48 protein-coding genes and 1 pseudogene are annotated in these 41,928 nt (G+C 40.4%); 12 read left to right on the forward strand and 37 right to left on the reverse strand.

Annotated features, from left to right (window positions below; translation table 11 throughout):
- Positions 1–242: 242 nt before the first annotated feature.
- The 7 genes and pseudogenes from AC58UU_RS24810 to AC58UU_RS24840 all read left to right on the forward strand — a co-directional run bounded on the left by AC58UU_RS24810 (position 243) and on the right by AC58UU_RS24840 (position 8,039).
- A complete protein-coding gene (locus AC58UU_RS24810; RefSeq protein WP_497319643.1) occupies positions 243–1,160 on the forward strand; it encodes a hypothetical protein in 918 nt (305 codons plus the stop codon).
- 62 nt (positions 1,161–1,222) lie between these two features.
- Entirely contained in the window at positions 1,223–1,381 is a 159-nt protein-coding gene (locus AC58UU_RS24815; RefSeq protein WP_497319644.1) for a hypothetical protein, read from the forward strand.
- Positions 1,382–1,723: 342 nt separating this feature from the next.
- Complete coding sequence (locus AC58UU_RS24820; protein WP_497319646.1) at positions 1,724–2,254, forward strand: DinB family protein; 531 nt, start codon at positions 1,724–1,726, stop codon at positions 2,252–2,254.
- Positions 2,255–2,638: 384 nt separating this feature from the next.
- Complete coding sequence (locus AC58UU_RS24825; protein WP_497319647.1) at positions 2,639–3,376, forward strand: hypothetical protein; 738 nt, start codon at positions 2,639–2,641, stop codon at positions 3,374–3,376.
- Positions 3,377–3,388: 12 nt separating this feature from the next.
- Positions 3,389–5,077, forward strand: a complete 1,689-nt coding sequence (locus AC58UU_RS24830; RefSeq protein ID WP_497319650.1) for a vWA domain-containing protein — start codon at positions 3,389–3,391, stop codon at positions 5,075–5,077.
- 22 nt (positions 5,078–5,099) lie between these two features.
- A complete protein-coding gene (locus AC58UU_RS24835; RefSeq protein ID WP_497319652.1) occupies positions 5,100–6,239 on the forward strand; it encodes a toxic anion resistance protein in 1,140 nt (379 codons plus the stop codon).
- Between the two features lie 1,144 nt (positions 6,240–7,383).
- Positions 7,384–8,039 (forward strand): annotated as a pseudogene (locus AC58UU_RS24840) (class I SAM-dependent methyltransferase).
- 288 nt (positions 8,040–8,327) lie between these two features.
- On the opposite strand, the gene AC58UU_RS24845 reads toward AC58UU_RS24840, so the two are convergent.
- The 5 genes from AC58UU_RS24845 to AC58UU_RS24865 form a co-directional block, all read right to left on the reverse strand.
- The gene (locus AC58UU_RS24845) at positions 8,328–8,909 is read right to left on the reverse strand and encodes a hypothetical protein (protein WP_497319654.1); all 582 of its coding nucleotides are present in this window, start codon (positions 8,907–8,909) and stop codon (positions 8,328–8,330) included.
- A gap of 71 nt (positions 8,910–8,980) precedes the next feature.
- Positions 8,981–9,346: a hypothetical protein gene (locus tag AC58UU_RS24850; RefSeq protein WP_497319656.1), complete on the reverse strand. Its 366-nt coding sequence runs from the start codon at positions 9,344–9,346 to the stop codon at positions 8,981–8,983.
- Between the two features lie 612 nt (positions 9,347–9,958).
- Positions 9,959–10,930: an ATP-binding protein gene (locus AC58UU_RS24855; protein ID WP_497319658.1), complete on the reverse strand. Its 972-nt coding sequence runs from the start codon at positions 10,928–10,930 to the stop codon at positions 9,959–9,961.
- Positions 10,931–10,945: 15 nt separating this feature from the next.
- The gene (locus tag AC58UU_RS24860; protein ID WP_497319660.1) at positions 10,946–12,916 is read right to left on the reverse strand and encodes a hypothetical protein; all 1,971 of its coding nucleotides are present in this window, start codon (positions 12,914–12,916) and stop codon (positions 10,946–10,948) included.
- Positions 12,903–13,580 carry a TnsA endonuclease N-terminal domain-containing protein gene (locus AC58UU_RS24865; protein WP_497319662.1) on the reverse strand — a complete coding sequence of 226 codons (678 nt, stop codon included), beginning with the start codon at positions 13,578–13,580 and terminating at the stop codon, positions 12,903–12,905. Before AC58UU_RS24865 ends, AC58UU_RS24860 begins: the two co-directional genes overlap by 14 nt.
- Positions 13,581–13,790: 210 nt before the next feature.
- Here AC58UU_RS24865 and AC58UU_RS24870 point away from each other — a divergent pair, with 210 nt between their 5' ends.
- On the forward strand, positions 13,791–14,249 hold the full coding sequence (locus AC58UU_RS24870; protein WP_497319664.1) for a helix-turn-helix domain-containing protein: 459 nt from the start codon (positions 13,791–13,793) through the stop codon (positions 14,247–14,249).
- Between the two features lie 247 nt (positions 14,250–14,496).
- On the opposite strand, the gene AC58UU_RS24875 is transcribed toward AC58UU_RS24870, so the two are convergent.
- Positions 14,497–14,814, reverse strand: coding sequence for a Mu transposase C-terminal domain-containing protein (locus AC58UU_RS24875; protein ID WP_497319666.1), 318 nt, complete (start codon positions 14,812–14,814; stop codon positions 14,497–14,499).
- 131 nt (positions 14,815–14,945) lie between these two features.
- Between AC58UU_RS24875 and AC58UU_RS24880 the strand changes: the two genes are divergently transcribed.
- Positions 14,946–15,293, forward strand: a complete 348-nt coding sequence (locus tag AC58UU_RS24880) for a helix-turn-helix domain-containing protein (protein WP_497319668.1) — start codon at positions 14,946–14,948, stop codon at positions 15,291–15,293.
- A 657-nt stretch (positions 15,294–15,950) separates the two neighbouring features.
- Here AC58UU_RS24880 and AC58UU_RS24885 read toward each other — a convergent pair.
- Positions 15,951–16,793, reverse strand: a complete 843-nt coding sequence (locus AC58UU_RS24885) for a tyrosine-type recombinase/integrase (RefSeq protein WP_497319670.1) — start codon at positions 16,791–16,793, stop codon at positions 15,951–15,953.
- A gap of 226 nt (positions 16,794–17,019) precedes the next feature.
- Here AC58UU_RS24885 and AC58UU_RS24890 point away from each other — a divergent pair, with 226 nt between their 5' ends.
- Positions 17,020–17,217: a hypothetical protein gene (locus AC58UU_RS24890; RefSeq protein WP_497319672.1), complete on the forward strand. Its 198-nt coding sequence runs from the start codon at positions 17,020–17,022 to the stop codon at positions 17,215–17,217.
- Between the two features lie 241 nt (positions 17,218–17,458).
- On the opposite strand, the gene erm is transcribed toward AC58UU_RS24890, so the two are convergent.
- The 14 genes from erm to AC58UU_RS24960 all read right to left on the reverse strand — a co-directional run bounded on the left by erm (position 17,459) and on the right by AC58UU_RS24960 (position 31,636).
- Positions 17,459–18,349, reverse strand: a complete 891-nt coding sequence (gene erm, locus AC58UU_RS24895; RefSeq protein WP_497319674.1) for a 23S ribosomal RNA methyltransferase Erm — start codon at positions 18,347–18,349, stop codon at positions 17,459–17,461.
- Positions 18,350–18,818: 469 nt separating this feature from the next.
- Complete coding sequence (locus AC58UU_RS24900) at positions 18,819–19,286, reverse strand: GNAT family N-acetyltransferase (protein ID WP_147947152.1); 468 nt, start codon at positions 19,284–19,286, stop codon at positions 18,819–18,821.
- Positions 19,287–19,675: 389 nt separating this feature from the next.
- Positions 19,676–20,572 (reverse strand): LysR family transcriptional regulator, encoded by an 897-nt coding sequence (locus AC58UU_RS24905; protein ID WP_497319676.1) that lies wholly within the window; start codon positions 20,570–20,572, stop codon positions 19,676–19,678.
- 146 nt (positions 20,573–20,718) lie between these two features.
- Positions 20,719–22,257, reverse strand: coding sequence for an acyl-CoA carboxylase subunit beta (locus AC58UU_RS24910; protein ID WP_497319678.1), 1,539 nt, complete (start codon positions 22,255–22,257; stop codon positions 20,719–20,721).
- A gap of 31 nt (positions 22,258–22,288) precedes the next feature.
- Positions 22,289–23,071: an enoyl-CoA hydratase gene (locus AC58UU_RS24915; protein WP_497319680.1), complete on the reverse strand. Its 783-nt coding sequence runs from the start codon at positions 23,069–23,071 to the stop codon at positions 22,289–22,291.
- Positions 23,072–23,096: 25 nt separating this feature from the next.
- Positions 23,097–24,029: a hydroxymethylglutaryl-CoA lyase gene (locus AC58UU_RS24920; RefSeq protein WP_497319681.1), complete on the reverse strand. Its 933-nt coding sequence runs from the start codon at positions 24,027–24,029 to the stop codon at positions 23,097–23,099.
- A 4-nt stretch (positions 24,030–24,033) separates the two neighbouring features.
- Positions 24,034–24,246: an acetyl-CoA carboxylase biotin carboxyl carrier protein subunit gene (locus AC58UU_RS24925; RefSeq protein WP_497319682.1), complete on the reverse strand. Its 213-nt coding sequence runs from the start codon at positions 24,244–24,246 to the stop codon at positions 24,034–24,036.
- 58 nt (positions 24,247–24,304) lie between these two features.
- Positions 24,305–25,651 carry an acetyl-CoA carboxylase biotin carboxylase subunit gene (locus tag AC58UU_RS24930; RefSeq protein WP_497319684.1) on the reverse strand — a complete coding sequence of 449 codons (1,347 nt, stop codon included), beginning with the start codon at positions 25,649–25,651 and terminating at the stop codon, positions 24,305–24,307.
- A 14-nt stretch (positions 25,652–25,665) separates the two neighbouring features.
- Positions 25,666–26,805, reverse strand: coding sequence for an acyl-CoA dehydrogenase family protein (locus tag AC58UU_RS24935; RefSeq protein WP_497319686.1), 1,140 nt, complete (start codon positions 26,803–26,805; stop codon positions 25,666–25,668).
- Positions 26,806–26,828: 23 nt separating this feature from the next.
- Positions 26,829–28,094 carry a dihydrolipoamide acetyltransferase family protein gene (locus AC58UU_RS24940; RefSeq protein ID WP_497319687.1) on the reverse strand — a complete coding sequence of 422 codons (1,266 nt, stop codon included), beginning with the start codon at positions 28,092–28,094 and terminating at the stop codon, positions 26,829–26,831.
- An 18-nt stretch (positions 28,095–28,112) separates the two neighbouring features.
- On the reverse strand, positions 28,113–29,096 hold the full coding sequence (locus AC58UU_RS24945) for an alpha-ketoacid dehydrogenase subunit beta (protein WP_497319688.1): 984 nt from the start codon (positions 29,094–29,096) through the stop codon (positions 28,113–28,115).
- Between the two features lie 3 nt (positions 29,097–29,099).
- Positions 29,100–30,122 carry a thiamine pyrophosphate-dependent dehydrogenase E1 component subunit alpha gene (locus AC58UU_RS24950; protein ID WP_497319689.1) on the reverse strand — a complete coding sequence of 341 codons (1,023 nt, stop codon included), beginning with the start codon at positions 30,120–30,122 and terminating at the stop codon, positions 29,100–29,102.
- Positions 30,123–30,897: 775 nt separating this feature from the next.
- Positions 30,898–31,083, reverse strand: coding sequence for a hypothetical protein (locus AC58UU_RS24955; protein WP_497319690.1), 186 nt, complete (start codon positions 31,081–31,083; stop codon positions 30,898–30,900).
- A 397-nt stretch (positions 31,084–31,480) separates the two neighbouring features.
- On the reverse strand, positions 31,481–31,636 hold the full coding sequence (locus tag AC58UU_RS24960) for a hypothetical protein (protein ID WP_497319692.1): 156 nt from the start codon (positions 31,634–31,636) through the stop codon (positions 31,481–31,483).
- Positions 31,637–31,845: 209 nt separating this feature from the next.
- Between AC58UU_RS24960 and AC58UU_RS24965 the strand changes: the two genes are divergently transcribed.
- Positions 31,846–32,256, forward strand: coding sequence for a hypothetical protein (locus AC58UU_RS24965; RefSeq protein WP_497319694.1), 411 nt, complete (start codon positions 31,846–31,848; stop codon positions 32,254–32,256).
- On the forward strand, positions 32,249–32,458 hold the full coding sequence (locus AC58UU_RS24970; RefSeq protein ID WP_497319695.1) for an alpha/beta-type small acid-soluble spore protein: 210 nt from the start codon (positions 32,249–32,251) through the stop codon (positions 32,456–32,458). Before AC58UU_RS24965 ends, AC58UU_RS24970 begins: the two co-directional genes overlap by 8 nt.
- Positions 32,459–32,545: 87 nt before the next feature.
- Here AC58UU_RS24970 and AC58UU_RS24975 read toward each other — a convergent pair whose 3' ends face one another.
- From AC58UU_RS24975 to AC58UU_RS25050, 16 genes are all read right to left on the reverse strand, one after another.
- Complete coding sequence (locus AC58UU_RS24975) at positions 32,546–32,731, reverse strand: hypothetical protein (RefSeq protein WP_497319696.1); 186 nt, start codon at positions 32,729–32,731, stop codon at positions 32,546–32,548.
- 95 nt (positions 32,732–32,826) lie between these two features.
- Positions 32,827–33,039 (reverse strand): hypothetical protein, encoded by a 213-nt coding sequence (locus tag AC58UU_RS24980; protein ID WP_497319697.1) that lies wholly within the window; start codon positions 33,037–33,039, stop codon positions 32,827–32,829.
- Positions 33,040–33,090: 51 nt separating this feature from the next.
- Entirely contained in the window at positions 33,091–33,369 is a 279-nt protein-coding gene (locus AC58UU_RS24985; protein ID WP_497319698.1) for a hypothetical protein, read from the reverse strand.
- A gap of 36 nt (positions 33,370–33,405) precedes the next feature.
- On the reverse strand, positions 33,406–33,930 hold the full coding sequence (locus AC58UU_RS24990) for an RDD family protein (protein WP_497319699.1): 525 nt from the start codon (positions 33,928–33,930) through the stop codon (positions 33,406–33,408).
- 174 nt (positions 33,931–34,104) lie between these two features.
- On the reverse strand, positions 34,105–34,263 hold the full coding sequence (locus tag AC58UU_RS24995) for a hypothetical protein (RefSeq protein WP_497319701.1): 159 nt from the start codon (positions 34,261–34,263) through the stop codon (positions 34,105–34,107).
- A gap of 589 nt (positions 34,264–34,852) precedes the next feature.
- Positions 34,853–35,287 carry a NucA/NucB deoxyribonuclease domain-containing protein gene (locus tag AC58UU_RS25000; protein ID WP_497319702.1) on the reverse strand — a complete coding sequence of 145 codons (435 nt, stop codon included), beginning with the start codon at positions 35,285–35,287 and terminating at the stop codon, positions 34,853–34,855.
- 84 nt (positions 35,288–35,371) lie between these two features.
- Complete coding sequence (locus tag AC58UU_RS25005; RefSeq protein ID WP_497319704.1) at positions 35,372–35,956, reverse strand: hypothetical protein; 585 nt, start codon at positions 35,954–35,956, stop codon at positions 35,372–35,374.
- 47 nt (positions 35,957–36,003) lie between these two features.
- Positions 36,004–36,243 (reverse strand): hypothetical protein, encoded by a 240-nt coding sequence (locus AC58UU_RS25010; RefSeq protein ID WP_497319706.1) that lies wholly within the window; start codon positions 36,241–36,243, stop codon positions 36,004–36,006.
- 58 nt (positions 36,244–36,301) lie between these two features.
- A complete protein-coding gene (locus tag AC58UU_RS25015; RefSeq protein WP_497319707.1) occupies positions 36,302–36,586 on the reverse strand; it encodes a helix-turn-helix domain-containing protein in 285 nt (94 codons plus the stop codon).
- Positions 36,587–36,634: 48 nt separating this feature from the next.
- Positions 36,635–36,838: a hypothetical protein gene (locus tag AC58UU_RS25020; protein ID WP_497319708.1), complete on the reverse strand. Its 204-nt coding sequence runs from the start codon at positions 36,836–36,838 to the stop codon at positions 36,635–36,637.
- A 309-nt stretch (positions 36,839–37,147) separates the two neighbouring features.
- The gene (locus tag AC58UU_RS25025; RefSeq protein ID WP_497319710.1) at positions 37,148–37,426 is read right to left on the reverse strand and encodes a phosphotransferase-like protein; all 279 of its coding nucleotides are present in this window, start codon (positions 37,424–37,426) and stop codon (positions 37,148–37,150) included.
- Between the two features lie 256 nt (positions 37,427–37,682).
- On the reverse strand, positions 37,683–38,024 hold the full coding sequence (locus tag AC58UU_RS25030; RefSeq protein WP_497318939.1) for a DUF3139 domain-containing protein: 342 nt from the start codon (positions 38,022–38,024) through the stop codon (positions 37,683–37,685).
- A 203-nt stretch (positions 38,025–38,227) separates the two neighbouring features.
- Positions 38,228–39,328: an HNH endonuclease gene (locus AC58UU_RS25035; protein WP_497319712.1), complete on the reverse strand. Its 1,101-nt coding sequence runs from the start codon at positions 39,326–39,328 to the stop codon at positions 38,228–38,230.
- Between the two features lie 143 nt (positions 39,329–39,471).
- A complete protein-coding gene (locus AC58UU_RS25040) occupies positions 39,472–39,885 on the reverse strand; it encodes a DUF3888 domain-containing protein (protein WP_497319714.1) in 414 nt (137 codons plus the stop codon).
- Between the two features lie 155 nt (positions 39,886–40,040).
- Positions 40,041–40,559: a hypothetical protein gene (locus AC58UU_RS25045; protein WP_497319715.1), complete on the reverse strand. Its 519-nt coding sequence runs from the start codon at positions 40,557–40,559 to the stop codon at positions 40,041–40,043.
- 273 nt (positions 40,560–40,832) lie between these two features.
- Positions 40,833–41,486 carry a stalk domain-containing protein gene (locus tag AC58UU_RS25050; protein WP_497319717.1) on the reverse strand — a complete coding sequence of 218 codons (654 nt, stop codon included), beginning with the start codon at positions 41,484–41,486 and terminating at the stop codon, positions 40,833–40,835.
- Positions 41,487–41,928 lie beyond the last annotated feature (442 nt).

Raw genomic sequence — 41,928 nt, forward strand, 5'->3', positions numbered from 1 at the left:
GAAGGATTTCTGAAAACGCGAGAAAGGTGTTATGGCGGATGCCGGCTGAGGAAAGCAACTGAGTCGATTACTCGGCCGAAGTTTACAACGTATTTCAGGTCGGGAGTCCACTTATTGTCGGAAAACATTGAAATGTTAAACGAAGGCGTATAAAATTCACTCGTCAACGAATAATAAAAAAAGTTAGCCCTTAAATATTCGTCATAGTAAATGAACTGGTCTCGAAAAGGAGAAGTATTGAAATGGTTTGGAATATCCTAAAATCCAGAAGTTTTTTATCAGCTTACATTGTAGTTATTCTCATGCTTATTGGTGCTGTAGTTTTACAACAAAGGGATATTCTCTTCCCGGAAATCGCTGGTATGGCCATGGGAGTTATGGTGTTTCCAGTACCGGATTGGATGAAAAAGCCAGTTCACCTGTGGCTTTCCCCAACATTAGCTGCATTCATGGGTACTTCTTTGAACTATTTGTCCCTAACGCCTCTGCTGAAAATATGGTTTGGTCTTGTGATTATTGTCATTCTATTGCATATATTTCGCGTCAATTTTGGACCAACGATTCCTGCTGGATTGTTGCCGATTTTTTTAGGTCTACATGACTATGTTTTTGCAATCACAACTGCTGTCTTTACGTTTGTGATTATGTTAGCCGCTTTTAGATTGAGAAATCCAGAAAAGTTGCCTGGTGGTCCGATGAATTTTCGAAAGAAAACGGATACGGTTATCATAACCATTGTTTTAGGCCTTTGGATTGGGCTGGCATTCGCAACAAGACTAGAAGTATTAGTGGTTCCACCTGTATTTGCCCTGATTTTTGAGGTGTTTCATGCTGAGAAATTCACTTGGAAATTGATTCCACCCCGTTTAGCGGTATTGACGATAACGGCCATTCTTTCAGTCGGAGTCTATCAATTGTTGGCAGGTTCAATCATTTGGGTTGGTGTCGTTAATGTTTTGATTACACTCATTCTTTGTAATTTGTTTAAAGCACCTGTTCCTGTTGCATTTGGTGTCTCGTTGATGCCACTTATATTCCCAGAATGGGGGACCTGGGGTTTTCCAGTTGGTGTCTTTGTCACAACAGGAGTTTTGATGTGTATTTCTGCAGCATACCGTCAGTACAGAAACAAACAAGCGATACGAGACACAGCTGTGTGAACAGAATGTAACCATCATAAGTATCCAGAACCCCCACCTAGTAGTCAGATGGAAGCCAGAGTATGGTGAATTTGAGGGATACGGCAGATATCCGGCAGGGAAGAGGACCATGGCATAAATGGCTTAAGCGCCTTCGGAGCCTGAAGGTCCGAACGATGGACGGCCGAACAGATGTGTCGGGTGACAAGAACATTGTCCTATTTAGTCGGCTAACGACATGAAAATACCCACAACGAAACCTTGTCAAATCAAGGTTTTTTTGCTTTTACGGTTTGAAAGTGCTGAAAATTGAAAATGGGGATGATTTCTACGCGGTTTCGTTCTGCTTTACTGTGAAGTAGTATATTTGGTGAAGGAAAAGCAGCTTATTATTTTGCGTCGCGAACACTGAAAAGGCTGACTTTTTGAACGCAGGTGGTGCTGCAAACCGGGGTATTCAACTAAAAGGGCAGATTAGTTTGGCTATTGACAAAATATACCTTCTCATCTATTGTGCATATATATTCAATTTTCTGTATCTATATAAAAGTTGAGAATATAACAAGTGGAAAGAAGGTCATTGAATGAACTTACCCTCTATTATCCAAAACGAAATGAACAAACAACTAAAAAGAATAGAAACATGTTTAAATTTATTGTCTGAAGAACAAATTTGGAATAGATTTAAACCAGGTATGAATAGCATTGGTAACTTATGTCTACATTTGGCAGGGAACGAATATCAACATTTTTTGAGCGGAATTGGTGGTATACCATTCGTTCGCACAAGAACGAATGAGTTTACAAAAAACTATGGAATGTCGGGAATTGAATTGATAAAACTGCTCAATGATGTCAGAATAAAATCATCTAATGTTCTTGAACATATATTGGAAACCAGTCTTGATAAAGTCGTCACCATTCATTATTCAAACGAAGATTGGAACAGCATGGTGGTTCGTCCCAGCTATGAAACACAAGCCAGTTATTCTAAATCAATCAAAATAATTCTGATTCATGTTTGTGAACATTATAGTTACCATACCGGGCAAATTGTTACCCTTACTAAATTATTAAGTGATAATCAACATAATATTACCGGAACGTATCATTGAATGTACTGCAGGATGAATACAAGATCATCATACGGTTTTGTGCTATACAAGCGGTAGAATTGTTACGCTAACGCGAAACGATAGAGAAGGGATACAATTCAACCCTAAATCTATAGCAGAATTAGAAGAGTTGTCGGGTGACAGTAAATAGTCCGATTAATATCCGCCTAAATGGCGGATTTTTATTTTTTATCTGATCATATTTTTATCATTTCTTAATGTCAAGAATATGATCCGATTGCCGATCTAGACCAAGACCGTTGATAATCAGCACAAAACGGTTCCAAATGATCATGTGAGCACATGCCGCTAATATATATATAGGTAGTAATCGAGGCGGGAGAAACAAATTAATCGTAATTCGAAACGAGGGGGGTGTAAGAATTGCTAAGCAAAAATCATTTAAAACTTGTCGTAATCATCTTAGGTGTAGTGGTTTTTAATATCGCGGTCCTTTCACCTGGGATTATTGGGATAGAGATCGGCGGTAGTGCTCTTGGAACTGCTTCAGGTGTGACAATAATTTTTGCCAGTATCCTCGCTCTATCGTACGCGACCAACGTGTTGATCTTCAAGCTACCGTCAGTTAAACCAGTAAAAGAAATCAGGACTCACAATGAATATATAGATGCCCTTTCTCATTATAAAGGAGTCAAAACATTGCATAGCGATATTGGGCTAGCCCTTCGGCAGCTCGAGCGTCTTAGAAAAAGAATGGAGACCCTGTTAGGAATTTTAAATCAAAGGTTTGATCCTAATGAACTCACTTATAAGAAATTCACTTCTGTGGCGCAAGAAGTCGAAAATTTGTTCTATCTCAACATTCGCAGCATACTGGGCAGAATGCATGTATTCGATGAGAACGAGTACAAGATTGTCATGCTCAAGGAATCGTCGAGGTTACCTTCAGATCTCATCGCAGAAAAGACGATGGTGTATAACGAGTTCCTGTCGTTCGTTAAAGATTCTCTCGGTACAAACGAAGAAATATTGTTGAAAATAGACAAACTTTTGATGGAAATCTCACGATTGGACAGTTTAGAACTTGCTGACATAGAGCAGATGCCGTGCATGCAAGAAATAGACTCGTTGATAAAACAAACAAAACACTATAAGGAATAAGAGGTGACTTAGATGAAAAATAAGAGAAATTTGTTCCTCATATCGGGTATTATCATTGTTTTAGTATTCGGACTTGTATATGCAGGTGTGAAACTGACTGCAAATCTTGGGAAATCCAGTGTTCAAGTCGCAGCTGAAAATGCTGGAGAACGGTTATCCGAACTTTTCTCCGATATATCTATTGCCACGGATAAGCCTGTAAAGGGACAGATAGACCTTAATCCGGCTGATGTAGCTGAAACGCTTCCGGATATCTCGAAGTTTCCAATAACAGTGGGAAGCACAACGGATAATTTTGTTGAGATCTTCTCCTCTACAGAAAAGTCGGGGACCGGCGTTGATGGTTGGTTAACCGAAGTGGCAACGGAGTTCAATCAAGCCAAGATTGAAGTAAACGGCAAACTAGCTTCCGTGAAGATACGTAATATTGCTTCAGGTACTGCGACGGACTATATCAAATCCCGCAAATACATTCCTGACGCATTCACTCCATCCAACGAGTTATGGGGAGAAATCGTAAAGGCAAATGGCATCAAGACTCAGTTGATTACGAAACGTTTAGTAGGAAACGTGCCGGGGATCGTCATTTCAAAGGCAAAACATGATGCTTTGGTAGAGAAGTACGGATCAGTGAATGTCAAAACCATCACAGAAGCGATTTCCAATAACGAGTTCGCAATGGGATATACCGATCCATTCGCAAGCTCTACTGGCCTGAACTTTCTCGTTACTGCTCTGAACACCTTCGACAGCTCCAACATATTGGGGGAGAAAGCAGTTAAAGGCTTCGAGAAATTCCAGTCCAATGTACCGTTCACCGCGTCCACAACAATCCAAATGCGTGAAGCTGCCAAGTCTGGCGCTCTAGACGGGTTTGTCTTGGAGTATCAGACATATGTCAACGCGGCGGACCTTATAGGTAGCTATGTGTTCACACCATTTGGCGTTAGGCATGATAGCCCACTTTATGCATTAGGGGACCTGCCACAGAATAAACTCGATGTAATAAAGAAATTTGCTGAATTCGTAACACAAGAGAAATATCAAAAAACAGCGAAAGAAAAGGGTTTTAACGGCCTCGAAGATTACAAGTCTGAACTCGCACCTGTTGATGGTAAACTTCTAGCTTCTGCTCAAAAAGTATGGAAAGAAAAGAAGAATGGCACCAAACCAATTGTCGCGGTATTTGTAACGGATGTTTCCGGAAGCATGGCGGGGGCGCCGCTCAATCGCCTCAAAGAGTCTCTATTCAAGGGACAGAAATACTTGGGCAAAGACAACAGCATCGGTCTGGTTTCTTACTCCAGTGGTGTAACAATCAAACTCCCGATCGCGAAGTACGACACAAATCACCAGTCCATGTTCGTCGGCGCGGTCAATAGCCTTCAGGCGAGTGGTGGAACGGCAACCTTTGACGGTATTATTGTTGCCTTAAAGATGATTCAAGACGAATTGGCTGTTAATCCGAATATGAAGCCAATCATTTTTGTTCTGAGCGATGGCGAGACAAACGAAGGGCATTCTCTGAAGGACATAAAGGGATTAGTCGAAATCTATAAAGTCCCAATTTATACGATCGGCTATAACGCAAACATCAAAGCCCTCGAAAGCATTTCTAGTATCAACGAAGCTGCAAGCATCAATGCAGACACTGATGATGTGGTGTATAAACTCGGCAACCTGTTCAACGTCCAAATGTAATTCAAATCGAGGAGGGATTCACATGTCATTCACATTGGAAATAGCCAATCCTGAAGAAATTAAAGCAGTGATCGAACATGAGATTAAGCCGGTCCCCGAAGAATTCGCCAAGTTGAAAGAGCTCGCTAACTCTAATGTAGCTACGATCATGTCATTGGAACTTGATTCGCTCGACAAACGGAGGGAAATTCTACAATCGATCGATACATTCGGTGTAGATACAATGAAATTGTCTTCCTCTAAAAATGCGTTACTGCAAGTGTCGGTCGGTAATCTTTCAAAAGCTGGCGAAGATGGCGGGCAAGTAGCCAAGGGATTAGTAGACCTGCACACACAAATCAAAGACTTGGACCCAAGCCTCGTTGATTTCGCCAAAACCGGCATCTTTGGTAAGTTCTTCAGCCCTATTCGGAGCTACTTTCTTAAATATGAAAAGGCAGATGGCATCATTGCAGATATCATCGTTTCTTTAGATAAGGGAAAGTCCACGCTCAAGAATGACAACACCACACTGGAGTTCGAACAACAATCCTTGCGTGAATTATCCAAGAAACTTAGAAAGGAAATTCAGCTTGGAGCGCTGATGGATGAATCCATCGAGGTACAAATCGAAGCGGCAAAGATACGGAATGAAGATCCAGAAAAAATTCGGTTTATTACGGAGGAAATCCTTTTCCCCTTAAGACAGAGGGTTATGGACTTGCAAGAGATGTTGGTTGTAAACCAACAGGGCATTATGGCAATGGAACTGGTTATACGGAACAATAAGCAGATGATGCGTGTAGTCGATCGCTCAAAGACCGTAACGATTTCCGCATTGAAGATATCTGTAATGGTTGCCAGCGCCCTGTACAATCAAAATATCGCTTTGAAGAAAGTTGAGCTCTTGAACCAAGTAACTAGCAATATAATAACTGCTACTTCGCGTATGCTGAACGAACAAGGAGCCGAAATTCATAAGAAATCGATTGAATCCAACATTTCAGTTGATACCCTAAAACAGGCATTTACAGATGTAATTTCTGCTCTGGACTCGATTAGTACCTATAAACAGGAGGCTCTGCCAAAAATGCGCGAAACAATCAATGAGTTCCGCAATTTGGCTGATATCGGCGAAAAGCAAATATTGCGTCTGGAGAAGGGCAGCCAGTTATCCATATAATAGATTGAATGTCCTATAGCAGGAAAAAACAACCCGGCGCGCCAGCTGGGTTGTTGTGTAGGTTCTCTGATATTGGATTGGTGGGTCAATCAGATTTTACGGATGATGTATCATAACAGGGTACACACACACACACTGAAGCGATTGTAAGAGGACAAGAACATACATCTATAGAGATCCGCGCGCAGCGCGGTTTTATTATTTCTTACATCCTTTACCGATACTGGACAAGAACAAATATCCTTTGCCACTGAACCAAATCCAAAATTCCCTGTTTGGTGGACACCTAGAGAAACCATGTATTCAGATGATGTTAAACCCAATGATGAAGCATTGGATGAATTAAAGAATAGGCTTTTAAATGAGTTAAAGCTGCTTATTCCATATAGATTCATGAACCTTTTCAATCAACAGAGGAACCAGAACTATAGCTTAAGAGCTGCATTGTCGGGTGACAAGAATATAGTCCGATTGCCGAACCACGCCAAGAATATCGTCCGATTGCCGATAACGAGACATATACGGTGGGTCATTCCACTAACTGGCAGATTAATCCTAAAAGAATGAGAAGAATGTTTTAGTTGGTGTTGTTTGCATTACGAAAGGGATTTGGAAGATAATTGACATTGAGCGTCATAGTATGAAATACAAATTTAGGGTAATGGAGGGTTTTTAGTAATGTCGGATAACATTGCAAGCAACAAACCTGGAAAAATACACTTCATGTTATGGTCTACGCCGCCAAGAACAACTTTTTCCTCAGGATATGACCGTAGAAGAACGGAATGTTATGCACCAACACATCGCCTATTGGACTGATAAGCAAAATCAGGGGATTGCTCTGGTTTTCGGACCGGTTCGAAAACCAAACGATCCTCATGGACTCGCCATTTACCGAAATAACACTCTTCACTCTGAAGTAAGATGTAAATGGGGCTGATGCGACAAAGGTATTGGCTCCATTCCATCTGGGAAGGAAGCTCGGAAACATTCGTTCTTCGATTGTTCAGAGTGTTGGAGTGGAAGGAGGGATTCCTTTTATCCTAATTTATTGGAGTTTAGGCATATAAACATCACTTGAATTTAACATTAGCGTCAAGCAAGATAGCATCCCAATTAAAATAAAACATAAGGAGATAGAGATATGACGGAATTCTGGGAATCAAGTTTTATAGAAAAACAAACGATGTGGGGATTTGAACCTACAGACTCCGCAATCGTGACAAAGGACTTTTTCCTTGAAAGGAATGTTAAGGACATACTGGTACCAGGTATTGGATATGGCAGAAATGCAAAATGCAAAGGTTTTTATTGACAATGGAATAAAAGTAACAGGTATTGAGATTTCAAAAACAGCGATTGATTTGGCGAGGCAAAACGGGCTTGATATTAGTATTTTTCATGGTTCAGTAACTGACATGCCTTTTGATCACAAACTCTATGACGGTATATTTTGCTATGCACTTATTCACTTATTGAATAATCGTGAGAGAGATAAGTTTATTAAAGATTGCTATAATCAGTTAAAGCCAAATGGATATATGATTTTTACAACTGTTTCAAAAAAAGCCCCAATGTTTGGAAAGGGGCAAACAATTGGATAAAGACTATTTTGAGATAATGGAAGGCGTAAAAATGTTTTTTTATGATTCTGACTCCATAATACAAGAATTTGAAAAATATGGACTGGTAGAATTTTCAGAAATTGACGAGCCAAGTAAGAATATAAAAAATAAACCTCCAGTAAAATTTATAATTATAAGATGTAAGAAACAGTTAGCTTCGGGTTATAAAAGTTAGCCAGTTAATGCACCAGAGAACAGGAATTAGTTCAAGAGGCAATCCAGGAGATGATTCAAAAGTACGATTCTTCGGGTTATAAAGAATTTACAGAGTGACATATTCACAAAACCCGTATTTTATACATATGTATGAACATCTTTAGTTAGTCCTTATTGTTGTGTTAGTGTTGTCATGTCGGATGACAAGAACATTGTCCGATAACTGACAAGAACATTGTCCGATTATCTTTTCCTTCCATTTTCTTTTTAAAAAAAGAATACGCCGCGTTCCCAAACGTGGCGCGGCTTAATAATGCAAGTATTTAGTTGGAGCACATAAGCCTAATACATATTTATCAATATCCTTAGATTCACTTTCAAAATTTTCTGGATAGTTTGATCCATAATATCTCATGGAATATGCTAGAGGTGTATGCCTTTTTTCTTTCATTTGATTTATCTTTTTATTTTGCTGGTTCGGACATTCTAAATCTCTCATTGATTCATTATTGTTCTTTTTGAACTGAAAAAATGTAATCGGTACTCTACTCGCTAAATCTTTTGGATGCCTAATAACAATGAATGGTATTGTGTCATTAACCAAAGACTCGTAGAGTTTGCTAGTTGGAGCAAATTTTTGTTTAGCTCCACTTTCAGAACACATTCGAAATGCATTTAATGAACTAGTTAAAAAAGCAGCTGCAACTTTCTGTACTAACCATTTCAACTCGAATGGTTTCTCTCTTTGAAAGTTGAATGAATTTTGCAGGAAGCTCCCAAGTAGTTCTTGTTGTTCATCGTAGAAATATCTATCGATAAGCGCAAATGAATGAAGATTCTCCCTCCTATATGCACCCATCTTATGTTCGTAGAAATTCTCATAGCCCAATATAGATTGTTTCCACAATATATATGCATAAGCATGAGGACATATTGGCGGGAAAGGTTGATTCTCCTGTTTTAAGACGTTTTGAAACCGTTCAATACATGCTTCATGTCCTCTGAGAGCAGTTCCCTTATGTACTTATCAATCGCTTTAAAAACTTGTCTGGAGTTCTCATACATGAAATCATAGAACTCCTGATTTTCGTAATCCTTGAATGTGTTAATTAACATTCGTGAATTTATGCGATCAGGCTTCTGAGTTCGGTGAGTGGGAACATTTAATCTCGCACGGTTCCATGATTGGTACTTGGGATTAAAATCAGTTTTACATACCACTCCTTCTTCTTCGTTGATAAAAAACGATTCATCGAGGGCGTGGATCAAGTACGCTAAGACATTCTTGTTGTTTATTGCGTACGCTGGGATAAACAAATGACTCATAATATCAGATTTTGTTTTTGATAAGTCTAACCATTTTTGAGTCTGACTGCAGTTAATTGTGGTCTGAGCACTTCCCCAGTGCGTCCAACGATTGCTTAAATTAGTAAATCTGTGACCACATTTACATGTAAATGGCGCAGTTAATTTTTTGTCTGACAACAAGAATGGTATGTTCGAATTGCAGTTCGGACACTGGTTTACTAGTGATGTAAGATGAAATGGGCAATGATGAAGCAACACAAATTGATGCAATATACTGTGATAACCTGACTCCAAACATTGAGTGCACCATGTCAAGTTAGCTCTAAGCCAGTTATATCGGTCATAAGATAAATTGACTTCTAAATCAGAAATAATGCCTCGTACGTGTTGTTTCAAATCATAGTCAAGGGCAGTTTGAAGAAACTGATCATCGAATCCATCTAGAGTGCGCAAGTCACGATGGTGATCACCAATGGTACTTCCCATTATTTTGCGAACGTCGCTTATGCCATATTTTTTGAGTAACTCGGACCTCTTCACTAAATTAGCGTAGCAAAATTTCTCGAATATAGACCACGGTGATTCAAAGGGCTTGATCCACTCACGATTCCATACAACCTGCGTCATACATTAACTCCCTCCTTCAGCTAAACCCATATAGATCTCAGATTGAATGTAACCGGATCTATTGATGGCCTCCCTCCAATGGTTCAAAGTGAGCCACTCTGCTCTGTTTCCATTAATCCCAAACTCTTTAAGGGCATTTTCAACAGTTAGCGCGAGATATTCCATTGGCAACTCTATCTTCTTTTTCAAATGATACTCTTGCCTTATCTCAAGAAAGAGCTTGTACAACTCCTTTCCAAAATCGCGCAATCGCTTTCCTTCATTGTAGGCCTCGGGAAAAAAGTATCTGGTAAACGTCCAGCCACTTCCCTCTGGATATTCAGTGATGTCATAACTATACAGGCATGCGGAAAGCTCTTTATCTGTCTGCATGCCATGGTATTGATACTCGCTCGTCATGAAGCGTCCGATGATCTGCGATTTTTTATTTCTAAGAAAAAACGACCTTCTGTTTTTAAGCTCTTCTTGACCTACAGAAATTACGGTCATACAGATTTGTGCTCGTATTAATTCGTTATAAATGTCAATCAAACAATTGTATTGCCACTCCGTCATACGATGTGCCTCATCAATGAAAAGTACCACCTTCCGGAATGGTGACCTTTCCCCCTTTTCAATGAATAAGTGTACGATTTGTTTTCTAAGCTGCTGAACATCTCTTGAGGAGCCGAAATCGAAATTGAAATCATCAAGCATGTCTTTAAAGAAACTTCTCTCACTAGGAACACGACTTTGTTTACATTCAGTAATAAAGATCGGGATATCCGTGTGAAGTTCTTGGGGCAAATAGTTTAGCGCAAAAAAAGTAGCTCTAGTTTTACCAAAACGAGGATGCCCGTAAACGATCGTTCCTGGTGCTCCGTTTCTAATGATTTGCTTCAAATGATCCATTAACCTTAGGATCTCCGGGGTAGGCAACGTATAGAGCCCTATTTCAATTGGATGAGTTCCTACCGGTACGTTTGGGCGGTCCATATTTTATCAACTCCGTTAATGGATAATCGTCTTATACTTTGCAATTTGATCAATATCAGGGTCAACCATTGCTGCTTGGTCAGCTAACCAACGAGCGTGTTCCAGTGCATCTATTTCACCCTTCTCCTCATTCAGAACTTTAACTTGTTCATCATGCAATACACGGTTGTTCCTATCATCAATAACTTTTTTTACTTGTGCTGCTTTATTAGCCTTTAGCTTCGGTTTTTCTTTTGCCTGTTTCGCTAAATAATCATAATATGCGAATATTGGATCTTCCCCATTTGTAAAATGAAGCAGTTTTCGGATTACGAGCCTGTTGATCGCTTTTCTCATATTTAATGTATGAGGAGTAAGTGACCACTTTCCGGCAACAACTAAATATCCTAGCTCGCTTCCATCAGGTAAAAATGCTCGTAGTGTTCGAATATCATCGACATTTACGTGCAGAGTTAGTTCCGTACCGATTAAATGTGCAGAGTGAGCAAGTAGTTCACTTCGATACTCAGCGCTAAAATAGTCAATATAAGGTCTTTTCCCAGACTGGACGCTTCCACGAACAGTACGCTTAATTTCCGTCTGGAAAAATAGAAATTCAGAACGTTTCAAAGGATCGAGTAACCGTGGCAACATTCCTCTTCCCAGCCTCTGACCTAAACACTCCAATGGCGACTGATAGTATAATCCTCCATGTGGAGTTCCGTTATAGTTAGCAATGACTACTTCAATGAGTTGTTCTAAGTGTTCGTAAGTGATCTCGTACTTTATAGCAGCTTCTTCTGGATTACGACGTCTTGGATCATTAGGATCGCTACCAGTTGTGTTTAACATTCGTTGAAAACTATTTGCCTCAAGTGTTTCGAAGAAACGTTCCTTAATGCTTCTTCGCATCGGCAGATCAACAGGACCAAGATTTATTGCACAACCTACCATCTCATGGAGTCGATCTTTAACCATATTTGAAAGATGTGCTTTTGCATTATCAAAGCACATAATGTCCCATAGCGCCCACTCTAACTCAGGGTACTTTTCACTTGGATAGCCGCCACTTTCTTGGAACGTTAACCCGTCAATGCTAAGCGATATTCTTTTGTACGGCATTACGGCGTTTCGAACGCATTGCATAACATCGCTTTCATTGTATTCTTTATTTAAACTAAGTGTAGGCTTTCCAATTATGTTACGTGTTGCAATATCAATTATGGAAAGCAACCAAATCCGATCAAGCAGCCTGATGATCTCGTCTCCATCAGGTGTTGTAATGATTACAGCAAAAAGACCATCGATTCGGTGACCATCAAACTGGACTTTTTGATATGGAGTGATGGTCCTGGGATAATTTTGTTCACCTTGGCCAGAATGTTTGGCTTTCTGTTCCGCATCATGCCCAAATCGTGACGAAGACTTCCCGAAATATTTATCACGCAGCTTCCCTAAATAGCGACATAATGCGCGATATCCCCTAGTTTCCGTATTGAACGGATATTTTGTAATGTGAATATTCAGTTCTTTACATTTGTCCAGAAACTTTTTATGAATATATTTCGGACGCATGACAGGCTCAACTCTACCTTTACCCAAGTACAGATCATGAAGTAAATCGCGGATAACAGGATAAGTATCCAGCAGTAGATTAAATTCACCGGTCATCTTAGATGAAGATTGTTTTTTATCAACTATATCCAGTCTATAATCTTTGATTTTCTTTTGCGGAATTAAAGCTCTGTAACCCCACAACAATCCATTCGGATCATAGGAAATACACCTGGTGATAAAACGATGAAGATTACGTGGTTTAATGCCTGTGACCCTTTCAATATCCCTTATTGTAATTTGGCTTCCTAAATAATATTCAACCGCCTCTTTTCGTTTTAAGAATACGGCTCGATCTGCTTCGGACAGTGAATCCAAATCTACTTGTGGCCAGCAATCAAACTGAATTTGTTCAGGCAGCAAGCCTTGATCTATTAATTTAGAGCGGCTCATTCACCCACACCTCCGTTTTAGTTCCTAGTAGGCTATGATTTAGGTTTGCACGAATATGCCCTTTATAGAGATGCCAGAGGCACTCATTCCTTACGGTCATATACGACATTTTTAATTGATTAGCAATTAGCGATAAATTCATTGGCCCTTGAGATAATATGCTACGTAGATCAAGAGTCGGTTTGAACCCTACGTTGTTTTTGATGAAGGAAACGATACTAACTTTATTTTCGAGATCCAGTAAACTTGATCGAATCGTCTTCTCCGTCACCACTTTATATTCGAAACCATTTTGCTTACACCACTGCTTTTGCGCATCGATTTGACGTAAGGTTCTGGTATTTCTTAGGTCGACGGTCTTTAACTCTGATTCGTACTTAACTTCATGGATTGCTTCCCGCCCATCGCGATATTTAATCCACATGTCAAAGATAGTTGAATGCAGCTTATCATCAGTAAGGTAAGCAATTTCCTTAAACTGCTCACAATATGTAACGATTTCCGGATCGGTTTCAATTTGTAACCAATGGTCAAATTCAAGGTCGCTATACAAAATGACCTCTCTCATTCCCACTTTTGGACCCATAGAGTTCCAATAATTATTTCCGTATTTCTTGCTTCGAGGCATGATGATCGGCGTATACAATTGATTGGACAGCTCCATTCTTTCAATTATTTTAGACTATACAACAACTGAATGGTTTGACTTTTCTAAATCATATCCAAAATGTCAATTTCTTAAACATAATGTTTATATTATTGACATAGCGATTACAACATTTTCTAGGGAAGGCGATAAACTATGAATAGTTTATCGCTAATTTCATAGAGTAGATTAAGAGAGTATTTTATTGGAAAGAATGGAGGTATGGAGATGAGTAGGTTTTTATGTACATCATTTCTAATTAAAGATGAGGATTTAGTAGAGGCGGTAAATAGGCAAAGTGATCAAAATAAAGAACAAGGATATTGCGAGCTGTACAGTCAAATGTGGACTGCTATTTGGTCTGCAGCAAAAAAATCTATTATTAAGATTTTAAAACAACGAAGAAGGGATGTTAATATGAAACAAAAATCAAATTATCGTTATAGCGATTGGAAAGTTGAGACTCTTTTGTATGCAGAAATTGGCCAACGAATAAGAGCAGCTCGACGATTTAAAGATTTAACTCAACAAGAGTTAAGTGATCGTATACGCCTTTCAAGAACTTCAATTACAAACCTTGAAAATGGTGTTCAGAAAATTTCATTATATACTTTGTACGAAATATGTTTTGTTCTAGATATAGAAATTCATAGATTAATTCCTAACAATAAACGGGAATCCTCTTAATTTTTTGTTGTTTATATTTTTTATTTGTATATTAATATATATATTAATTAATTGATTAATATATATAAGTTCTATCAATGGTTGTGTTGGCCTCTGCTGTTCAAAATAATGTAGTTTCATTTTCTCGATTATAAGGATATACCACTCTCCTACTTTCTCAGTAAGATCGAACCCTGTTTTTTAAACACTTCGAGCCTGAACTTGATGTTTCCATTATTAAATCCCTGCCCAACAATACGAAAGACTCTTAAGTGTTCACCCCCTTAGCTCGTCGGAGCTGCTCTTTTAAGGTTCTGATTGCACTTTGATATCGAAGAATTTGATCATCTTCTACTGGAGTTTGAACAGTTGTAGCAACCTCAATTGATTTAATATCAAACAATAGGATGTCATTAAGATTCTGCGGGTCATACAAAATGATGACCTTCCACTCACCTTTTATCATAGCATGCTCGAACCACTTCAGTTTGACCATGTTTGCACATGTGTACACCAGGTCATTAAAGAGTACTCCTTTATTTGACACAGTTGCCAAGCCCAATTCGAAATTTTGTTCATTATCCATTTTTATCACCTCATCAATCATTTTGTTCAATTAATAATAAAATAATACCTACAGGTCTCAATAAAAATTAATGAGACCTGTATGTGTATGTTATCGCATTAAACCTTTGAGTACTCTATATTTGAGGTGTAATGATGGATAATAATGTGCTAGGAATCATCGGTCAGAGGATAAGGGATCTTCGGAAACAACGTGGTTTATCTCAGGAGCAACTAGGTGAAATGGCAGGCGTACATTTTTCTTACATAGGTAAAATTGAACGAGCTGAGAAGAATGTTACAATCGTTAATCTTGAAAAAATAGCAGGAGCGCTTGGGGTTTCTTTTTTTGATTTACTTCTATTTGGAAAGTTTATAAGACCGGATCAAACTGAGAAGGATAAAATCCTGAATCAATTATTTCAAAGTCTTACGCTTATGAAAGTTAATGATTTGCGAAAGCTAGGCATCCTAATCCATAGTTGGTTTCAAGAACAATGAAAAACCATCTCCGTTTTCGCGGATGATGGTTTTTCATTTGTCTCAGGAGTTTGATAAGTCACTATAACGTCGTTCCAATGTATTGTGAGAGCTTGCTTTAAAGCGGCTTTCGGATATACCTGAAACAACATCTTCGCTTTATGGCAACTCAGGTAAACCAGGTTATGGACTACAAGTAATCTAAAAGTTTTATTGCCATGATGGGTAACATTGATAAATGCATAAGTTTTCCGTTTTGTTGTAACTTAACCCATAAGTTTGCCGCTTTGGAAAGCTTATGCTTCCAATTTACCATGGCAAACTTATGCTTCCTAATACAAAAAGCCCTTGAAAATCAAGGGCTTTTGATTAATAAGAATTCAATTTGTGTTCAGACTTATTTCTATTTCTCTGGGACAATGAGTTCCGCATCAGTAGCAATAGTACAAGACCTATTCAAAGCATAGGAATGAATTGAGATTAATGATGATAGCCACTCGTATTCTACGAGTTCTAATTAACCATGCTATAAGTGAACATCGTACAACAGCGATCGAAAAAATGCTGATATTGATGCAAATCATAAACGGATTAACAAAGATACCTTTCTTCGTTTGCAATCAACTCAAGATAGTTTATACGCATAATAGCTACTTATCCGTTAACCTCACATCGATCCTAAAAATAACGTCGATACAATTCTCTCCGTCGTTCACCCCTCAACTGGGCATAAATCTGAGTGGTTGATGCTTTTTCATGCCCAAGCATCCCTTGTATAAACTCCAATGGTGCACCGTTATCTAACAGTTGACAAGCATAGGTATGCCGAAAACGATGTGGGTATACATTTGCAGCTACTTCACCTCGCGCTGCCAACAGTTTTATTGAGTGACGGATCGTTGGGATACTCAAACGGCGGATAGGATGACTTTCGGTGACGAACAACGCTTTACTGGAATCCCCACGACTCTCAAGGTATCTTTTTAACCATACCTTGCACTCTGTCGTAAAATATACTTCCCTTTGTTTGGATCCCTTACCATTTACAATTGCCGAGCAGTTTTCCCAGTTGATGTCTTCAATATTTAATTTCTGTACTTCACCGACGCGGCAACCCGTACAATACAGAAATTCTAGAAGAGCATGCTCACGTGGTGAATGACATGAAATCTTTAAATGGATAACATCTTCTTCAATCAGAAATTTGGGAATTCGTTTATCCATCTTTGGTTCTCTCAACTTAATGGATGGATTTTTAGGAATATGCCCTTCTTCAAAAGCAAAACGAAAAAGAGAACGCACAAATCGGATCCGATGTCCTAAACTGCTTGGCTTTAATCGCTCTGTTTGTTTGGCCAAATAGTCTTTTAGCAGATTTAAAGATACCTCCTCGAGTTCGAGATTACCCATTTCGCGGATCAACATCTTTAACTGAAGAAAGTAAGCTTTTAATGTGTGAGGACTGAACCCCAATATTCGTTTATCGGCTTCATACAGCATCCATAACTCGTCTAATTTCATAGAAAACCCTCCCAATTCATCTAATAATTCTAGCTTTACTAGAATCGGGAGGATTTAATCTATCTAGAGTATCTTTTTCAAAATAATTAAGATAACACGCTGATTGAATCTAAGTGCCCATGAGCTTAATTGACAAAATCTTAGCAAAATAGTCGAACCAGACTGTTAAAATTATTTCATAACTTCTTGAGTGCTATTGTAAATAATTTCATAAAGGGAGATAACAATGCCAAAACAACGTCAACTAAAAGAACCTTCAGACTTTGAACGAATGCGTATATTTCAGCAGCCAATCTCGATCTTTTTACAAGGTGAACTTATAGGTGAGAATGTAATAATTGAATCTCATGATGAAGAAATTGTATTAAGCACCATTGGAGAAAGGTTCGTAAAGGCAAGTTGTCAATTTCTTAGTAAAAGATAATTCCAATACCATACTCATAGTCATAGAATATAGTTATCACTAAGAAGAATAAACGTAATAATAAAAGGTCAGTCTGCTGAAGCAAACTGACCTTTTATTATTCAACTATAGTTTCTCGTTAGTTGAATGGAAACGGAGCAGCTGCCACAGCTGGAAAAACTGCTCCTTTTTTTAATAAAACTATCGGTCTACAAGTTCTTAAGTGGCCTCCAGCGTTGAGCGTTTTTTTGAGCAACGAAGCTTAGTCTCGCTTCCGTTTTTGGCTATGCGAAGTTTTCGGCCACCGATAGGAAGGGACATGGTCCAGCATTGTTTGGAAAATAACGCCCCATTCGCGTTCGTTTAATGCGTAAACCGGCTTATCCCGATCGATCCCAAGGCTCGACGCCAAATGTTTCAATTGCGGGGGGGTAAAGACGGTACTGAACGCTCCGCCGAAAGGTAACTTCGGATTTCTTAGCCCCCATTCAGCAAGACCCGTAAACAAAGCGCCATAGCGGCATGGAACTTCAGGGCATGCCTTTCTCCATATCGATAATATGCAGCATTCCACCTTCGGAGGCGGCGAAAAATAACCCGGGGGGAGTGTCTGCACCAGTTCCATGTCATACCTCATCCTCCAGCTTAATAGCTGAGGATTCGTCACGACTGAAGAGGTAAACCGTTTGGCCGCTCCCTTCTCTAAAATGATGGTGGCCCGCTGCAGCGGGGTAGAAGGATCATCCAATAGCTTTCTCAGAATTGGAGTCGTAATCGAAAAAGGGATATTCGACACGACGCAAAAGGGCTCTCTTGGAAGGTATCCCCGCATAAAATCGCCATGAACGATTTTAATATTAGATTCGCCTTCCACCTTGCCGATCAATTTTTGAACATACGCGGCATCGTTCTCAAAAGCGATGACGATCCTCGCCTTCTCCGCCAAAGGCAGCGTGATCGCGCCGAGGCCGGCCCCTATTTCAATGATGACGTCTTTTTTCGTAATTTTTGCCGTTTCGATCAAATCACGCACCGCGCGTTTGTTATGCAGGAAATGCTGACCGGAGAAGTTAGGGCTGCCTCCGCTTTTATTTGGATTCGTGCGGGACCTGTTCCCGGGAACGACGGGCTTTTTATTCTTTTTACGCAACACAAAAACACCTCATTCATTTGTTTAGGTAAATGAAAAAGGCACACCACAAATAGACCCGATCCCTCTTTCAAAAAAACGGATGAGTCAACCTGTACCGCACCTCTTTTTACCGTAAACGCATGTAATGGGTGATCAAATAAAGCACCTCCTAAATACTATTGCCATTATAACAAATACGCCAACCATTTCAAATTACTGCTGCTTGGTAGCACTTCATGAATAATTACCAGACTAAGAAGTAACTTCAATTCAGTTCCACCATTTCTATATAGTTTTTAAATTAATCTCCCTCTTAAAAAAAAAGCATTCATTACTGTAACCTGCCCGTTACTTCAATTAAAACGGCAGCCGGAATGTTTTCCGACTGCCATTGTTTTATATTTGAACTATCGTTCTCCGTTAGTTTATCAACCGATACATTTACTTGAGATCCAAGTTAATCGAGTATACCACTTTAGGGAGAGCATTATTACATTCCTTCGACGGTTCTGATATTTCCCTCTACATTCACAGACATGTAAACGTCTATGAGATCCTCACTTTCAACTTTAAAACCAAACCGTTCATAAAGACGTTTAGCAGAGCTTCCTTGTAAAACATTTAATGTTACACGTTTTCCTTTTACATCATTTTGTTCAAGCAATTTTTTTAATACATGACTACCGACCCCTTTACCTTGGTAATTGGGATAAATATAGAAATGTTCCAATAAATAACCATCTAACGTTGGTTTAAGAGCTACGCAGCCAACAAAAGAAGAATCTGACTCAATAATCCAAGTGTGATCTGAGTCAAATGAATTACGGAAGCGTTGACGAACCTTCTCTTCATCAAACCTTCCTAACCTAGTTAAATCATTTCGTAGTACAATTGCCCGTAAATTAGCAATTGTCTCAACATCGGAATTTTGGGATTGGCGAAGAGTAATCTGTTTCATTTAACGTAACAGCTCCTTTATTCTTTTTTAGACAGCATAGAGGTTGAGCCCCCTTAAAAATCATTGAAATTATTTATTTTAAGGTCATTATGTCCTTCGCATATTATAGCGGTTTAATAAGGGCGTATCTATGTAGTCATTTGTAATGCTAAGATATTAACATTGGATAGCTGCCCGTTAACGGAACAGGCTACCGAGAATAAATCTGCGGTAGCCTGTTTTGGTATTTTATTGAGCTATCGTTCAGCGTTAACGTAATCAAAAAGTTTTGGACAGAATTTATCAATAAACTCTATCATATATGTTAGCTGAGCAACATGAATGGAAACTTAAGCAAGCGATGGATCGGTTCCATAGAAGTGATCCCTTCCCCACTCACAGTCGCTGTTCTAATCCCGGTTGATTTGCGGCGGATTGGCTTGGATATAGGCAATAAACTCCCGGGATGCATAAGAAAGGTATTTATCCCGGGGATAAATAAGCCCCAACTCCCAAGCAATCTGCGGAAAGGAAATCGAAACGGTATGAACGGCAAGATGATGCAAACGGTTCGCCATCGATCTGGGAATCAATGAAATTCCTAATTGAGACGCCACCATCTCGCAGCAGAAATCCCACAGGGAGGTCATATGAACTGCCTCGGGTTCGAATCCGGCCTGCAAGCATGCTTGCCAAACAACGTCATGCAGGGCGAATTCCTTGGTGAACAGAATAAACGGCTCATTCTTTAATTCGACTAAAGTGACGGAATTTCTCCCGGCAAGCCAGTGATGATTGCTTACAATGACAACCAGCTCTTCAGATAACAATGGAACCGTTCCATACAGTCTAGTGTTCACCGGTAACACAGTGACCCCAAAATCGATATTTCTTTGATCCATCTGCATTTCTACCTGTTTCGAGCTATATTCTACCATTTGAATTTCAATCCTGGGATAACTCTTCTTGAATCCGGCAATTATTTTTGGGAAAAGCAATGCGCTGATTGTAGGCAATATTCCCATCTTCACTTTTCCTCTTTGCAATTGAACCAGCTCATTAACAGAAGAAGTTAACTCCTCCAGCAGTTGCAAAATTATTAAAGCCTTCTCGTTAACCAGCTTTCCTGTATCCGTGAGTTCAACCTCCCTCTCGGAACGGTCAAGCAAAGTAACTCCCAATTCGTCTTCCAGACTTTTGATCATCTTGCTGATGGATGGCTGAGAAACAAAAAGGGCCTGCGAAGCTTTTGTAAAATTTTTATGTTTGGCCACCTCTGCAAAATAATGAAGCTGTCTAATATCCATCTGATCCGGATCTGCCTCCTCCCCCTATAGGCAAAGTGGTATCCAAACCATTCAACCTTCGTCTTAAGATTATGATATGTCGTACGCGCAAAAAACAGCACCGGCGCGCCGCTAAACGCTTAGTGCTGTTCGAAAATGCCGGCGAATTAAACCGGATATACCGGGTGCTTCCGCTCAGAGAAGACGACAACCTTTGAAGAATAAGCCTCGAATCGATTCACTAACTCGTCGCGTAACGAATCGGCCGGAATAATCCCATCAATAATCATTTCTGAGGCTAAACGGTAAATATCAATATCCTGCTTATATTCCTCCCGCTTTTGTTGGATAAAAGAGGCCCGTTCGTTTTCAGTCAGTTGAGCAATTTTATTGGCATAGACGGCGTTAACCGCAGCTTCCGGTCCCATCACCGCAATTTGAGCTGTAGGCAATGCGAGACAGCAATCTGGTTCAAACGCAGGACCAGCCATCGCATAGAGTCCTGCTCCGTATGCTTTACGAACAATAACCGAGATTTTTGGTACGCTCGCCTCAGACATGGCAGAGATCATTTTCGCACCATGGCGGATAATTCCTGCCCGTTCCACTTTGGTGCCGATCATAAAACCAGGGACGTCGACGAGAAACAGAAGCGGGATATGAAATGCGTCGCAAAGGTTAATAAATCTCGTTGCCTTATCCGCCGAATCGTGGAACAGTACGCCTCCTTTAACCTGCGGCTGATTAGCAATGATCCCAACCGGTTTTCCGTTCATTCGGGCCAATCCCGTAATCAGTTCGCCGGCAAACAGCTTCTTCATCTCAAAGAATGACCCCTCGTCAATAATCCGGTCAATCAGGTCATACATACTAAACGGGGCATTCTGATTGGACGGGATGAGCTCTTCTAATGACTTCTCAAAGTATTGTGGTGCCGCTGCTTCCACGACCGGCGGTTTTTCGGAAAAATTGGCAGGAAAATAGGAGAGGTATCGTCGTGCCATCGAAATGGCTTCTTCTTCGTTTTTGGCCAGCACATCACCGCATCCGGATACCGAGCAATGCATGCGCGCGCCACCCATTTCTTCTAACGTAACCTTTTCTCCGATAACCATCTCCGCCATCCGCGGAGAACCAAGATACATGGATGCATTTCCATCCACCATAATCACGATATCGCAAAATGCCGGAATGTATGCTCCGCCTGCAGCCGACGGACCAAAGAGCAAGCAGATTTGAGGAATTTTCCCCGACAATTTGACCTGATTGTAAAAAATACGGCCAGCCCCGCGCCGTCCGGGGAACATCTCGACCTGGTCCGTAATGCGAGCACCTGCTGAATCCACCAGGTAAATCAGTGGCACTCTCATTTTGTCGGCCGTCTCTTGTATTCGAATGATCTTCTCTACCGTACGTGATCCCCAAGAACCGGCTTTTACGGTGGAATCATTGGCCATCACACAAACGATTCTCCCATCAATCTTTCCAATTGCCGTAACCACGCCATCCGACGGAAGATCTTCTGCCAGGCAGTTGGCAAATAACGCATCCTCCAGCTCGAAACCCAGATCAAACAATAGCTTCAAACGTTCGCGAACAAATCGTTTTCCTTGCTCCGCGTTCTTTTGATGATAAGACTGTGCTCCCCCTTTGAAGATCCGTGAAATACGTTCCTGCAGCTGCTCCGGATTTATTTCCAGTGACATCCCCTATTCCTCCTTATCTCAAAAATGATTGTTACTCACCATTAAATATGGGGGGACGCTTTTCTTTGAAGGCCTGTAGTCCTTCCGAGCGATCCTTTGTCGGAATCGTTACTTCATAGGCATTTTGCTCAATTGCAAGCCCGGTGCTCAGATCCGCATCAAATCCCTTATCGATTGCGAACTTGGCCTGCGCCACGGCGATAGGAGCATTTCGAACAATTTGGCCGGCTATTTCTAGTGCTTTATCGAGAAGTGATTCAGGCGGTGTCACATACTCTACCACCCCCATGTCCCTAGCCTCTTTGGCATCGATTCTTCTTGCCGTGAAAATGAGCTCTTTGGCGCGCCCCTTCCCGATCAGCCTCGGCAACCGCTGCGTTCCTCCTGCGCCTGGAATAATCCCAAGCGAAGTCTCCGTAAGGGCGAATGTTGCCGTTTCGGAGGCGATCCGAATGTCACATGCCAACGCCAATTCCGTTCCCCCACCAAAAGCGGTACCGTTCACGGCGGCAATGACCGGCTGGGGCAAGGCTTCTAAATCATTGATGATCTCGCGAATCAATGAAACCGTCCTGCGCACCCGGTTCATGTCCATTTCTGCGCGCTCTTTTAAATCGGCACCTGCGCAAAAAGCTTTCTTTCCAGCCCCTGTGACCACGACACAGCGAACAGATCGGTCAAATTTACATGTCGCAGCTGCATCCCGCAATTCTTCCAGCATTTTTATCGATAGCGCATTAGCGGCTTCCGGCCGGTTTAAAGTCATGAGCACAATTCCATTGCCAATGTTGGAGACCAATACAGCTTTTTCCATGATCACTACCCTTCCTTGAACCGAATCACGAGACTGTCTTTCCGTTCGAGCTGTCGACCTGAAGATTATGGCTTGGTAAAGCTCTTCCTATCTTTTCCTGAATAAAACGGGCAGCGGAGAGCAGCTTTTCCTGATTTACCCCAGTTTTAATCCCCATCGCATCAAGCATGTAAAGTAAATCATCCGAAGCCACATTGCCTGAGGCTCCAGGCGCATACGGGCATCCGCCTAAACCGCCGACGGAAGCATCAAACGTCGTGATCCCCATGTCCATGGACACCAGAATATTAGCAAGAGCCGTCCCGCGCGTATTATGAAAATGCAGGGCCAGTTTTTTGGCATCAAAACGCTTTAAAAGAATATCCAATACACCTTGCACCTGCTTAGGATTTGCAATGCCAATCGTGTCCCCGAGAGATAACTCGCCAATCCCCATATCGAACAAAGTTTCCGATACCCGGATCACCTCGTCGATGGAAACAGGACCTTCATAGGGACAACCGAAGACGGTTGACACATAACCGCGGACTGACTTTCCTGCTGAAAGAGCTTCTTGCGCCACTTCTCTTAGCATGGGAAAGGTAACGCTAATCGACTTGTTTATGTTCCTTTGATTATGGGTTTCGCTGGCTGACATAAAGATGGCCGCTTCATCCACATCGACTTCCAACGCTCGCTCCAGCCATTGACGATTCGGAACGAGAGCTGAATAAATGACGCTAGGCATTCGTTCAATTCCTTTCGCAACTTCAACGGCATCTGCCAGCGCCGGGATCCACTTTGGATTCACAAATGAAGTGATTTCGATGGATTTGATTCCGGTGCCGGACAATTGGTTAATCCAAGCTATTTTATCCTCTGTCGAAACAAAGACCTTCTCATTCTGTAATCCATCCCTCGGACCAACCTCTTTGATCGTCACACTCGCCGGCCAGTTGATCTCCCCCACCCCTAGCATATGTTTAATCCAGCACGATCAATAGATCTCCTTCATCAACAAAGTCGCCTTCGCTTACGATTACTTCTTTTACCGTCCCTCCGGAACTAACCGCAACTGGGATCTCCATTTTCATCGATTCCAATATGGCCACATCTTGTCCCGCTTCGACTTGATCCCCTGGCTTGACAAGAATTTTATATATACTCCCCGCCATAAACGCCACGATTTTGTTCACCTGAATAACCTCCTGTTTTACGAATAGCCTTCCGGAAACTCGCCGAGGCGCCATCATGTCATGTCTTCTCTAGTAAATACTTTGCAACGAAATCCGTTGTCGTATCGCCTGAACGGAATGCGGGATGCGCGATTACTTCTTGCAGCATCGGGATGTTTGTTTTGATTCCCTGAACTTGATAATGGGCTAACGCCTCTTGAAGTCGGTCAATCGCCTCGTCGCGATCTTTCCCTTTGACCACGAGCTTGGCAATCATCGGATCATAGAAGGGAGTGACCAAGGAGCCTTCATGAACAGCCAACTCATGGCGGATTCCCTGTCCTTCGGGAATGGCAAACTTCGTAATCGTTCCCGGAGATGGGAAGAACGTCTTCGGATCTTCTGCATAAATCCGCACTTCAATCGCATGACCGTCGCGTTTCACATCGGATTGACCAAGATTCAAGGAATGTCCGGCCGCAATTCGCAGTTGTTCTGCAACCAAGTCCAAGCCGGTAATCTCTTCTGTAATCGTATGCTCGACCTGTAGACGAGTATTCATTTCAAGGAAAAAGAAGTTTTTGTTCTCGTCAACTAAAAACTCAATGGTTCCTGCATTCCGGTATCCGATGGATTTAGCCGCCTTTACCGCCGCTTCTCCCATTTTGCCGCGTGTGAGTTCATCCAAATAGGTAGAAGGGGCTTCCTCCACTACTTTTTGATGGCGGCGTTGAATGGAACATTCCCGTTCCCATAAGTAGACTGTATTCCCATATGAATCGGCTAAAATCTGAATTTCGATGTGCCGGGGATTTTCCACAACTTTCTCAACATACATGGCCCCATCTCCGAAAAAATCAGAGGCGCGTTTCCGGTTCCCTTCAAATGCTTTTTGAATTTCCGATTCGCTGCGAACGATCTGCATACCGATCCCGCCACCGCCGGCCGAAGCCTTGAGCATGACCGGGTAACCGATACAACTAGCTGCGCGTGCTGCTTCTTCCGAATCCGCTAACGGATAGGAAATGCCAGGGACTACAGGCACACCTGCCTTTTCTATTATATTCCGGGATTCAATTTTACTGCCCATGCGGGAGATGACATCCGCTGATGGACCGATGAATACGATACCGGCTTCCTCGCAGCGGCGGGCAAATTCGGCATTTTCCGATAGAAGGCCATATCCTGGGTGAATGGCCTCCGATTTGGAAAGACGGGCGATTTCCAAAATTTTTACGATATTCAAGTAGCTCTCTGCTACTTTAGGACCTCCCACCCCGTAGGCCTCATCCGCCATCTTGACATGAGGGGCTTTCTTATCCGCTTCCGAATATATACAGACGGTGGCAATGCCTAGCGATTGGCATGTACGGATCACTCGAGCCGCAATTTCTCCCCGATTAGCGATTAGAATCTTCTTGAACATATAACTACTCCCCTTTAACAGCCGATCTGGCGTGCAATCACCATTCGTTGTATTTCCGAAGTTCCTTCCCCGATCTCTAAAAGCTTGGCGTCCCGGAAGAAGCGCTCCACCTGGTATTCCTTCATATAACCATATCCGCCATGGATCTGAACGGCTTGATCGCAAACCTTCATACACATTTCCGAAGCAAATAATTTGGCCATTGCCGCTTCCTTCTTAAATCCTCTTCCTTGATCCTTAAGCCATGCCGCTTTATAAACCATGTTGCTTGCTACTTCAATATTCATGGCCATGTCGGCCAGTTTAAATTGGATGGCTTGAAAGGCGGATAAGCTTTTGCCAAATTGTTTTCTTACTTTGGCATATTGGAGCGATTTTTCATAAGCTCCTTTAGCGATCCCGACCGCCATAGCCCCGATCCCGATTCTCCCTCCGTCAAGCGTAGCTAAAAATTGCTTGTATCCGTTTCCTTCTTTCCCCAGGAGATTTTCTTTGATAACGGCTGCATTTTCCAAAATTAACTCCGCTGTATTCGAAGCGTGTAGACCCATCTTTTCATAATTGCTAATGACCGTAACTCCCGGTGCATCTGTAGATACTATAAACGCACTGATTCCATCCGTCCCTTTGGAGCGATCCGTTACGGCCGTGAGAGCCAGGTTTTTGGCAAAGCTTGCATTGGTAATAAAGCATTTGGAACCGGAAATGATCCACTGATCCTTATGCAGCTTCGCTGTCGTTTGGGTTCCGCCTGCATCGGAACCTGCATTCGGTTCCGTCAGCCCGAACGCCCCCAAGTATTCTCCTTTACAAAGGGGGGGTAAGTATTTTTCCTTTTGCTCGTGCGTTCCGAATAATTGGATTGGTGCCCCGCCTAATGAAATATGGGCAGAATAGGTGATACCTGTAGATGCGCATACCCGACTTAATTCTTCTACAGCGATAGCAAAGCTTATTGTATCTGCTCCCCCGCCGCCATATTGTTCGGGAAAAGGCAGACCCATGACTCCCAGCTTCGCTAACTTATCGAAAACAGCTTCCGGAAATTCCTTTGTACGATCCCGTTCATCTGCGCCCGGAGCAACCTCTCCTTCCGCAAAATCACGCATCATTTTCTTTATCAACGTTTGTTCTTCATTTAAATCAAAATGCATGATTTCATCGCCCCTTTGAATCGTTAATAGAGTCCGGTTTCCATGCCGTAACCTTCAATCTTTTGCTTGACTCTCTTCAAGAAGCGGCCGCACACAAGACCGTCCAATACCCGGTGATCCAAGGAAAGACAGATGTTCATCATATCGCGGACGGCAATCATGTTATCTATGATAATCGGACGTTTTACGACGGCTTCAACACTTAAAATCGCCACTTGCGGAGGATTGATGATTGGGGCTGAAAGAATGGAGCCGAAAGAGCCTGTGTTATTAACGGTAAACGTTCCGCCGGTTAAATCCTCTAGCGTTAAACTGCCCTCCCTCGTCTTCTTGACCAATTCATCTACTGCTTTTGCAAGACCGTAAATGCTTTTTTGGTCAGCGTCCTTAATGACGGGAACGAATAACGCTCGATCGGTGGCAACGGCAATCGAGATATGAACCGCTTTTTTGACGATAATGTGATCTTCCGCCCATTGTGAATTTAAGGTGGGGAATTCCTTCAAGGCTTCTACAACCGACTTGATAAAGAATGGCAAATAATTTAGATGGATTCCTTCTTTTTTCTTAAATTCCTCTTTTATCTGGTCTCGATAACGTACCAGATTGGTGACATCGCATTCAACCATAATCCAGGCGTGGGGGATCTCCTGCTTGCTTTTTAGCATCCGTTTGGCAATAGTTTTACGGATGGCGGTAACCGGGATCGTCTCGTCTGCTTGATTTAACGTGGAATTGACGCCATCAACCGAAACGGACGGCTTCGGAATTTCGCGGGCCGATTCTATCAGTTGGGACGGCTTAGACGGAGGAATGGAGGCTGCTACGCCCTGCCTCTTTCCTTGCAAAGTCTCCAAGATGTCCTTTCTGGTGATACGTCCGGTAAAGCCTGATCCTTCCACACGGGAAAGATCCAGGTTGTTTTCTTGCGCCAGTTTAAGCACGGCAGGCGAATAGTGTTGGTTCATGGCTGCTTGCGTTGTCACATCATCGGCTCCCTGATATTGAGCGGCAGCTGACGTCTTTGATTCAACCGGCGAGATCGCGTGATCTTCCACCGCAATACAGCAAATCAAAGTTCCTACCGCTACCGTTTCGCCTTCTTGAACGACAATTTCGGATATCGTGCCACTAAAAATAGAAGGAACCTCCGCATTAACTTTATCTGTAATCACTTCGCATACGGGATCGTATTTTTTGACTTTATCCCCGATGTTTACGAGCCACTTGGAGATGGTTCCTTCCGTTACACTTTCCCCTAACTGAGGCATTACGATTTTCTCAGCCATATTCTCCTCCCGATCGGATCAAAATTGGGCCAATTCTTTCATGGCCTGATATACTTTATCCGGATTGAGCATGAAGAATTTCTCCATTGGCGAACTATACGGCATAGCGGGGACGTCCGGACCGCAAAGGCGTTTGATCGGAGCATCCAATTCAAAAAGGCATTCCTCTGCGAGCACAGCTGCTACTTCAGCCCCAACGCCTCCCTCTTTGTTGTCTTCATGAATAATTAACACTTTCCCGGTTTTACGAGCAGCCTCTATAATAGATTTCTTATCCAGAGGATAGAGGGTACGCAAATCCAGAATGTGAGCGCTGTATCCTTCTCGGGAAAGTTTTTCTGCCGCTTCCAACGCAAAATGCAAGGTGAGTCCGTAAGAAATAACCGTGAAGTCTTCTCCTTGCCGCTTAATATCCGACTTCCCGATGGAAACAATGTAATCCGAGTCTGGCACTTCTCCTTTGATCGATCGATAACATCGCTTATGTTCAAAGAAAAGAACAGGATCTTCATCGCGGATGGCTGCTTTTAGCAGTCCTTTGGCATCATAAGGAGTGGAAGGTGTGACCACTTTTAAACCGGGAATGTTGCAAAACATGGCTTCGACGCTTTGCGAATGATAGAGGGCACCGTGAACTCCTCCTCCATAAGGAGCACGTATGACCAAGGGACAGTTCCAATCTCCGTTCGAGCGGTATCTCATTTTGGCTGCTTCATTTACAATTTGGTTTACGGCAGGCATGATATACTCCGCAAACTGAATTTCTGCTACAGGCCTCAATCCATATGCGGCTGCCCCAACCGATACACCTACAATGGCCGCTTCTGATAGTGGCGTATCGATAACCCGTTGTTCTCCAAACTCCTCATAGAATCCCTTTGTAACCCGAAATACACCCCCACGTACCCCGACGTCCTCTCCTAATACAAATACTCTTTTATCTCGCTGCATTTCCTCTCGAAGAGCTTGGGTCACTGCATCAAGATAAGAAATCACGGCCATTTCTCACTCCCCCTGTTCTGCATAAACGTGTTTAAGGGCATCTTCCGGAGCCGAATCCGGAGCAATCTCTGCATATTCCGTGGCCTCATTGATTTCCATCAGCATCCGGTCATGGATTTCCTTCTCTTTAGGTTCATCTAATATCCCCAAATCTTTAAGATAATTGCTGAAGGATGCTAGCGGATCGTTCTTCCTGGCTTCTTCTACTTCTTCACGGGAACGGTAGGTTCGATCATCGTCGTCGCTTGAATGAGGAACTAAACGATAGACGACCACCTCGATAAGCGTAGGCCCTTCTCCTCTTTTTGCCCGATCGGCCGCCTCTTTCGTGACCTTATATACTTCTAAGAGATCATTGCCATCCACTCTGATGCCAGGAAAACCATAACCTTTTGCTCGATCCGCGATACTTTCGCAAGCCGCCTGCTTCGAAAAGGGGACAGAGATGGCATACTTGTTATTCTCGCAGAAGAAAATGACAGGAAGCTTGTGCACCCCCGCAAAGTTCGCCGCTTCGTGAAACTCCCCTTGATTGCTGGCCCCTTCCCCAAAGGCCGTTAACACGACAAGATTTTCCCCCTGCATTCTTCCAGATAAAGCGATTCCAACAGCGTGCGGCACTTGACTCGTTACAACACTGGACCCCGAAAGAATATTCAATCTTTTACTCCCATAATGCCCTGGCATTTGGCGTCCGCCACTGTTTGGATCTCCCGCCTTGGCAAAAGCGGAAAGCATCAATTCCACTACCGTCATCCCGAAAACTATGACCATTCCCATGTCCCGATAATACGGACAAAGAAAATCTTTCGTTTGATCCAACGCAGAAGCCGCTCCTACCTGTGCTGCTTCATGACCTTGGCAAGAAACTAGAAAAGGGATCTTTCCAGCACGATTTAGAATCCACATCCGTTCATCTACTTTTCGCGCCAAAACCATATTCTGATACATTTCAAGAACCTGCTGATCCGATAAACCTAGTGCTTGGTGCCGGTTCTTGACTTGACCATTTCCGGTTTTATTCATAACGTATCCCTCCAACAATTGTGCCGTTTGCATATTGCCGTTTCCTTTATTTTACATAACATCATTCCAATCGAGAAATATATATTGTGCATAGAAACTATGCAAAAAATATATAGCCAGTTTATTTGCAATAAGCTTTCCAAAAAACTACGACGAATCGAATTTTCTACAAAGTAGTTAGATTTGTGTCACAAAACTTAAAATTAGGGACATTTGTGCATTTTTTATTGACATATATCTCCCCACATAAAAATAATAAAAGCCTGATTTCTCAAGCTTTTTCTAATTGGATTATGTGGACAACAACGGCAGCCGATCGTGTGCCGGCTGCCGTCATGTCGTGATTGACTATCATTCTTCGTTAGGGCACAGTGGAGAATACGTGCAGCATTTGGAATGAATTGGGTGAATTAACTCCACCTCTGTTCCCGCATACCTTTTTAACGACACATCCTAATATATCTCGCTATCTTTCATTCATCATCGAAATCTAAAGGATGAAATCCTGCGAATAGACGAGCTTGCGTGAGGAATTTAAATCATACCGAGGGAGTTGAATAAGCGGATCGCGAGATCCGGGTAGTTTTGACGACACTATGCAAAAAGAGACCCACAGCTACGAGCTGAGAGTCTAAAAATATGTTTTAAAGGTGGTTGACTTTTATTTCTTTAGAATAATTCATCAAAAACCCATCAGTGCTAGGGTTGAATTAATCGCTGCACCTTGACTATACGGCCCTTCCACAATGGATCCAGAACCTTGATATTCACGCCTTTACCGCTTGGGTTTGAATGAAGCATGATTTCCTGCCCCTGATCGTCCTTGCCCAACAAGAGAGCCATCCATTCGTGCTCCTGATTGTTCATAAATTCTATTTTCTTCAAGTTGCTGAAGCTTGAAACCAATCTCTCTAATTTCCTGACTGTACTTATTTACAACATCATTTTTTTGTTCGGACATTTATTTTGCCTCCAATTTTTCTAATGTTTTTTTACTTTTATAAGACTTTTCACTTGTCAGTATTACGAAACCATGGTATTCTAATGAAAGATAATTATAATAAGATTTTTAACTCCTCACTGTAATGAGGATGTAAGCAAAGACTCAGTTTTCAAGGATCAGGAAACGCAACCTCCTTTTCACATAATTAAATAAGCAAGGCCTAACTGACTAACGAAAATCGTTGAGTCTATTTTTACGTATGCCACTTTTCAGGTCTCATTCCTAGCATAACATCGAAATTAAAATATCGTCAACAACAATTTCCCTCTTTATTTCCATCCCCTTTTCCTCAAGTGATTTTTAGGTGTTATTAGAGTTTTTTTTAACGCTTTACTAACATGCATGTTCTACCTCCCTATCTAACCAACATGAATCTCCACTTACCATGTTCAAGGCGACCTTTACCATTCAGTTGGTTGATTATTGAATCATGTTCCTTCAGGCCGACAGTGATTAGAAATTGAATGAATGCTTCTTTGGTAAACATACCTTTTCCGATTACCGCGTACATGTCATTACATCCCTCCTGTAGATGAATTTCTCATACAGACCGACACTGATTAAAAGCGCAATATCGATTTTAGACATGGTATCCTCATCAAGTTGTGCTATTTTACTTGTTAGTCTCCATTTGCCGAAACAGCGTCTAAACTTAATCGTTCGACAGCAGCATGTGGTTTTAGGTGGAATAAAGAGATTAGAAAAAAATACGAGAATGAAATGAAGGAAGCAAAACTAAATCGACCTAAGCATAATCCAATTCAACAAGAACCAAAGAGAGAGCTACTTGTCACTATCTCAAGTGCTCCTGATGTAGCCGCAGTCAAACCAATTGTACCAATTTCTAATAATGATACGTTACAGCAAATAATTAGATTAGCTAATGAACAAATACAAAAGTATGATGAGCTGCTTCAAGAGAACATAAAACTCAAAAAAGAAAACGATGAATTAAGACAGAAACAACATGATGAAGATCCAGAAGTTTTAGCAAAGGAAGACCTTGACGCATTCCTTCAAATAATGAAAAGAGCAAAAGGTTTAACCTCAGTAAAATTGAAATGCATAAGAATTCCTTACACTCCACACAATAACATTACACCACGAGAAGGAGTTGGCATAAATGGCTAACAACAACACATTAGTAGTTCCACAAGCAAAGGCCGCATTAAATCAAATGAAGATGGAAGTTGCTCAAGAGTTAGGGATTGCATTTCAACCTACTGGTTACAACGGAAACCTCACTACACGCGATGCAGGCTTCATTGGTGGCAACATCACAAAAAGATTGGTACAAATAGCTGAACAACAACTTCAAGGCTTCCAACGCTAATCCTTTGATGTAGGAGCAAGCAAGCAAAAAAAGACTACAAACACCTTTTCCTCCTTGGGGTGCATGTAGTCTTTTTAATTTATATCATCATTCCTGAGCTGGGTATTCGCTTTTGATTAGTTCAACAGACGCATATTTAGCAGTTTCAAAAACTAATTTAGCTACAGATTTATCCGTTTTGTTCTTAACGATATGACCGTAAAATTTTCCATTCTTCTCGAAAATGAACATAGTCTTATCAGGCTCATTTATTAATGTGTATTTCTCAATCATGTATGACACCTCCAATGGAGTATAAGTTAAATTCTAAATAAAAAACCTCCATTATACAATAGGAGGTTTAGCTGCATTGAATTCTATAATTTATTTTATGGATGCTTATCAAATTTTCTAAGGATATCGGCCAATTTGTCATACATGTTTTTATGATTTCTAACTGATCCATCTTTCTTATTTACTGTTGTATGAAATCCTTTTACATCTTCTGATTCAGGAGCAGTGATATGAATTTCATCCGTTTCTGAGTTATACCAGAAATCAACTTCCATTCGAACATATTTTGTATCTGGTTTACTTTTCATCTTCTCTCTCCTTTATAATAAATCTTGCATTTCAATTGAAGCGCTGATTGACTACAAGTAAAATCCATTTTGTTTAAAATGACTCCATCTAGTTTCAATTTTAGGAAATAATAACAATCTCATTTCCCAGTACATAAATCTAATAAGTAGCCATGCAGGAAATCCAGAAATAATCCAAATATATTTATTGCCCACTTCAACGTCTAGGTTCCCGTGAATTATGTAAAATATCAGTACTCCCATTCCTGCACTCATCAACATAGTCAAAATCTTTTCAGGAGTAAAGAAAAAATCAATAAACGTCAAAATAATCTTTAAAAATATTTTCAAGGAAAGCCCTCCTTTAAAATAAATCATGCCTTTCATTTACGTTTTATTTACAACATAGGTATCGGCCATCATGTCATGAAGTCCTCTTTTTTTAGGATTACTAGCAACCATGATATAACCGATAAACAATATTGCACCCGACAGAATGTTTGCTAAAAAACGACCAATAGAATTTGAGTAACTTAGTTGCTTTCCATTCTTATCGACGACTATTGCTCCAATCGCCAATTTTCCAATTGTTCCTTTGAGGCGTGTGGATGGGAGTATAGTATAATATAAAAACCAAGCTATTAATTGAAATAATCCTATTGGCTTTACGTTTAGAGCAGTAAGAAAATAATACAGTATGATTGAAAGTATGGCTATAACAATCCAATCAACTGCTCTAGCAAAGAATCTTCTCCAGAATCCAACATAGGTTAAAGCAACTTCATTCTGTAATACATGATAAATTACAGATTTGTTCACATGCTGCGTAGGTTTAATATTACGATCTGACTGATATTTGCTCTGTTCTGTTTGCTCCAACCATTTTTTGAGTCTTGGATTCTCATCGGACAATAAAATCACCTCTAGCGATTCATATAATTATGTTCTTCTTAAATAGATCCACCATAAAAAGACAACAAATGCAGCCGCGACTATCAACACAAAGACTAAATCAACAGTTGACGGCATATGTAATGGTGTTCCTTGGCCTATTCCACCTGCCATATTGTCATCTCTCCTGTATTATTAATGTAATGAAAAATTGAGTATTATTTGAGATATTGCATCAAAATGCTCACTGGTCAGCATTAAGTTGAGCACAGAAGCAAACATAATAAAGCACAATAAAGCAGCTATTCCCCAGCCTAACCCCTTTAAGAAGGATTTAACTAAAACATCCAGCATTACTTCTTCCTCCTTTTGAAATAGCCATTTTATTGCGCTTTCTTAATCTTACTTAAATAATCCTCTTCAGTATTAATAAAGTCTCTTTTGCATATGTGCTTGAAACCATATCGCAAATGACCGTAACTAAACACTTTTGAACAAATTGGACAAAGTACTTTAGTTGTCTTTAACATCAAATTGGAATCTCCTTTTAAAACAGCCATTATTTTAATCTTTGTATTCAAAAAAATAACAATATTCCAACTTGGTACGACATCTATGCTGGTTTATTCTCGACTTATCTTGCCAACCATTGCAAAGAAGTGAACCTGTAATCTCATGTTCAGAATTTTGTATTGCAAGTCGAACAGTAGAATTCAAATCATATCCTCCACTTACACATTCCCTACAAATGCAATCAACCTCAAAAGAACTTTTATTACTGCCATCCAATTTCCGCTCAATAGTTTTAGTTAATTTACCTGTCTCGGAATCATAGAAATTAAACACCGCGCTAATCAATGTAACATTCGGATACTCATCTTTGATATAATTTGAATACATATCTATCCCCTCGTTTCACCTATAAATAACGCTTTAAATGGAATCACTTTACCATGATCATAACTTTAGTTCCATCAGGATAATTCTCCAATTGATTTCCCACCCAAGATCCAGCTCCACGATTATCTGAAGGAGTTACGTATTCGATATCTGCACCAGTTCCACCTTCCGCACACATTGCCATTGGAAACTCATCTCTGTCCTTATTGGGCTTTGTAGGGATACCCTTTAAGGATTCCTTGCGATTCTCTTCTGCACCGTTTCGGTCAATCGTACATACTGGAGTTTCGCCTCGTTCTATAGCTGCTTTGACATGTGCCGCGGTTTCTGGGAAGCGATCAGATGGAATGATGATGGTGTATTGAGTTGATGTATTTTGGCTTTTATGTGGAATAGTAAAGACTTCGTATTTATAATAATAAGACAAACCAGCAACCAGTAAAATAAATATTACTAAATATAATAATTTCTTTTTCATTGAACCTACTACCTTTTTAGAATATTTTTGCATCTACCGTAGTTGTCTAATTTTCTTTAGTTTCATAAAAAAGTGAACTTTATCTCAAATAAATCCCATCTTCGTACCTTGACTAAACATTTGAACTTCATGTTCAAATTGATTTTGAACAGTCCACTCTGTATTCATGTGAAAGAAAGCATCATTTATCCCTTTAACAATCATCTTTTTAACTTCAAATGAGAAGATGTCCTTGTCTCTAAAAGTAAATGACTCGGCTTTCCAGCCAATTTTTGAAATATAAGCAAAATTTCCATCTTCATTAATAAATAGTTCTCCCAACACTATATGTGGAATGTCTTCACGTTTAAAGTAGAACATAATTCTTCCAGTGTAACATTTTTTAATGCTGGATTCAGTTAGGATTTTAGTATTATCAAAAAACGTACCCTCTGGAATTGCAGTTAAAGATACAGCGTCAAATACTTTAATAAAGAAATTTGTGTCAATTATTTTAAAACTGATTGTAGAACGGTTATCTATTGTTAACTCAAATCCTTCTAAATCTTTCATCAAATCTATTGCAACCTCTTTAACTAAACTAAAACACTCTGTAGTTTTTTGGATAACGGTTTTACCTAATTGGTCTAGCAATTTCTTTTGTTCCATAATTTGCTCAATATTTTTCATAAATTAGTTTCTCCTTTTTTGTAAGTGTTAATAAATCTAGTATTTTATTAAAGGCGCTCATCAAATACTTCGATAACTTTGCCATTATTTCTTGCTGCATGAAGTTCAGCTACGCTTTGCATATATTCGGGAAATCTTGTCCCTGTATTATCAGAAACCCAAGCAAAAACTTCACCATGTTCTTTATGATTAAAAACAGCTAATTGATTACTATAATTGTCACTGTCTACTACAATGAATGATCTAGCGGCTCTAAAAGGGTATTCTTTGGGTGATGGTGTATTCATTAACTTCACTATCCTTTTTTTATTATTAACATCTAATGATGCCAGTCTTTATCTGAATTTAATCTAACAACAATTGAAGCAAAGATTTCACAGCTTCTTTTTTATGTTCTGGCAATTGTTCTATCAAGAATGAAAACTCAGAATTCTTATGATCTCGGCGGAATAAGTAATCCAATGACACATCATAGTAATCTGCAATTTTTACTAGAGTTTCAAAATCAGGTTCTCGACCTGCACTTTCATATCCAGAGTATGTAGTTCGAGCAACACCTATTATTGCAGCAATTTCACCTTGTGATAAATTGTTACACTGTCTCAACTCTTGTAGCCTTGATGAAATCACATCGGTTCACTTCCGTTCTTCTTTCATAAAATCCGTGTTTAAATGTAATTATTCGTAATCAATTATTTCATTATCAAAGTACTTTTTCGCTGGTAGCCAATTGTTCAATTCATCTCTAAACCATTCCAAATCATTATTCTGAAAATCCTTTGAAACATAAATCTGCGCTCGAATCCCCAATGTTAAACCTTTTTCATCAGTTTTCATGATTATTGTGACCCATTTATCAGTTGGTTTTCTGCCTGTGTTCATTTTCAGGTCCCCTTTTCTCATGAATTCAGACATTTAAAGTCCAATAAATTAACAATTTAGTTCATAAAGACTATTTTACATGTGTCGAACGATGGAAGGCAATACAAATATTACCTGAGAAGGTTTAGCGAATTTTTACTAATAGAAGCATGAGTTAGGACTATAAGAGGCTTTAGCAATTCATTGTTACAAGTATGAAGTTATGGCTTAGAATGGATTGTAGGGCATTGTGGAGCGTTGTAAGGGGCGTTGACAGGGAATACAAGATGGCTAGAAATAAGGATAATTCCACATAAAAAAGAACCAAAGTTACAGTTGATTCGCTTTATCTTGAGGAATTATTTTTAGCATGGTTTTGTTGCATAATATTTTTGTATTATGCATTCCTGATATTACTTTTATCATAGCGTCTTTAACATTATCAGCTTTACTTCCATTTGTAAGATAATCTGCTGGAAGCATATTTAAAAACTTATCCAATGACATGTGTAAGTATGGCTCATCAATAATCCGTTGTAATTCTAACGAAATACTGGTTTTTCCTGAACTTGAAGTACCATTTAAAAAAATGATAGTCCCTGGTAGCATGTTAATACACCCCTCTCACCCATATATTGGTATTATTACATAAGATGCTGATATAATCTCGAGAAAAATTCGTATATCTGAACGACGTTAAGCATCTACTGCCTTCTCTTTGTTGTTGAACTATTCTGCCCGTTACTTCAACAGACAAAGGCAGCCGATCGTATGCCGGCTGCCGTCATGTCGTGATTGAACTATAGTATCCGTTAGCACAATGATAAAAGTCAAAAAAGCTGGATTACTACCAAACTAGATTTATTCAAAAGGTTTTATGTTTAGTCGCCTTTCCAGAATAGCCACCTTGTTCAATTGATGAACTCTTTTTATTCCAAAAGTAGTAATACGTAACGTCAGGTTCGTCTTTAAACATAACAGCTGTCTCATAAGTTTGGGATTTCATCCATGAGTAACTTATTCCAATAGATAAAATATCTTCTTTTTTATAACCATCTTGTTGTAATTTCCAAATGGTATCTGAAATCATGTTTTGCCTACTTATAATATCCCCAGTACGATATTTTTCGAAAGTTAGGTAACCAGATGAGTACAGTAAAAATAAAAAAAGAACAATGAACAAGATTTTGATTCCTTTTCTGACCACTGATTAACACCTCTACTGTTTTACTGCTGTTAATTTATTGGTTATTACTTTAATCTAATACATATAATTTCGCTAAGATAGTTCTATATTTTAATAGTACCCATTGCTTTCCTATATTTATTGAATAATGCTGCCCGTTAGCTGAGCGAAGGGCTGCCACGACACGGCAGCCCTTCTGTTATTAACTATCGTTATCCGTTAGCTTAAAGGCTAGAAACTGCCACATGAAACCACTCATCAAATTGATTTTGTGTATTGTTTCCGTATCCATATGTTTTATGGAAATCGTTGTGGCAGTCTTTGCATAAAGTTATGCCATTATCAATGTTAAACCTGTTTTCTTTATCTAGGTTGTAACCATTGATATGATGGGCATTTAGATTGCCGCCTTTTGCATCCTTACATTTCTGGCAGGTATATCGGTCTCTTTCATATACAGCATTTCGCCATTTAATAACCTCCCATAAATCTCTATTCTTGATTCTTTCCTCGTCGGTCAGCGACTCATTGTAATTATGGTGTCTTTCTCCTTGGGGAGGAGCGCACTTTTTGCACAGCCTTCCGAGACCGTTTAGAAACTTGCTCCATATTATTTTTCTTTCATGACCGCATTGAGCTACATAACGCAGTGGCTGTTTGTTTATATATTCATCGCTAACAAGGGTGCATCCATTATTTTTCATCAATAATGCGATGTCCTCCAATGTGTGTTTTTTTATCTTTTGACACTTATCACACTTTTTGCTTGCTCCAGGAGCATTTTTGAATGTATCAAAAGAAATGATGTGTTCGTGTTCGCATGTCGCTATATATCTCATTGGCGTTTTGACGTTAACATATTCTGTCTCAATCAAATAGCAATCATTGTTCTCAAAGTATTCTTTCACATAATCAAACTCGTATCTGATCGATAGTGAGCATTTATTGCATACCCGCCCAGCTCCACTCCTGAATTTGCTGAATGAAATTTGATTCTCATGACCGCATTGAGCTATGTATGTAAGTTTAGTTCTAGAGCTGTTGTAGGTTTCAGAAAGCAACTGGCAGCCATTAGCTTCAAAAAGCAACTTTACATCGTCATAAACTAATCTTCTGGAATCGCCAATTGAATAATAATATCTGCATTTTCTGCAAACGTCACCTTTCCCTTTTGAAAAATTATCCATGGATATTTCATGTTCGTGTCCACACCTAGCGATATACGACAGCTTCTTCTTGCTGCTTTCATATGTAGTGCCTAGCAGCCGACAGTTTCTCTTCTCAAATTCGATTCTCACCATTTCTAACGTCCATTTTCTATTCATTTTAAGACCGTCTCCCCTTTTACTAGTTGTATTCGCGTAGGGAGTACGCAATCCTGCCCGTTTAAAAAGGAAATTCTTCAAGAAACGAAAAAGAAGGCGCCATTGAGCGCCCTTCAATTCCATAGTAATCCTCGACGCGCCGGTTACCTCCTATAGTCTGGGTTTCCACATACGTAATTTGCTGGTTTCTCTTCGTTGATTGAGTATTCTTTAATAACCCAATTTCCCCTGGGATAATTGGATGTTTTTACTGTGACAATATCGTTAGGTGGGTTATGTGCACCTTTGAAAGTCATCGCTTCCAATGTTACCTCAAAGTAAAATTGACCTTGCTCTAATCTCTTAATTTCTAAAATTTTTTGGCATTGAATCCCCAAACCATGACCCACGCCAAATTGTTTATCAAGGACTTGAGATATACTAGGTAACAGTTCATGAATAAGTGAATCATGAAGGATCTCTTTTTGTAGCCCCTCAGCATTTGGCGATTCTGTATCAGCTTGTATTGATGATGAAAATGCAAAAAAGAGAAGAAGGAAGATTATCCATTTTTTCATTAGACATCACCTACCTTTTTTGATTATTATCCCCAATGAACAGAATACTATTAAGTTTTTGCCTGATCGATGATTCTTCCGAAACGAAAAAAAAGACGCCAGTGGCGCCCTCCAATATTGAACTATCGTTTCCCGTTAGTTCAGCCGCTAATCTCTCATTTCCGTTTGTCATAAAAGGTTTGGTAAGCTTTTTCATAATCATTTGGTTCAAAGGTTACATCTTTGCTACCAAATCCCATACCATCATATAGTTGAACCTTGCCTTTATTAATTACACAAATACTATTAGCATACGTAAGTGATATTCCACTTCTTTCATAATCCCTTAACAACAGCATAACTCTTGTGCCTTTTTTAGGAAAATTAAAGTCAACACCATCTGTACGCATGATATCTGTTCGAAAATCTCGCTTTAATACAATTTCCTTTTGTGCCATACTGCCTTTTAGAACGGACTCGACTGAAATCCTTACTTCCTTGTGTATGGTTGTATACTCAGCATTTAGTTTTTTTGTAGTAACGTCTTTTTTAATTTCTCCAACTACAATATAATCCGAAATACCAATCATATCTTGTGGAGAGAATACGGACATTTTCGCTCTTAACTGTGGTAGAAATGGATTTAACAATGTTAGACAAACCAACACCGTAAGACATAATCCAGTTTTCCTCATATTGCTCCTCCAGCCATAAATGGGTGTGTTATACAATAACAACATCCCCCGTTGAAGCAACTACTATTCAATATTCAAACATATCTGTCCGTTAGCACAAATAGGCTGCACGCGGCAGCCTTTTTACGTTTGTTCAACTATCGTTTCCCGTTAGCTCAACAACATTTTGTCTACATATTGCTTACCCACAATGGTTTGTCCTCACTAATTAATTGTGGAGTTAGTTCTCTAGGCCGTATACGGCAAAGGGTAATCTTTTTTTGTAGTATTTGATTACTTCATCGGTTGAATCGGATTGCTCTTCAAGATGTCTTCCACTTCTTGGTAGCCATCAGGGTAGGCAAAGTTATAGCGCGCCGGAAGTGCGAACACGTATTTGTCATTGCGCGTCAGTTCGCTTGGGCCGATAGGCGCTGCGCCAATGTGGAATTTATCTTGCTGAAGCTCGTTCCATTGGTCGACAGTAAAGACGAGAATAGGGATATCCTGTCTAGGCTGTTCAGCGGTCCATTCGGGATGGCGGATGCTGAGTTTCGCGCCGCTGACCTTATCGCCTTGCGCATCCCCTACAGAAAGACCCTCCCATTTGTCCGTTACGATCGTGTACCCTTTCCAACTGTCCGGCAGCGTGAAACGGAAGCCATATTGGGTATTCTCATAGACGGTTTGGCCTACTTGGCCTACTTGACCCGTTTGTCCCGTAATACTAATCTCCCGTTTGTCCCCATCCCACTTTACATTAGCTCCAAGTGACTCAGAAACAACCCTCAAAGGAACATAGCTGGATCCATCTACGATCTGCAAATCCGCATTGATTATTTTCCCGTTAATAAATAATTTAATATCCGTTGCCGCATAAGCGCCAACAGCAATAGATGCTGCGATAACACCAGTAAGTCCAAGCGCAATTAATAATTTCTTCTTCAAGTAAATTCCTCCTCATTTTGTTTCCCCATCATTTCTCTAATGCTTACGCCAGTTTCTATCCCAACGTTGAGTTTAGTTTTCGCTTACAGCACCTCAAACGTATGATTGGTTGAAATTGTTGCAAAAAAATTTTTATCCATCGCATTAGTCTATTGTTCGTTGTCACCATGAAGCAAATTACATCAAATTAGTTATTCCGTTACTCAACCTGATAGGTGGGAATTAGTCTTATTTTACCATTACACTTTTATTCTCCTAGTCACTCACAGATTAATTTTAGGGGTCTAGATTACCTATGACTATCTCATCATGACCACGCTCTACTGCCCGTCCCTCGGTTTTAAGGGTTTATCTCACATATACTCACTCATTCGCAGGATTTTGACACCTTGGTTTGCAGATGTTGTTCAGGAGAGCGCTCATCAGACGTAGCTATTCCCAT

This window comes from Paenibacillus sp. JT22N1 (genome assembly GCF_059692155.1).

Coding starts and splice junctions, on each gene's coding strand:
- AC58UU_RS24875 (WP_497319666.1), bottom strand. CDS start 14,814: ATGGATAATGAACAAAATTTCGAATTGGGCTTGGCAACTGTGTCAAAT.
- AC58UU_RS25025 (WP_497319710.1), bottom strand. CDS start 37,426: ATGCTACCAGGGACTATCATTTTTTTAAATGGTACTTCAAGTTCAGGA.
- AC58UU_RS24870 (WP_497319664.1), top strand. CDS start 13,791: ATGAGTAGGTTTTTATGTACATCATTTCTAATTAAAGATGAGGATTTA.
- AC58UU_RS24970 (WP_497319695.1), top strand. CDS start 32,249: ATGGCTAACAACAACACATTAGTAGTTCCACAAGCAAAGGCCGCATTA.
- AC58UU_RS24810 (WP_497319643.1), top strand. CDS start 243: ATGGTTTGGAATATCCTAAAATCCAGAAGTTTTTTATCAGCTTACATT.
- AC58UU_RS24820 (WP_497319646.1), top strand. CDS start 1,724: ATGAACTTACCCTCTATTATCCAAAACGAAATGAACAAACAACTAAAA.
- AC58UU_RS24860 (WP_497319660.1), bottom strand. CDS start 12,916: ATGAGCCGCTCTAAATTAATAGATCAAGGCTTGCTGCCTGAACAAATT.
- AC58UU_RS25000 (WP_497319702.1), bottom strand. CDS start 35,287: ATGAAAAAGAAATTATTATATTTAGTAATATTTATTTTACTGGTTGCT.
- AC58UU_RS24935 (WP_497319686.1), bottom strand. CDS start 26,805: ATGCATTTTGATTTAAATGAAGAACAAACGTTGATAAAGAAAATGATG.
- AC58UU_RS24955 (WP_497319690.1), bottom strand. CDS start 31,083: ATGTCCGAACAAAAAAATGATGTTGTAAATAAGTACAGTCAGGAAATT.
- AC58UU_RS24890 (WP_497319672.1), top strand. CDS start 17,020: ATGCCAAAACAACGTCAACTAAAAGAACCTTCAGACTTTGAACGAATG.
- AC58UU_RS24815 (WP_497319644.1), top strand. CDS start 1,223: ATGGTGAATTTGAGGGATACGGCAGATATCCGGCAGGGAAGAGGACCA.
- AC58UU_RS25035 (WP_497319712.1), bottom strand. CDS start 39,328: ATGAATAGAAAATGGACGTTAGAAATGGTGAGAATCGAATTTGAGAAG.
- AC58UU_RS24950 (WP_497319689.1), bottom strand. CDS start 30,122: ATGAATAAAACCGGAAATGGTCAAGTCAAGAACCGGCACCAAGCACTA.
- AC58UU_RS24995 (WP_497319701.1), bottom strand. CDS start 34,263: ATGCTGGATGTTTTAGTTAAATCCTTCTTAAAGGGGTTAGGCTGGGGA.
- AC58UU_RS24940 (WP_497319687.1), bottom strand. CDS start 28,094: ATGGCTGAGAAAATCGTAATGCCTCAGTTAGGGGAAAGTGTAACGGAA.
- AC58UU_RS24835 (WP_497319652.1), top strand. CDS start 5,100: ATGTCATTCACATTGGAAATAGCCAATCCTGAAGAAATTAAAGCAGTG.
- AC58UU_RS24865 (WP_497319662.1), bottom strand. CDS start 13,580: ATGGAGCTGTCCAATCAATTGTATACGCCGATCATCATGCCTCGAAGC.
- AC58UU_RS25005 (WP_497319704.1), bottom strand. CDS start 35,956: ATGAAAAATATTGAGCAAATTATGGAACAAAAGAAATTGCTAGACCAA.
- AC58UU_RS24850 (WP_497319656.1), bottom strand. CDS start 9,346: ATGAGTCATTTGTTTATCCCAGCGTACGCAATAAACAACAAGAATGTC.
- AC58UU_RS24960 (WP_497319692.1), bottom strand. CDS start 31,636: ATGTACGCGGTAATCGGAAAAGGTATGTTTACCAAAGAAGCATTCATT.
- AC58UU_RS24905 (WP_497319676.1), bottom strand. CDS start 20,572: ATGGATATTAGACAGCTTCATTATTTTGCAGAGGTGGCCAAACATAAA.
- AC58UU_RS24930 (WP_497319684.1), bottom strand. CDS start 25,651: ATGTTCAAGAAGATTCTAATCGCTAATCGGGGAGAAATTGCGGCTCGA.
- AC58UU_RS24975 (WP_497319696.1), bottom strand. CDS start 32,731: ATGATTGAGAAATACACATTAATAAATGAGCCTGATAAGACTATGTTC.
- AC58UU_RS24855 (WP_497319658.1), bottom strand. CDS start 10,930: ATGGACCGCCCAAACGTACCGGTAGGAACTCATCCAATTGAAATAGGG.
- AC58UU_RS24910 (WP_497319678.1), bottom strand. CDS start 22,257: ATGTCACTGGAAATAAATCCGGAGCAGCTGCAGGAACGTATTTCACGG.
- AC58UU_RS24965 (WP_497319694.1), top strand. CDS start 31,846: ATGAAGGAAGCAAAACTAAATCGACCTAAGCATAATCCAATTCAACAA.
- AC58UU_RS24915 (WP_497319680.1), bottom strand. CDS start 23,071: ATGGAAAAAGCTGTATTGGTCTCCAACATTGGCAATGGAATTGTGCTC.
- AC58UU_RS24830 (WP_497319650.1), top strand. CDS start 3,389: ATGAAAAATAAGAGAAATTTGTTCCTCATATCGGGTATTATCATTGTT.
- AC58UU_RS24900 (WP_147947152.1), bottom strand. CDS start 19,286: ATGAAACAGATTACTCTTCGCCAATCCCAAAATTCCGATGTTGAGACA.
- AC58UU_RS24885 (WP_497319670.1), bottom strand. CDS start 16,793: ATGAAATTAGACGAGTTATGGATGCTGTATGAAGCCGATAAACGAATA.
- AC58UU_RS24880 (WP_497319668.1), top strand. CDS start 14,946: ATGATGGATAATAATGTGCTAGGAATCATCGGTCAGAGGATAAGGGAT.
- AC58UU_RS25010 (WP_497319706.1), bottom strand. CDS start 36,243: ATGAATACACCATCACCCAAAGAATACCCTTTTAGAGCCGCTAGATCA.
- AC58UU_RS25045 (WP_497319715.1), bottom strand. CDS start 40,559: ATGAGGAAAACTGGATTATGTCTTACGGTGTTGGTTTGTCTAACATTG.
- AC58UU_RS24920 (WP_497319681.1), bottom strand. CDS start 24,029: ATGCTAGGGGTGGGGGAGATCAACTGGCCGGCGAGTGTGACGATCAAA.
- AC58UU_RS25020 (WP_497319708.1), bottom strand. CDS start 36,838: ATGAACACAGGCAGAAAACCAACTGATAAATGGGTCACAATAATCATG.
- AC58UU_RS25040 (WP_497319714.1), bottom strand. CDS start 39,885: ATGAAAAAATGGATAATCTTCCTTCTTCTCTTTTTTGCATTTTCATCA.
- AC58UU_RS24945 (WP_497319688.1), bottom strand. CDS start 29,096: ATGGCCGTGATTTCTTATCTTGATGCAGTGACCCAAGCTCTTCGAGAG.
- AC58UU_RS24980 (WP_497319697.1), bottom strand. CDS start 33,039: ATGAAAAGTAAACCAGATACAAAATATGTTCGAATGGAAGTTGATTTC.